At 60.8% G+C, this 57230-nt stretch carries 48 protein-coding genes and 1 pseudogene (1 of these 49 running past the window's edge); 22 read left to right on the top strand and 27 right to left on the bottom strand.

Annotated elements, in window-relative coordinates:
• A protein-coding gene (locus HBO09_RS25920) for a SurA N-terminal domain-containing protein (RefSeq protein WP_169999200.1) crosses the window boundary here: on the top strand, positions 1 to 211 show its 3' portion. Its footprint begins 1661 nt before the window's first position; 211 of the gene's 1872 nt are visible here — the last part of the coding sequence; its start codon lies beyond the left edge, outside the window; its stop codon occupies positions 209 to 211.
• A gap of 149 nt (positions 212 to 360) precedes the next feature.
• On the opposite strand, the gene HBO09_RS25915 is transcribed toward HBO09_RS25920, so the two are convergent.
• A complete protein-coding gene (locus HBO09_RS25915; protein ID WP_169999199.1) occupies positions 361 to 1572 on the bottom strand; it encodes an MFS transporter in 1212 nt (403 codons plus the stop codon).
• Between the two features lie 126 nt (positions 1573 to 1698).
• On the opposite strand from HBO09_RS25915, the gene HBO09_RS25910 reads away from it, so the two are divergent.
• Both HBO09_RS25910 and HBO09_RS25905 read left to right on the top strand, forming a co-directional pair.
• Positions 1699 to 2643 carry a LysR family transcriptional regulator gene (locus HBO09_RS25910; RefSeq protein WP_169999198.1) on the top strand — a complete coding sequence of 315 codons (945 nt, stop codon included), beginning with the start codon at positions 1699 to 1701 and terminating at the stop codon, positions 2641 to 2643.
• Between the two features lie 44 nt (positions 2644 to 2687).
• The gene (locus HBO09_RS25905) at positions 2688 to 3467 is read left to right on the top strand and encodes a DUF2242 domain-containing protein (protein ID WP_169999197.1); all 780 of its coding nucleotides are present in this window, start codon (positions 2688 to 2690) and stop codon (positions 3465 to 3467) included.
• A 258-nt stretch (positions 3468 to 3725) separates the two neighbouring features.
• Here HBO09_RS25905 and HBO09_RS25900 read toward each other — a convergent pair whose 3' ends face one another.
• Positions 3726 to 4766: an AraC family transcriptional regulator gene (locus HBO09_RS25900; protein ID WP_169999196.1), complete on the bottom strand. Its 1041-nt coding sequence runs from the start codon at positions 4764 to 4766 to the stop codon at positions 3726 to 3728.
• Positions 4767 to 4770: 4 nt separating this feature from the next.
• Positions 4771 to 5901: a carbon-nitrogen hydrolase family protein gene (locus HBO09_RS25895; RefSeq protein ID WP_169999195.1), complete on the bottom strand. Its 1131-nt coding sequence runs from the start codon at positions 5899 to 5901 to the stop codon at positions 4771 to 4773.
• A gap of 211 nt (positions 5902 to 6112) precedes the next feature.
• Here HBO09_RS25895 and HBO09_RS25890 point away from each other — a divergent pair, with 211 nt between their 5' ends.
• Both HBO09_RS25890 and HBO09_RS25885 read left to right on the top strand, forming a co-directional pair.
• Positions 6113 to 8152, top strand: a complete 2040-nt coding sequence (locus HBO09_RS25890) for an NADPH-dependent 2,4-dienoyl-CoA reductase (RefSeq protein ID WP_169999194.1) — start codon at positions 6113 to 6115, stop codon at positions 8150 to 8152.
• A gap of 57 nt (positions 8153 to 8209) precedes the next feature.
• Positions 8210 to 9100, top strand: a complete 891-nt coding sequence (locus tag HBO09_RS25885) for a pyridoxal-phosphate dependent enzyme (protein WP_169999193.1) — start codon at positions 8210 to 8212, stop codon at positions 9098 to 9100.
• Here HBO09_RS25885 and HBO09_RS25880 read toward each other — a convergent pair.
• The 4 genes and pseudogenes from HBO09_RS25880 to HBO09_RS25870 form a co-directional block, all read right to left on the bottom strand.
• Positions 9097 to 9642, bottom strand: a complete 546-nt coding sequence (locus HBO09_RS25880) for a cytochrome b (RefSeq protein ID WP_169999192.1) — start codon at positions 9640 to 9642, stop codon at positions 9097 to 9099. The two genes, HBO09_RS25885 and HBO09_RS25880, sit on opposite strands and share 4 nt — an antisense overlap.
• Positions 9643 to 9756: 114 nt before the next feature.
• Positions 9757 to 10584, bottom strand: coding sequence for a phosphonoacetaldehyde hydrolase (gene phnX / locus HBO09_RS25875; protein ID WP_169999191.1), 828 nt, complete (start codon positions 10582 to 10584; stop codon positions 9757 to 9759).
• 17 nt (positions 10585 to 10601) lie between these two features.
• Positions 10602 to 10703: pseudogene (locus HBO09_RS29095) on the bottom strand (outer membrane lipoprotein carrier protein LolA); the annotation flags it as partial.
• Between the two features lie 29 nt (positions 10704 to 10732).
• The gene (locus HBO09_RS25870; protein WP_169999190.1) at positions 10733 to 11842 is read right to left on the bottom strand and encodes a 2-aminoethylphosphonate--pyruvate transaminase; all 1110 of its coding nucleotides are present in this window, start codon (positions 11840 to 11842) and stop codon (positions 10733 to 10735) included.
• Between the two features lie 112 nt (positions 11843 to 11954).
• Here HBO09_RS25870 and HBO09_RS25865 point away from each other — a divergent pair, with 112 nt between their 5' ends.
• Positions 11955 to 12815: a LysR substrate-binding domain-containing protein gene (locus tag HBO09_RS25865; RefSeq protein ID WP_169999189.1), complete on the top strand. Its 861-nt coding sequence runs from the start codon at positions 11955 to 11957 to the stop codon at positions 12813 to 12815.
• A 189-nt stretch (positions 12816 to 13004) separates the two neighbouring features.
• On the opposite strand, the gene HBO09_RS25860 is transcribed toward HBO09_RS25865, so the two are convergent.
• Positions 13005 to 13880, bottom strand: coding sequence for a LysR substrate-binding domain-containing protein (locus tag HBO09_RS25860; RefSeq protein ID WP_169999188.1), 876 nt, complete (start codon positions 13878 to 13880; stop codon positions 13005 to 13007).
• 265 nt (positions 13881 to 14145) lie between these two features.
• Here HBO09_RS25860 and HBO09_RS25855 point away from each other — a divergent pair, with 265 nt between their 5' ends.
• Together HBO09_RS25855 and HBO09_RS25850 are read left to right on the top strand one after the other, a co-directional pair.
• A complete protein-coding gene (locus HBO09_RS25855; RefSeq protein ID WP_169999187.1) occupies positions 14146 to 15471 on the top strand; it encodes an MFS transporter in 1326 nt (441 codons plus the stop codon).
• A gap of 118 nt (positions 15472 to 15589) precedes the next feature.
• A complete protein-coding gene (locus HBO09_RS25850) occupies positions 15590 to 16297 on the top strand; it encodes a YebC/PmpR family DNA-binding transcriptional regulator (RefSeq protein ID WP_169999186.1) in 708 nt (235 codons plus the stop codon).
• 114 nt (positions 16298 to 16411) lie between these two features.
• On the opposite strand, the gene HBO09_RS25845 is transcribed toward HBO09_RS25850, so the two are convergent.
• Positions 16412 to 17716: a leucine-rich repeat-containing protein kinase family protein gene (locus HBO09_RS25845; protein WP_169999185.1), complete on the bottom strand. Its 1305-nt coding sequence runs from the start codon at positions 17714 to 17716 to the stop codon at positions 16412 to 16414.
• 350 nt (positions 17717 to 18066) lie between these two features.
• Between HBO09_RS25845 and HBO09_RS25840 the strand changes: the two genes are divergently transcribed.
• Both HBO09_RS25840 and HBO09_RS25835 read left to right on the top strand, forming a co-directional pair.
• Positions 18067 to 19671, top strand: coding sequence for an amino acid adenylation domain-containing protein (locus HBO09_RS25840; protein WP_169999210.1), 1605 nt, complete (start codon positions 18067 to 18069; stop codon positions 19669 to 19671).
• On the top strand, positions 19668 to 20960 hold the full coding sequence (locus tag HBO09_RS25835; RefSeq protein ID WP_169999184.1) for a hypothetical protein: 1293 nt from the start codon (positions 19668 to 19670) through the stop codon (positions 20958 to 20960). The genes HBO09_RS25840 and HBO09_RS25835 overlap by 4 nt, the downstream gene beginning before the upstream one ends.
• Before the next feature lie 155 nt (positions 20961 to 21115).
• Here HBO09_RS25835 and HBO09_RS25830 read toward each other — a convergent pair whose 3' ends face one another.
• Positions 21116 to 22333, bottom strand: a complete 1218-nt coding sequence (locus HBO09_RS25830) for an MFS transporter (RefSeq protein WP_169999183.1) — start codon at positions 22331 to 22333, stop codon at positions 21116 to 21118.
• Between the two features lie 96 nt (positions 22334 to 22429).
• On the opposite strand from HBO09_RS25830, the gene HBO09_RS25825 reads away from it, so the two are divergent.
• Complete coding sequence (locus tag HBO09_RS25825; protein ID WP_169999182.1) at positions 22430 to 22885, top strand: helix-turn-helix domain-containing protein; 456 nt, start codon at positions 22430 to 22432, stop codon at positions 22883 to 22885.
• Between the two features lie 25 nt (positions 22886 to 22910).
• On the opposite strand, the gene HBO09_RS25820 is transcribed toward HBO09_RS25825, so the two are convergent.
• Both HBO09_RS25820 and HBO09_RS25815 read right to left on the bottom strand, forming a co-directional pair.
• On the bottom strand, positions 22911 to 24062 hold the full coding sequence (locus HBO09_RS25820; RefSeq protein WP_169999181.1) for a carboxypeptidase family protein: 1152 nt from the start codon (positions 24060 to 24062) through the stop codon (positions 22911 to 22913).
• 479 nt (positions 24063 to 24541) lie between these two features.
• Positions 24542 to 24889 (bottom strand): DUF3077 domain-containing protein, encoded by a 348-nt coding sequence (locus HBO09_RS25815; RefSeq protein ID WP_169999180.1) that lies wholly within the window; start codon positions 24887 to 24889, stop codon positions 24542 to 24544.
• Positions 24890 to 25018: 129 nt separating this feature from the next.
• On the opposite strand from HBO09_RS25815, the gene HBO09_RS25810 reads away from it, so the two are divergent.
• A complete protein-coding gene (locus HBO09_RS25810) occupies positions 25019 to 25666 on the top strand; it encodes a LexA family transcriptional regulator (protein ID WP_169999179.1) in 648 nt (215 codons plus the stop codon).
• Here HBO09_RS25810 and HBO09_RS25805 read toward each other — a convergent pair.
• From HBO09_RS25805 to HBO09_RS25790, 4 genes are read right to left on the bottom strand one after another with little or no spacing between them, the layout of a single operon-like run.
• A complete protein-coding gene (locus HBO09_RS25805; RefSeq protein WP_169999178.1) occupies positions 25663 to 27615 on the bottom strand; it encodes an acetyl/propionyl/methylcrotonyl-CoA carboxylase subunit alpha in 1953 nt (650 codons plus the stop codon). The two genes, HBO09_RS25810 and HBO09_RS25805, sit on opposite strands and share 4 nt — an antisense overlap.
• Positions 27612 to 28418 carry a gamma-carboxygeranoyl-CoA hydratase gene (locus HBO09_RS25800; RefSeq protein ID WP_169999177.1) on the bottom strand — a complete coding sequence of 269 codons (807 nt, stop codon included), beginning with the start codon at positions 28416 to 28418 and terminating at the stop codon, positions 27612 to 27614. The genes HBO09_RS25805 and HBO09_RS25800 overlap by 4 nt, the downstream gene beginning before the upstream one ends.
• A gap of 14 nt (positions 28419 to 28432) precedes the next feature.
• Positions 28433 to 30040 (bottom strand): carboxyl transferase domain-containing protein, encoded by a 1608-nt coding sequence (locus HBO09_RS25795; protein WP_169999176.1) that lies wholly within the window; start codon positions 30038 to 30040, stop codon positions 28433 to 28435.
• A gap of 11 nt (positions 30041 to 30051) precedes the next feature.
• Complete coding sequence (locus HBO09_RS25790; RefSeq protein WP_169999175.1) at positions 30052 to 31215, bottom strand: isovaleryl-CoA dehydrogenase; 1164 nt, start codon at positions 31213 to 31215, stop codon at positions 30052 to 30054.
• Between the two features lie 171 nt (positions 31216 to 31386).
• On the opposite strand from HBO09_RS25790, the gene HBO09_RS25785 reads away from it, so the two are divergent.
• On the top strand, positions 31387 to 33069 hold the full coding sequence (locus HBO09_RS25785; RefSeq protein ID WP_169999174.1) for an AMP-binding protein: 1683 nt from the start codon (positions 31387 to 31389) through the stop codon (positions 33067 to 33069).
• 697 nt (positions 33070 to 33766) lie between these two features.
• On the opposite strand, the gene HBO09_RS25780 is transcribed toward HBO09_RS25785, so the two are convergent.
• The 3 genes from HBO09_RS25780 to HBO09_RS25770 form a co-directional block, all read right to left on the bottom strand.
• A complete protein-coding gene (locus HBO09_RS25780) occupies positions 33767 to 34666 on the bottom strand; it encodes a hydroxymethylglutaryl-CoA lyase (RefSeq protein ID WP_169999173.1) in 900 nt (299 codons plus the stop codon).
• A gap of 13 nt (positions 34667 to 34679) precedes the next feature.
• Positions 34680 to 35081 carry a MerR family DNA-binding transcriptional regulator gene (locus tag HBO09_RS25775; RefSeq protein WP_029298346.1) on the bottom strand — a complete coding sequence of 134 codons (402 nt, stop codon included), beginning with the start codon at positions 35079 to 35081 and terminating at the stop codon, positions 34680 to 34682.
• Positions 35082 to 35151: 70 nt separating this feature from the next.
• Positions 35152 to 36081: a LysR family transcriptional regulator gene (locus tag HBO09_RS25770; RefSeq protein WP_169999172.1), complete on the bottom strand. Its 930-nt coding sequence runs from the start codon at positions 36079 to 36081 to the stop codon at positions 35152 to 35154.
• 151 nt (positions 36082 to 36232) lie between these two features.
• Between HBO09_RS25770 and HBO09_RS25765 the strand changes: the two genes are divergently transcribed.
• Complete coding sequence (locus HBO09_RS25765) at positions 36233 to 37462, top strand: acyl-CoA dehydrogenase (protein ID WP_169999171.1); 1230 nt, start codon at positions 36233 to 36235, stop codon at positions 37460 to 37462.
• Between the two features lie 101 nt (positions 37463 to 37563).
• Here the strand turns inward: HBO09_RS25765 and HBO09_RS25760 are convergent, their stop codons facing one another.
• Together HBO09_RS25760 and xthA are read right to left on the bottom strand one after the other, a co-directional pair.
• Positions 37564 to 38904, bottom strand: coding sequence for a phosphate ABC transporter substrate-binding/OmpA family protein (locus tag HBO09_RS25760; protein WP_169999170.1), 1341 nt, complete (start codon positions 38902 to 38904; stop codon positions 37564 to 37566).
• A 216-nt stretch (positions 38905 to 39120) separates the two neighbouring features.
• Positions 39121 to 39933: an exodeoxyribonuclease III gene (gene xthA / locus HBO09_RS25755; RefSeq protein ID WP_169866402.1), complete on the bottom strand. Its 813-nt coding sequence runs from the start codon at positions 39931 to 39933 to the stop codon at positions 39121 to 39123.
• A 186-nt stretch (positions 39934 to 40119) separates the two neighbouring features.
• Here xthA and HBO09_RS25750 point away from each other — a divergent pair, with 186 nt between their 5' ends.
• From HBO09_RS25750 to HBO09_RS25725, 6 genes are all read left to right on the top strand, one after another.
• Positions 40120 to 40770, top strand: coding sequence for a GNAT family N-acetyltransferase (locus HBO09_RS25750; protein ID WP_169999169.1), 651 nt, complete (start codon positions 40120 to 40122; stop codon positions 40768 to 40770).
• Positions 40771 to 40834: 64 nt separating this feature from the next.
• The gene (locus tag HBO09_RS25745) at positions 40835 to 42562 is read left to right on the top strand and encodes an autotransporter assembly complex family protein (RefSeq protein ID WP_169999168.1); all 1728 of its coding nucleotides are present in this window, start codon (positions 40835 to 40837) and stop codon (positions 42560 to 42562) included.
• Positions 42559 to 46233 carry a translocation/assembly module TamB domain-containing protein gene (locus tag HBO09_RS25740; protein WP_169999167.1) on the top strand — a complete coding sequence of 1225 codons (3675 nt, stop codon included), beginning with the start codon at positions 42559 to 42561 and terminating at the stop codon, positions 46231 to 46233. The genes HBO09_RS25745 and HBO09_RS25740 overlap by 4 nt, the downstream gene beginning before the upstream one ends.
• 257 nt (positions 46234 to 46490) lie before the next feature.
• Positions 46491 to 46964, top strand: a complete 474-nt coding sequence (locus tag HBO09_RS25735) for a MarR family transcriptional regulator (protein ID WP_169999166.1) — start codon at positions 46491 to 46493, stop codon at positions 46962 to 46964.
• Between the two features lie 41 nt (positions 46965 to 47005).
• Positions 47006 to 48208, top strand: a complete 1203-nt coding sequence (locus tag HBO09_RS25730; protein ID WP_169999165.1) for an HlyD family efflux transporter periplasmic adaptor subunit — start codon at positions 47006 to 47008, stop codon at positions 48206 to 48208.
• Entirely contained in the window at positions 48208 to 49737 is a 1530-nt protein-coding gene (locus HBO09_RS25725) for a DHA2 family efflux MFS transporter permease subunit (protein WP_169999164.1), read from the top strand. Before HBO09_RS25730 ends, HBO09_RS25725 begins: the two co-directional genes overlap by 1 nt.
• 136 nt (positions 49738 to 49873) lie before the next feature.
• On the opposite strand, the gene lpxH is transcribed toward HBO09_RS25725, so the two are convergent.
• Positions 49874 to 50623, bottom strand: a complete 750-nt coding sequence (gene lpxH, locus HBO09_RS25720) for a UDP-2,3-diacylglucosamine diphosphatase (RefSeq protein WP_169999163.1) — start codon at positions 50621 to 50623, stop codon at positions 49874 to 49876.
• A complete protein-coding gene (locus tag HBO09_RS25715) occupies positions 50620 to 51123 on the bottom strand; it encodes a peptidylprolyl isomerase (protein ID WP_169999162.1) in 504 nt (167 codons plus the stop codon). Before HBO09_RS25715 ends, lpxH begins: the two co-directional genes overlap by 4 nt.
• Positions 51124 to 51370: 247 nt before the next feature.
• Here HBO09_RS25715 and HBO09_RS25710 point away from each other — a divergent pair, with 247 nt between their 5' ends.
• Both HBO09_RS25710 and cysS read left to right on the top strand, forming a co-directional pair.
• Entirely contained in the window at positions 51371 to 53071 is a 1701-nt protein-coding gene (locus HBO09_RS25710) for a glutamine--tRNA ligase/YqeY domain fusion protein (RefSeq protein WP_169999161.1), read from the top strand.
• A 21-nt stretch (positions 53072 to 53092) separates the two neighbouring features.
• Positions 53093 to 54475: a cysteine--tRNA ligase gene (gene cysS / locus HBO09_RS25705; RefSeq protein WP_169999160.1), complete on the top strand. Its 1383-nt coding sequence runs from the start codon at positions 53093 to 53095 to the stop codon at positions 54473 to 54475.
• A gap of 75 nt (positions 54476 to 54550) precedes the next feature.
• Here cysS and HBO09_RS25700 read toward each other — a convergent pair whose 3' ends face one another.
• The 4 genes from HBO09_RS25700 to HBO09_RS25685 all read right to left on the bottom strand — a co-directional run.
• Positions 54551 to 55099, bottom strand: a complete 549-nt coding sequence (locus HBO09_RS25700) for a dihydrofolate reductase family protein (RefSeq protein WP_169999209.1) — start codon at positions 55097 to 55099, stop codon at positions 54551 to 54553.
• Between the two features lie 69 nt (positions 55100 to 55168).
• A complete protein-coding gene (locus tag HBO09_RS25695) occupies positions 55169 to 55927 on the bottom strand; it encodes a peptidase E (RefSeq protein WP_346266445.1) in 759 nt (252 codons plus the stop codon).
• Positions 55928 to 56146: 219 nt separating this feature from the next.
• Positions 56147 to 56530 carry a hypothetical protein gene (locus HBO09_RS25690; protein WP_169999159.1) on the bottom strand — a complete coding sequence of 128 codons (384 nt, stop codon included), beginning with the start codon at positions 56528 to 56530 and terminating at the stop codon, positions 56147 to 56149.
• A 1-nt stretch (position 56531) separates the two neighbouring features.
• A partial coding sequence (locus HBO09_RS25685) for an RHS repeat-associated core domain-containing protein (protein WP_178120454.1) occupies positions 56532 to 57230 on the bottom strand: 699 nt, incomplete at its 5' end.

The following is a 57230-nucleotide window of genomic DNA, read 5'->3' as shown; positions in this document are numbered from 1 at the left end:
AGTGGCGAAGGACAAACCGACTTTTGCCGACGTGACCCTGCGTGATGGCAGCTTGATGATCGTGCGCTTGAACAGCGTCAACGAAGGGGCTGCGCCTACCGATGAAGAGAAGGAGCAATATCGTCGCTTCCTCGCTTCGCGGGTTGGCCAGCAGGACTTCGCTGCGTTCCGCAAGGAGCTGGAAGCCAAGGCTGATATCAAACGCTTCTGATGGTGTGATACTGCTTCAAAAAAAGACCCCGGCCTGAAAGCCGGGGTCTTTTTTTGCCTGCTCCTCAGCCCCGCCAAGTTTATGTAGGAGCGAGCTTGCTCGCGAAGAGCCCGAGAGCGCCGCGTATACCCAGCAAGCCCCCTTTATCGTTAACGTCTTTCGCGAGCAAGCTCGCTCCTACCTGATTGGGCGCTTCGGGTCTGTAAGGTTGTGATCAATGCCAACATGGCCAAACCAGCGACCGCCCAGGGAAACGACATCACGCCCCATCCCTGAAGCAGTACGCCGCCCAGTAGCCCGCCGCCGGCAATCCCCAGGTTCCATACCGTTACCAGCATGGACTGGGCGGCATCCGCCGAGTCCCCCGCCGATTTGGCCAGGGCGGTTTGCAGCAAGGCCGGCAAGCCGCCAAATGCCAGGCCCCAGACGGCCACTGACAGGTAGATGACATCGGTAGAGGCGGTCCACAGTCCCAAGGCCAAGGCCGCAGCGGCAAACATCGCGCAACTGATCACCAGCAAGGCTGGTAGCAGGCGGTCAATCAACAGGCCGACGACCCAGATGCCCATCAGCGCGGCCAGGCCAAATACTAGCAACACCTGGTCAATGTCGGCGGTAAGTCCGGCGGGCATCAGAAACGGCGCGATATACGTGTACAGAATGTTATGAGCCAGCACGTAGGTAAAGGTCACCCAAAGCGTCGGACGTACCCCGCGCAAGTGCAAGACCTGACGTAAGCCCAGGCGTTGTTGCGCCCTTTGTCCGGCAAAGTCCGGCACCTGCCAGCGCACCCATACCAGTAGCAGCACGGTCAGCCCGGTCATGATTGCAAAGCTCAAGCGCCAGCCTACCACCGTGCCAAGAAACGTTCCGGCAGGCACGCCAAGGGACAACGCCAGCGGCGCGCCTAGCATTGCCACGGCAATCGCCCGGCCTTGCAGGTGCGGTGCCACCATGCGGCTGGCATATCCGGCCAGCAGTGCCCAGAGCAAGCCGGCGAACACTCCAGCCAGCAGCCGCGCGATGAGGGTCAGCCAATACAGGTCCGATAGCGCCGTGACACTGTTGACCAGCGCAAAGCCGCCGATCGCTATCAGCAGCAAGGGGCGGCGGCGCCAGCCACGGGTGGCGATGGTCAGGGGAATGGCCGCCAGCAACGAGCCAAGGGCATACACCGTGACGAGTTGGCCGACCAGCGCCTCGGAAACGCCCAGGCCGGCGCTTATCTGTGGCAGCAGGCCTGCTGGCATTGCTTCAGTGAGGATGGTGATGAAACCGGCGGTAGCCAGCGCGAGCAAGCCTGCCATGGGCAGTCGTTCGCGCTGGCTGGGCAGGCATTGCGGTGTACTGCAGTCATTCATGTGGCTCGGCTCCGTATTCAAGGTATCAGGACATCGGGGCAGAGTAGGGGGCTGAACCCTTTGGAAAAATGGGCTAAGGTTCCGAACTTAGCGGACGTTCATGTCCGTAATCAGCAGGAAGGGACAATGGACAGCCTGGGCAGTATTTCGGTGTTTGTGCAGGTCGCGGAAACCCGCAGCTTTACTCAGGCTGGTCGCGTGCTGGGGGTGTCTTCCTCGGCCGTGGGCAAAAGCATTGCGCGCATGGAGCAGCGCCTGGGTGTTCGGCTGTTTCACCGCAGCACCCGCAGTATCACGCTGACGGCCGAGGGCGCGCTGTTTCTCGAGCGTTCGCGGCGCATCCTGGCCGAGGTTGAAGCGGCGGAGCAGGAATTGACTGAGGCGGCGGCCACGCCCCGTGGCAAATTGCGCGTCAGCTTGCCGCAAGTGCGGGGCCTGTTGATGCCGGTGCTGACCGAATTCATGCGCGCCTATCCAGAGATTGAACTGGATGTGGACTTCTCCGACCGCATGGTGGATGTAATCGAGGAAGGCTTCGACGCCGTAGTGCGCACCGGCAAGCCTGAGGATTCGCGGCTCACGGCTCGGCTTCTGGGGCACTATCGGTTGGTGCTGGTGGGATCGCCACAGTACTTCGCCCTGCACGGCACACCGGCTTGTCCTGCGGATCTGAACCACCACGCCTGCCTGCGCCACAAGTTCTGCGCCACCGGCAAGCTGGAAGCCTGGCCACTGCGCCATCTGCCGGGTGAACCCGAGCCGGTGTTGCGCGCTCCGCTGGTCAGTACCACCATCGAGTCCCTGAGCCATGTGGTGCATGAAGGGCTGGGGATCGCCTGCCTGCCGGACTTCATGGTCCGCGAATCCGTCGAGCAGGGCCGTTTGCAGCGGGTGCTGGACGACTACCTGGAGCACCGCGGCAGTTTCTGGATGCTCTGGCCGTCGAGCCGGCATGCCTCGGCCAAGCTGCGGGTGTTTGTCGACCATATGAGCGTCAGGCTTTTTCCCGCATCACGCGTCGAGCCGGTCGCTGGCGTTTTACCGACAGGAATTCGCGCGCGCACCCCGTGATCTGTTGCACAATACCGCCCTGACCGTTTTACTCAGGATGATCAATGTCGACTTCATTTCACTTGCGTGGCCTTGCGCTTGCGCTGGTGCTGGCAGGCGCCACGGGCTGCTCGTCGCCCAAGACCGCTATCTACGAACATGAGAACTTCGACGACTCCGGTACGTTTTCGCGCAATTACCCGGTCAGCGATATCGCGGCCTGCGAAGCGGCACGCCGGGCGTTGCTCAGCCAGGGCTACATCATCACCAGCAGCGACCCGAAGCTGGTGAGCGGTAACAAAAGTTTCCAGCAGACCGGTGAGACCCATCTGCAGATCAGTTTCAACGTGGTATGTGCCGAAGACGGCAGCGGCGAGCATCATGCGACCATGTTTGCCAATGCCCTGCAGGATCGCTACGCGTTGAAGAAGGTCAACAACTCCGCCAGCCTTGGGGTGGGTGTGCTCGGTTCGGTATCGATGCCGATTGGCTCCACCGACGACTCGATGGTCAAGGTGGCCAGCGAGACGGTCAGCTCGCCGAAGTTCTATGAGCGCTACTTTGCCTTGGTGGATGTGTTCCTGCCCCAGGAAGTGAAGGCCGCCGAGCACATTCCAGAAGCGCCCAAGGCTGACCTCGGTGTGCCGGAACCCAAGCCCGCGCCTGCGGTGGACAAGGTAGAAGCGCCGCAAGATGTGCCGGCCACGCCTGTTGCACCGGCGGTCTCGGAACCGCTTGCGCCACCTGTGGAGGCGGTGCCGATTACCCCGCAGCCCGCGCCGACGACGCCTGCGCTGCCCGCGCCAACAGAGGTCATTCCAGCGTTGCCGGCCACCGGCCAATAACCCCGGCCCCTTGAGTTCGGGGCGTTAAATCCATTGCTGGCTGCTACGTTTAATCTTGAAGTGCAGGAACGTCATGACCCTGTCTTTTTTTGGTCATGACGGCACTTTAGGCTGGTATTGCGGGTCATTTAAGCCACCTGCTTTGATTAAACAAGGAGTCGACGATGGACGATTATCAAGAAGAATTGCTGGAATACCAGGCCTTTGAACTGGATCCTCTGGACCCGGCCGATGACGCCACCGAACTCTAGGCAGGTGTCAGGCGGAATGCCGCTGACTGCGGCGAAATTCCCCTGGGGTCTGGCTGTTCCAGCGCTTGAAGGCCCGTTGAAAGGCTTCCGCTGAGGCAAAACCCAGTAGATAGGCGATTTCCCCAAACGCCAGTTCCGTATCGCGAATGTAGGTCATGGCCAGGTCGCGACGGGTGTCGTTGAGAATCGCGCGAAACTGCGTGCCTTCCTCGGCCAGTTTGCGGCGCAAGGTCCAGGTCGGCAGTTTCAGGCGCGCCGCCACTTCTTCCAGGTCGGGTTCCCGGCCGCCATTGAGCATCGGCCCCAGCAAGCGGGTGATGCGCTCGCGCAGGCTGCGGGTGCGGGTCAGTTGTTCCAATTCCCTTTCACACAGTTGCAATAGCAAGTGCCAGGTACTTGGGCAGTGCTGCGGGTTGCGCAGGGCCAGGCTGTGTTGGCTCAAGCGCAGTTGATTGAGCTCGGCGCCGAACTGGATCGGGCAATCGCCCAGCACGCTGTAGCTTGCACTGTAGTCCGGTGCGGCGAATTCGATCTCGACCCGCTCGGCGACTACCGGCTGCTGGCACAAGGTTGCCATCTGTTGTAGCCAACCGGCGAGAATCGAGTCCACGACAAAGCGGTTATAGGCGTTATAGGGGCTGATGGAATAGAACCGCAGCCAGGCGCCCCCGGCGTCTTCATGAAAGCTGGACTGGCCACGGTAGTTGGCACCGTACAGGGCCTCGAAACGCGTCATCGTGCGTGCGGCTTCGCGTACATTGGGCGCCTGGGTGGCGGTAACACCGGCCAGGCCGAGTTGATTCATGCGGCTCAGTTGGCCCATGCGCAGACCCAGGCCGGGATCGCCGGTCAACTGGATGGCTGCGTGGCCCAGGCGCATATAGCGCGGGATTGACAGGCGCGCACCGGGTTCACTCAAGCGTGCCGGGTCCAGGCCGTACTGCAACAGCAGTGGCTGCGGGTCCAGGCCATGGCTGAGGACCGCGTCGGCGAGGGTGTGCACGATGCCCACCGATAAGTCACCGAGGCGCATCGGTGCCGGTTTCATAGGTTTACAGCCACACGTTCAGCAAGCGCGCACCACGCGCGTTGCCGTCGGCGAAGACTTGCCCTTGGGTACTGAGAAAACTCTGGCCGCTGGTGCCCTGGTCCCAGAACTGCCCGCGCATAAATACGCTCATGCCCGCACCGGCCAGGCTGATGGGGGCCTGGCTGATCAGGCTCAGGCGATGCCAGGCTTCGCCTTCGCTGAGCTCTTCGGGCTTGAGGCTGACTTCCGGCGGCGTGGATACGCTTTTGAAACCGCGCCATGGCTTGTCCCAGGTATCCCGGCCAATCACCAGGGCCGGTACCGCCACCAGTTGCGCGCCTTGTTCGTTGAGCTTGCGGTAGTTGTCCGGGTACCAGCTGTCGCTGCCAATGAGGATGCCCAGGCGGCCGGCCGGGGTGTCGATTACGCTGATGGCGTTTTCGTCGCCGGGGGCGATAAAGCCGCGCTCATCGAAGATCGGGTAGAGCTGGCGCTGAGGTTGGCCCAGGGGCAGGCCGTCGCGGTCGAACACCAGGCTGGTGTTGTACAGCGCGCCATGGCCGACCTGCAATTGGCCCTGGCTGATGCTGGGGTTGGGCAGGGCGATGGAACCGGCCACCAGCGTCACCCCGAACTCCTTGGCCAGGCCGCCAAACAGCACTTGGTAATCGCGGGCCATGGCGGGCGCCTTCATGCGCAGGTACGCATCGTCGATACGGTTGTCGCCCTGGGCGCTGATCAGTGCGCGCATAAACAGCAACGGATTGCTGGCCGAAAACCAGTTCATCGCCTCCTTGAGACTGGTGGCCTGGTATAGCTCGTTCTTTTCGCCACTGACCATCAACCAGGTGCCGACATGTTCCGGCAGCACCACAATGGTTTTGTCATTGATCAGCCCCATGTCCCGGGCATTGCGCAGGTAGGCCGAGAGCTTCAGGTGTAAGCGCTCCAGGCTCTGGTAGTCAGCGGGGAACAGCTCCGGCTGGATGCCCAGCAGATTGCCGTGGTCGGCGGGGACGCCCTCGTTCACGGCCAGGTTGATCCGCAGGTCCGACAGGTAATGCCCCACGGGACGCTCCTGGGTCCAGACCAGATAGGCGGAAACGGCGGCGACCAAGGCCATGGTGAGGGTCAAAGCAAATAATTTACGCATGGGGGAACAGACAACAGGCCGTATGCAGGGTTCGCCTCTAGGGTAGGGCGCGTCGCCACGCTTGCCAAGGGGCGTTGCGCATTTGGATCAATAACTTGTCAGTTTCAGTCATTGAGCGGTGGGGGTATGGCTCTTAGTCTGTGGGACATAAACCGATGGCCGGCCATTCGAGCCTGCCACGTCCCGTGATGATCCGTTGTGGAGCTGTACCATGACCGCTGCTGCCTACCCGCACCTGCTGGCCCCGTTGGACCTGGGTTTTACCACCTTGCGCAATCGCACCCTGATGGGGTCGATGCACACCGGCCTTGAAGAAAAACCCGGCGGCTTCGAGCGCATGGCCGCGTATTTCGCCGAGCGTGCCCGTGGCGGCGTAGGCCTGATGGTTACCGGCGGCATTGGCCCGAACGATGAAGGCGGGGTGTATTCCGGGGCAGCCAAGCTGACCACCGAAGCCGAAGCGCTCAAGCACAAGATCGTGACCCAGGCGGTGCATGAGGCGGGTGGCAAGATCTGCATGCAGATCCTTCACGCCGGGCGTTATGCCTACAGCCCCAAGCAGGTCGCGCCAAGCGCGATCCAGGCGCCGATCAACCCGTTCAAGCCCAAGGAACTGGACGAGGAAGGCATCGAGAAGCAGATCAGTGACTTTGTGACCTGTTCGCTACTGGCCCAGGTCGCCGAGTACGATGGCGTCGAAATCATGGGCTCGGAAGGTTATTTCATTAACCAGTTCCTCGCCGCCCACACCAACCACCGCACCGACCGCTGGGGCGGCGCCTACGAAAACCGCATGCGCCTGCCGGTGGAAATCGTGCGCAGGGTGCGCGAAGCCGTGGGGCCGAACTTCATCATTATCTTCCGCCTGTCGATGCTCGACCTGGTCGAAGGCGGCAGCACCTGGGAAGAAATTGTCCAGTTGGCCAAGGCCATCGAGCAGGCGGGCGCGACGATTATCAATACCGGCATCGGCTGGCACGAAGCGCGTATCCCGACCATCGCCACCAAAGTGCCGCGGGGCGCGTTCAGTAAGGTCACGGCCAAGCTGCGCGGCGCGGTGCGGATTCCGTTGATCACCACCAACCGTATCAACACCCCGGAAGTAGCCGAGCAGATCCTCGCTGAAGGCGATGCCGATATGGTGTCCATGGCCCGGCCGTTCCTCGCCGACCCGGAATTCGTCAACAAGGCCGCCGCTGGCCGTGCCGACGAAATCAACACCTGCATCGGCTGCAACCAGGCCTGCCTGGACCATACCTTCGGCGGTAAGTTGACCACCTGCCTGGTCAACCCCCGTGCCTGCTACGAGACCGAGCTCAATTATTTGCCAGTCAAGCAGATCAAGAAGATCGCGGTAGTCGGTGCCGGTCCTGCGGGCCTGGCTGCTGCGACCGTGGCCGCCGAGCGCGGGCATCAAGTGACCTTGTTCGATTCCGCCAGCGAGATCGGCGGCCAGTTCAATATCGCCAAGCGCGTGCCGGGCAAGGAAGAGTTCTTCGAAACCCTGCGTTATTTCAAGCGCAAGTTGCAGACCACCCATGTCGAGTTGTGCCTCAACACCCGCGTGGACGTCGAGCAACTCGTGGCCGGCGGTTATGACGAGATCATCCTCGCCACCGGCATCGCGCCCCGTACCCCGGCCATTCCGGGCGTGGAGAACGCCAAGGTGCTCAGTTACCTGGACGTGATCCTCGAACGTAAGCCGGTGGGCAAACGTGTGGCGGTGATTGGCGCCGGCGGCATCGGTTTCGACGTGTCGGAGTTCTTGGTACACCAAGGCGTGTCCACCAGCCTGGACCGCGAAGCGTTCTGGAAGGAGTGGGGCATCGACACCCACCTTGAGGCACGCGGCGGAGTGGCCGGGATCAAGCCCGAGCGCCACGCGCCGGCCCGAGAAGTGTTCCTGCTGCAGCGCAAGACTTCCAAGGTCGGCGACGGCCTGGGCAAGACCACCGGCTGGATCCACCGTACCGGCCTGAAGAACAAGCAGGTGCAGATGCTCAATAGCGTCGAGTACCTGAAGATCGACGATGAAGGCCTGCATATCCGTGTCGGTGCCGAGGGCGAGCCCCAAGTGCTGGCGGTGGACAACATTGTCATCTGCGCCGGCCAGGACCCGCTGCGCGAACTGCAGGACGGCCTGGTCGCCGCTGGCCAGAACGTGCACCTGATTGGCGGTGCCGACGTGGCTGCCGAGCTGGACGCCAAGCGCGCCATCAACCAGGGCTCGCGCCTCGCTGCCGAGCTGTAAGACCTGGGAAGGGGCGGTGTTAGACTACCGCCCCTTTTTTCATGCAGACATGCCCTGATGGGTCCTTTCGATTGGCTTCCCCGCGCTCCCCTTGAACCCTTGCAGCTGGATTGGCTGAGCGGGGTCGAGGTAGCCGTGCTGCGCCTGGACCTGATTGATCCACTGATCAGCGGCAACAAGTGGTTCAAGCTCACCGGGCACTTGGCCCAGGCGCGGCAGGCCGGCGCTACAGGCATCATCAGCCTCGGTGGGGCCTACTCCAATCACCTGCATGCTCTGGCGGCGGCCGGTAAACGTTTTGATTTTCCGACTGTCGGCCTGTTGCGCGGGCATCCCCAAGACACCTCCACGGTTCTGGACCTCAAAGCCTTTGGCATGCAACTGCATTGGCTGGGCTATGGCGGTTACCGCGCACGCCACGAGCCGGACTTCTGGTTGCCTTGGCGCGAGCGATATCCGCACCTGCATCCCGTGCCCGAAGGCGGCGGTGGGATGACGGGGGCGTTGGGCTGTGGGGTGCTGGTCGAGCAGGTGCGCATGCAGTTGCACACCCTGGGTTGGGCCGATTACGACGCCTGGTGGCTGGCAGCAGGCACTGGTACCACCCTGGCGGGTCTGGTCCTGGCGGAGGCGGGTGCCCATCCGGTGTATGGGGCAATGGCGGTGCCGGATGATCACGGTGTCGCGCAGAACGTGCGGGCCATCGTGCAGGGCGGGTATGAGCTGCTGGATGCCAGCCGTGGTGGTTTTGCCAAGGTCGACCCGCAATTGCTGGCTTTTATCGACACTACCGGGCAAGCCAGTGGCTTGCTCCTTGAACCGCTCTATACCGGCAAGGCGCTGTTGGCGCTCAAACAACAGATCGAGGCCGGGGTTTTTGCCCCCGGCACTCGCCTGGTCTTTGTACATACCGGCGGCCTGCAAGGGCGCCGGGGTTTAGTGGATTAACGCTTGGGCAACATGCGCAATACGGTGTTATCACGCATGAAATAGTGGTGGTACAGACCCGCCGCCGCATGCAAGCCGATCAGCCAGTAGCCAATGGTGCCGCCCAGCACGTGCCAGCCTTCGATCTGCTTGGCCAGCTCTTTGTTCTCGCCGATCAACGGTGGCAACTCCAGCCCGTAGAACCACACCGAATGTCCTTCGGCACTGACGATCAGCCAGCCGAAGATCGGCATGCCGATCATGAACACATACAGCGCCACGTGCATCAGCGTCGCCAGCAAGGTTTGCCATTGCGGCGGGGCCGGCAGGATTTTCGGCGCCACGCCCAGGCTTCGCGCAAACAGGCGCAGCCAGACCAGTACAAACACGGTCAGGCCGAACATGAAGTGCATTTCCTTGATCAGGGTGCGGCCGCCGCTACCCTTGGGGAAAATCCCGCGAAACTCAATGGTGGTGTAGACCAGCACCAGCAGCACTAGCATCAGCCAGTGCAGGGCAATGGACATGGTGCTGTAACGGGACTCGCTGTTTTTCCACGGCATCGCGTCTTTCCTCACTCATCAGGGGCAAACCTCCGTTCTTTGGCGACGGAGTCCCTTTAGCCTAAACCTGTTATGCAAGGTTTGCCCGAGTGAGGGGCGATGTATTGACGTCGATCAGGCGCTTTGTGGCATTTCACCACGGCCCAGGCGCTGATTGATGTCGGCGATCACGCCGGGCAGGTCGGTGATGGTGTCGATCAGGTAGTGCGGGCGCGAGCCGGCGAACAGCGTTTCGATGCGCTTGCGCTCGCTGGCCAGTGTCGCCGCGTCCAGGGCGCGGAACTGCTCGTAGGTCAGGCCCAGGGCGTTACCCGAGCAGGTCAGCGCCACCGTCCACATCCCGGCGCGGCGGCCTTCGAGGATGCCTGGCACGGTATCGTCGATCTTCACGCAGGCCGCCACGTCATCGATGCCCAGGGCGATCACGTTGGCCAGGGCCTGGGCGGGCCATGGGCGGCCGTTGGGCACTTCGTCGGTGGCTACGACGTGGTCGGCGATGTAGCCGTTGGTGGCCGCCAGTTCGACCACTTTGTCCATCACTTGCTTGGGGTAGCCGGAGCAGGAACCGATCTTGATCCCCTGCGCACGCAGTGCGGCGATGGTCTCCAGGGCGCCGGGAATCAGTGCTGAGTGTTCGGCGATTTTCTCGATCTGCAACGGCATGAAGCGTTCGTAGATGGCGGTCACGTCATCGTCGGTCGGCGTGCGGCCGAAGGCTTTGCGATAGCGCTCGGCTACTTGCGGCTGATCACACAGGGTGCGGATGTGGTCCCACTTGCCCATGCCCATCGGGCCGCGGGCTTCTTCGATGGAAACCTGTACGTCGAACTCGGCAAACGCCTCGACAAAAATCTGTGTGGGGGCGAAAGAGCCGAAGTCGACCACGGTGCCGGCCCAGTCAAGGATGGCGGCCTGCAGGGTGTTGGGGTTCTGATAGTTCATGGTGAAAATCCTATAGGTAATGGGGCGTACGTTGTAGGAGCGAGCTTGCTCGCGAAAAACCTCGGGGCGCCGCTACCAACCAGGCCGCCCGCGTTATCGTTAACGATCTTCGCGAGCAAGCTCGCTCCTACAATTGGAATGGGGTGGGTTAGATCTCGAGCACTTCCATCTCTTGCAGCGCCTGGGCAATCGCCGCCACTGCCGCTTGCATTTCGGCCTGATTGACATGGCCGATGCAGCCGACGCGGAAGGTTTCGACCTGGGTCAATTTGCCCGGATACAGAATGAAACCCTTGGCCTTGACCCGCTCGTAGAAGTCCTTGAACTGGTAGCGCGGATCGCTCGGCGCGTGGAAGGTGACAATGATCGGCGCCTGGATCGCGGCCGGCAGGAAGCTGCGCAGGCCCAGGTCGGCCATACCGTCCAGTAGCGTCTGGCAGTTGGCGGCATAGCGCTGATGGCGCGCCGGCAGGCCGCCTTCTTCGTTGTATTGCAGCAGCGCTTCATGCAGGGCGGCCACTACGTGGGTCGGCGGGGTAAAGCGCCATTGCCCGGTCTTGGCCATGTAGGCGTGCTGGTCAAACAAATCCATGGCCAGGGAATGGCTATTGCCCTGGGCAGCGGCCAGTGCCTCTTTTTTCGCGAACACAAAACCCATGCCCGGCACGCCTTCCAGGCATTTGCCGGATGCGGCGATCAGTGCGTCGAACGGCACCTGGGCGGCGTCGATGGGCAGTGCGCCAAAGGAGCTCATGGCGTCGATAATCAAACGCTTGCCATGGCGCTGGATGACCTGGGCGATCTCCGGCAGCGGGTTGAGGATGCCGGTGCTGGTTTCGCAGTGGATCAGCGCGATATGGGTGATGCTGCTGTCAGCCTGCAACAGCCGATCGACATCGGCGGCGGTGGTGGGCTGGTCTTCGGCGGTTTCGAAGGTACTGAACGGGCGGCCCAGCACTTCGCAGATCTTCGCCAGGCGCTTGCCGTAGGCACCATTGATCAGCACCAGCACCTTGCCATCCCGGGGCACCAGGGTGCCGATGGCCGCTTCGACGGCGAAGGTGCCGCTGCCCTGCAAGGGCACGCAGTGATGGCTGTCGCCACCGTTGATGATCGCCAGCAGTTGCTCGCAGAGGCTGGCGGTCAGTTGGTTGAAGCGGTCATCCCACGAACCCCAGTCAACCATCATGGCCTGGCGGGTGCGGGCCGAGGTGGTCAAGGGCCCCGGTGTGAGCAGGATCGGCGCGGCAGTACTCATTCTCATGTCCTCGCAAAGCAGTGGGATGAAGCTACGGGACATAAATTGCAGTTTGGCTTGTCATCAATCAAATTGTTTGTTGTTATGCCAGCCATCAGTGAGGCCGATAGCTATGAATCTTTTTCAACTCCGCGCATTTGACGCCGTGGCCCGGGACGGCAGTTTTACCCGTGCCGCCGCGCGCCTGTTTATCAGCCAGCCGGCGGTGACCGGGCATATCAAGGCCCTGGAAGAGCACTACCAGATCACCTTGCTGCGGCGTACCGCGCGGCGCGTCGAGTTGACGGAGGAGGGCATCAAGCTGGCGGCCATCACCCGCAGTATCTTCGGCCAGGTGGATGAAGCGCAGGCCCTGCTGGAGGCCAACCGCCAATTGCTCACCGGGCGTCTGGAAGTGGCGGCGGATGGGCCCCATATGGTCATGCCAATGCTGGCAAAGCTGCGTGCGCGTTACCCGGGGATTACCGTCAACCTGCGCTTGGGCAATGCCCAGGAAACCCTGGCTGCGCTGTTGTCCGAGCATGCGGATGTGGCGGTATTGACTGAAGTGGAACCACGCAAGGGCATGCATCTGCAACCCTTGAGCGAGTCGCGTATCTGCGCCTTGGTACCGGCTGGCCACCCGTGGCTGGCAGAGCCTACGGGTATCCGCCTGGAGCAGTTGGACCAGGTGATCATGGTGCTGCGCGAGCCCAGTTCCATCACCCGCCGCACCTTCGACGATGCCTGTGCCAAGGCCGGCGTGCAGCCCAGGGTCTTGCTGGAACTGGACAGCCGCGAAGCGGTGACAGAAGCGGTGGCCGCCGAACTGGGGGTGGGTGTGGTGTCTTCGGTGGAAGTCAGCCGGGACCCGCGGGTGCATGCGATTCCCATCCGGGGCGATGGACTGCTGAATCACCATATGCTCGGGTGCATGGAGCGGCGCCGGGAGTTGCGTTTGATTCAGGCGTTTTTCGAGCTGGCTTCCCATTGACCTGACGATGGGACAGGTACGTTTGCTGTGGCAAGAGGGCTTTTTGTGGAGAGGGGGCTTGTCCCCCGTTGGGCTGCGCAGCAGCCCCAAACCCCGGCGCTGCGGTCTATCTGATAAAACGCGGCGGTCTTATTGGGGCTGCTGCGCAGCCCAACGGGGGACGAGCCCCCTCGCCACACAGTTCAGTGATCAGGTATCCAGGCTCTCGCGGACAATCTCCAGAAAGGTCGCCACCACCCGTCGCGAGCTCTGTTCCTTCAGGCACACCAGCGTTTCCTTCATGCGCTGGGTGCAGTCGCGGATCGGCATGGCGTACACCCGCGAGTCTGCGCCGAATTCCGAGGCCGAGACCACGCCCACGCCAATCCCCACCACCACCGCTTCACGGGCGGCCTCGCGGCCTTCCACCTGGATTGCCGGGCGGATCCGCAGCCCGGCCTGGTGCATCTCGCGCTCCAGGGTTTGACGGGTCACCGAACCGGTTTCCCGCAGGACCAGAGGCGTGTCGTCCAGGTCCGCCAGGTCAATGGATTCGCGCCCGGCCCATGGATGGTTACGTGCCACAAAGGCTAGCATCGGGTCATCGCGCAGCGGGATCGACAGCAGCCGCTCGTCGTCCACGTCACGCCCCACCAGCGCCAGGTCAGCCTGGTAGTTGTGCAGGCGGTACAGTGCATCGTCGGTGTTGCCAGTCTCAATCTTCACCGTGATCCCTGGGTAGCGTTCGCAAAACCGCGCGATCTGCGGCAGCACGTGCACTGGCGCGTCCACGGCCAGGGTCAGGCTGCCAGTCTGCAGGGCCTTGGAATCTTGCAGCAATTCCTCGGCTTCGGCAGCAATCACAAACAGGCGCTGGGTGATACTCAGCAGGCGCTCCCCCAGATCGGTCAGGCGCACGGAGCGCTTGTTGCGATGGAACAGCAGCACGCCGAAACGCTCTTCGAGTTTGCGCACCTGGTCGGAAATGGCTGGCTGCGTGAGGAACAGCCGCTCCGCCGCCAGAGTAAAGCTGCCGTGGACCGCTACCGCATGGAACGCTTTGAGTTGGGCGTGGGAAACCGACATGGCATGACCTCTTACAAGCTGAGCTTATATTTGAAATACGATAAATCGATTTTACCTATTAGTCAGCCATTGCTTTGATAGCCCTCAGTCGCCGTAGGTTGAGTCCTACAACTTCGGCGATCATGGGTCGTTGCGTGCAACCTTGCAGGACTCATCTGACCAGTACCGGCGCCCTGCGACCCGGTACTGCAGTGCAAAACAATAAAAACACAGGCAATTGCTTTTCGATTCTGCCGGCACACTCACACCTGAGGTCAGAACCACCATGAATATCCCTATGGGTAGTATCAAGCGTTGGCGCGTGCAGATTTTCGCCATCACCTGGCTGGCCTATGCCGCCTTCTATTTCACCCGCAAAGCGTTTTCCGTGGCCAAGTTGGGGATCGTCGACGACCCGAACTTCCCGCTGGACAAGATGATGATGGCCAATCTGGATGGCCTGTACCTGGCGGCGTATGCCGTTGGCCAGTTCACCTGGGGCATGCTCGCCGACCGTTTTGGCCCTAGGGTGGTGGTGTTGGGAGGGTTGGTGATTTCCGCGGCCGCCGCGCTGGTAATGGGCACGTTTGCCACCTTGCCGATCTTTGTCACGTGCATGTTGATCCAGGGCCTGGCGCAGTCCACCGGCTGGTCGGGACTGTGCAAGAACCTCGGCAGTTTCTTCCCGGCGCAACAGCGCGGGCGGGTGCTGGGGTTGTGGAGCTCGTGCTATGCGTTTGGCGGGTTGGTGGCATCACCGTTTGCCGGTTGGTGGGCCTATACCCTGATCGGCACCTGGCACGCGGCCTTTATTTCCAGTGCCGCAGTGGTGGCGTTGGTGGCAGTACTGTTTTTCATCTTCCAGCGCAATACGCCACAGGACGTCGGCCTGCCGGAAGTCGAACCTGAGCCGGCAATGAGCGCCGAGGAGCAGGCGGCGGCCAAGAAAATCAGCATCCTTGAGCCGTTGCGCGAAATCTTGCGCAACCGCACGGTGCTGACCCTGGGCCTGGCGTACTTCATGTTGAAACCGGCCCGTTACGCGATCCTGTTGTGGGGCCCGGTCATCGTCTATGAGCAGATGCCCTCGGTGGGCAAGGTTGGCGCGGCCATTGTGCCGACGGCGTTCGAGCTGGCGGGGTTGCTGGGGCCAATCATGATTGGCCTGGCGTCCGACAAACTGTTCGGCGCCCGGCGCATGCCGGCCTGCGTGCTCAGCCTGTTGGCGCTGACGGTGTCGCTGGCGCTTTTCATGGGGGCATTGCATACCGGTAGCGTGCTGTTGGTGATGGCCTTGCTGTTTGTCATGGGCCTGACCCTGTACGGGCCGGACTCGATGATCAGCAGTACGGCGGCGATCGACTTCGGCACGGCCAAGGCTGGGGCGACGGCGGCGGGTTTCGTCAACGGCTGCGGTTCGGTAGGGGCGATTCTCGGCGGTCTGTTGCCGGGCTACTTCGATACGGTGACGGTGTTTATCGTGTTCGCCGGCGCCGCGTTGTTTTCCTCGTTGGTGCTTTTGCCCTATTGGAACGCCCGGCCTGCGGTTTTGGCGCAAGTGGGCGACTTTGTGCCGGATCGTTCAGTGGCGATCAAACCCCTGCGCACCTGAGGCACCTGCAACGCTGGCCGGTTTTTTGGTGGAACGAAGGGTTCTTGCCCTATAAACTCTGCGGCCAAAGCGCCGGCCAGTAGACGTCTCGGCGCCACGGATATCAAGAGAGTGAGTCATGGGCGCACAGTGGAAGGTTAAACATAAAGAAGCGGCATCCAATGCCAAGGGCAAAATCTTCGGCAAGCTGGTGAAAGAGATCACCATTGCCGCCCGCAACGGTGCTGATACCGCAACCAACGCCCACCTGCGTCTGGTGGTCGAGCAGGCCAAAAAGGCCTCGATGCCCAAGGAAACCCTGGAGCGCGCGATCAAGAAAGGCGCGGGCCTGCTGGGCGAGACCGTGCAGTACCATCGTGTGACTTACGAAGGGTTCGCCCCGCACCAGGTACCGTTGATCGTCGAATGCGTGACCGACAACATCAACCGCACCGTGGCGGAAATCCGCGTGGCATTCCGCAAGGGGCAACTGGGGGCTTCGGGCTCGGTGGCTTGGGACTTCAACCATGTAGGGTTGATCGAGGCCTCCCCGGATACCCCGGATGCCGACCCGGAAATGGCCGCCATCGAAGCCGGCGCCCAGGACTTTGAAGAAGGTGAAGAAGAGGGCACGACCCTGTTCATTACCGAGACCACAGACCTGGATGCGGTGCAGAAAGCCTTGCCGGAGCAGGGGTTTACCGTGTTGTCGGCCAAGTTGGGCTACATCTCGAAAAACCCGGTCAGCGGTTTGAGCGACGAGCAGATGGTGGAAGTCGAAGCCTTCCTCGAAGGCCTGGACAACCATGACGACGTGCAGGATATGTTCGTCGGCCTGGCGGGCTGATACCGGCCTGGAATCATGGGCGCGAGCTTGTGTGGGAGCGGGCTTGCCCGCGATAGCGGTGTGACTGACCGACTGCTATCGCGGGCAAGCCTGCTCCCACATTTGCATGGCGTTTCAGAGTGAGGACAGCAGTGTCTCGATCTCTTGGAACGCCGGACGCGCCAGCACCTGCGGCTGGCAGCAACTGTCGCGCAGCGCCTCCAGCATTTGACGCTGTTCATCGCTCAACCCGCTATCAATGCGCTCCAGCAACTCCCCCAGCAACACCCCGAACGCCCGCACTTCAATGCGCTGCAACGCCCTGGTCTCCAAGGTGTCGGCGGTGGCATGGAATGACGCCGCGCCAAAATCCCCGAGCAAACAATCACCCTCGGCATTCCACAGGATATTGTGGCCATACAGGTCGCCATGGGTAATGCCGTGCCGGTGCAGGTGCGCGGCCACGGAGGCGATGCCGCGTGCCATGCGCAACGCCACTTCAAGGCTGAAGCGGGTGGCAGGGTCGTAGATGTCCCGGGTGCAGGACGCCAGGCTGGGCAGGCCGGCGAGGTTGCGGTAGCTCGGGTCGATCAGGTCCATCACCAGGGCGGCCTGGTCAGCGGGGTGGCCGATCACGCGGCCTTGCACCTTGATCAGGTTGGGATGCAGCCCGGCGGCAATGCAGGCCTGCATTTCGTGCAGCGGCGAACCGTCGCTGGTGATGGTGCCCTTATAGAGTTTGACGGCGACAGGCGCGTTCGACGCTTGCCTGAACGCCTTGCGAATCACGCCTGAAGCGCCTTCGCCCAATACTTCGGCCAGTTGCAGTTCAGCCCAGGGAATGTTTGGCGTCGCGTCATCATTGGCCACTTCCACCGCGCTTTCTACCGGGTTGCCGGCATAGGCCAGCCAGGTCAGGCGCGGTAGCGTCAGCAGCCATTGCGGCAGTTGCGTCAAGCGGTTGGAGGCGATGCGCAGCAGCTCGAGGTTATGGCACTGGGCTAGGCTCGCTGGCAGTTGCTCCAGGCGGTTGCCTGCCAGCATGAGTTTTTGCAGCAGTGGCCGTTCACCGAGTTCGTCCGGCAAGTGGCTGATGTGGTTATCGGTCAGGATCAACCAGCGTAACTGCAACGGCAGCGCGGCGGCGGGCACGTGCTCGATCTGGTTGGCCTTGAAGCCGATCATGCTCAATTGCTGGCATTGGCCCAGGCACGCCGGCAGTTCGGTGAAGGCGTTGTCCGAGCAAAACAGCACACGAAGGTGGGGCAGGCGGTGCAAGTCGTCCGGCAGGCTGCTCAGGGCGTTGCCGCTCAGGTTGAGGATTTCCAGGGACTCGGCCAGGTCGAAGATTTCCCGGGGGAACTGCGTCAGGCCGCAGGACAGATCCAGGCGCTTGATGCCAGCCAGTTGGCCAGCCTTGAGTTGGGCAAGGGTATCCATGAACGGCTTAGGTCACTCGACAAGGGCAAAGGCGCTCATGATAGCGATTTGAGCGCCGGCGAGCTGACTTGTTGTAACTGGCTGGGGCTGAGGGTGTAGCCCTGCTGCCGGGCCTTGTCCGCGAAGAACCGGTGAATGGCCTGCGTCGCGAGTGTAGTAATCGGCTGTGCTCAGGGAGACGCCAGCCAGCAATGGATGTTCCATTCGTAGGAAAAATAAATCCTGTGAATGGCCTCGTTCCCTATCGTTTGTAGCCTCTCGCAAGTCTGTAATGTCGTGTCAGTTCCTCAATCAAGCGCCCTGACTGCCCGATCACTGTGGGCAGGAGCCAGATGAGGAGTGAGTCCATGATGTCGGCAACAGCAACGAGTAGCGGTTTTGTCAGTACCCAGGCGTTAGGTCATTTGCCCCCCCTGCAACGCGATACCCTCCAGGCCTGGGGATGCGGTGCGGTCAATCCACTGCCGTACACCTATATACACCAGGCTTTTGAAGCGCACGCGGCGGCAGCGCCCGAGGAGATAGCCGCCCGCTGGCTAGACCAGAGCATCAGCTATCGGCAGTTGAATCGCCAAGCCAATCGGCTGGCGGCGCACCTGATCGAACAGGGGGTGGTGCCGGGCGACAGTGTGGCGCTGTTTGTCGAACGGTCGATCCCCATGCTGGTGGGGATGCTCGCGGTGTTGAAAGTCGGCGCTGCATATGTGCCCCAAGACGCCAGAATTACCCCGCCGGCCCAATTGGCGATGATCCTTGAGTCGTTGTCGAGCAAGGTTGTGCTGACATTGTCGGGGTTCAAGGATCGACTGCCGCTGGCCGCCGATCAGCCGTGTGTGTGCCTGGATGAGTTTCTCGTGCAGGCACCGTGGCTGGCAGAGGAAGCGGACCCAAACGTCGCGGTGACCCGCCCCGGCGACTTGTGTTTTGTGCTGTTTACCTCTGGCACCACGGGACGGCCCAACGGGGTGCGGGTGACCCATCGCAATGTGTGCAACGTGCTGCTGACGGCGCCGGGAAATCTGGGCATGAGGCCGGGCATGATCGTCGGGCAGATTCTCAACATTGCATTCGACATGGCCGCCTGGGAAATTCTTGGCTGCCTGGCCCACGGCGCAACGTTGCATATCCGCACCCAGGATATCGGGCAGACCGCGCGCCTTTGCCACGTGCTGATCGCAACGCCGTCGATTCTTGGCACCCTTGACCCCCAGCAGTGCCCCGACCTTGAGACGGTAGCAGTGGCGGGCGAGCCGTGCCCACAGGCACTGGCGGACCGATGGGCGGCCCATTGCGTGTTCTACAACGGCTGCGGGCCCACCGAAACCACCATCGTCAACACCCTGCACCGGCATACGCCGGGGGCACCCTTGACCATCGGCACGCCTACGCCCAACAACACCGTGTATGTGCTGGATGAACACGGGCGGGCGTGCGCGCCAGGGGAGGTCGGTGAGATGTGGGCCGGGGGCGACGGGGTGACGGCGGGGTATCTGAACAACCCGCTGTTGACTGCGCAACGCTATCGTCCTGATCCGTTCCTGGGGGCGGGCCGGATGATGTTTCGTACACGGGACCTGGGACGCTGGACGGACAGCGGGGCACTGGAGCATCTGGGTCGAGTTGACGATCAGGTCAAGGTGCGTGGTTTTCGCGTGGAGTTGGATGCGGTTTCAACCACGTTGGAGGCGTGTGGTTCGTGTAGCCGGGCGGTGGCACTGAAGTTCGACAGTCAGCACCTTGTGGCGTTTGTGACGCCGGCCAGTGCGAATGTTCCGGCCGCCAGGCAGTACTGCGCGCAGCGCTTGGCGTACTACTGCGTTCCCGCGTTGATCTTTGCTGTGGAGAATCTGCCGCTGACGGCGCGCGGCAAGATCGACAAGACCCTTCTGCTGCAATGGGCTCGTGACAGCGTCGAGGGGCAGCAACTCGCCCTGCAAGAGGGTGGTCGCCCATGATTGACCGGTTGATGGAAACGCCATTGCCTGCGCGGCCTGGCGGGTGGAGACGCTGGTCTGGCGCGCCGCTGTTTTCCCATTACAACAGGCTGGTGGCGCTGGTGTTCGTCGCCAACGGCGGGTTTGCGCTGGCCTGCCTGGAGCTGCCAGGGGTGGATGTGCAGGTGGTGTCGCGGCTGGTGATGATCAACCTGGCCCTGGCGATCCTGGTGCGCCAGCAGTACGTGATCAACGGGTTGTTCTGGCTGGCGACGCGAATCCCCGTGACGTGGCCGCTGTGCATCCGTCGCCACGCGGCCAAGGTCTATCACCTTGGGGGGCTGCACAGCGGCGGCGCGGTGGCGGCGACGTTGTGGTTTGCGGTGCTGGTCGGCATCCAGGGGTGGCGCTACCTGCAACAGCCGCACAGCGTTTCGGCGGCATGGTTGCTGGTCAGTGGCGCATTGTTCGGCATCTTGGTGCTGATGATCGTGATGGCGCAGCCGTGGATTCGCGGTCGCTTCCATAACGGCTTCGAGCGCGTGCATCGGTTTGCAGGTTGGGCCGCCTTGTTGCTGTTCTGGGCGCAAACGCTGCTGGCGTTACCCCAGGGCAGCCTGCTGCATGCAGTGGAGTTCTGGGTGTTGCTCCTGCTGAGCCTGAGTATTGCCCTGCCTTGGTTGCGCCTGCGCAGGGTGGCGGTCAGTCATCACCGACCTTCAGACCATGCGGTAGTGACCCGCCTGTTACACACCACGCCGTTTGCCGGCTCGTCCACTGCAATCAGTCTGCAGCCACTGCTGGAGTGGCATTCGTTCGCCAATATTCCCACTCCGGGCCAGCCGGGCTTTCGCCTGATTATTTCCCGAGCTGGGGATTGGACGGGGCGCTATATCGACCGCTTGCCGTCGCATGTGTGGGTCAAGGGGATTACTACCGCGGGCGTGGCCAACGTCGAGACCTTGTTCAAGTCCGTGGTGTACATCGCCACAGGGAGTGGTATCGGCCCGGTGATGCCGCATTTGCTGGCGGCGCAGGTGCCGATCCAGTTGGTGTGGTCCACCCGCAGCCCCGCCAAGACCTATGGCGCGGCATTGGTAGAGGAAATTGTGCGGGCACAACCCGACGCCGTGATCTGGGACACCGATGTGCGGGGCAAGCCTGACCTTGTGCAGTTGGCCTACGCTGCCGTGCAAGCGGTAGGGGCCGAAGCGGTAATCTGCATCGCCAACCAGGCGTTGACCCGTCGGGTGGTTGAAGAGATGGAAGCCCGGGGCATACCGGCTTACGGCGCGATCTGGGATTCCTGAGCAACGGTTTGGCACGAATAGAGGCGCGGGACGAATCCGAGCAATACCGCCATCTGGTGCTTGTTCTGTAAACGCCTACAGCCTCTGGGGATTGCGATTTTGGCGATGGTGATCGAGCGTCTGCCGGTGTTGTGGCATTTGGCGGCGGCGTTGCTTCATGGCTGGGTGCGTCGTGATGACGTGTTGCACAGCATGTTCGGCAAAGGCTGAGCACCGAGGGTAAACCGCCAGTAAACCAGGGCCAACAGGTTGATGGCGGCGCCCAGTGCGCACACGCCGAGCCAGCCGGCCCAGGCGTACATCATCGTGGCCAAGACCGAGCCCAGGGCGCTGCCTGCCGAATAGAACAGCATGTAGGCGGCCACCAGCCTGCTCTGGGCGTCGGGGCGCACGCTATAGATCAGGCTTTGGCTGGTGACATGCACGGCTTGCAGGCCGAGGTCGAAGGTAATGACGCCGAGCAATAATGCCCATAACGAGGACAGGGTGAGGGCGATGGCCAGCCACGACAGCAGCATCAGCAGCAGGGCGGCACCGCTGGTCCATTGGGCCAGGCCGCGGTCGGCCAGGCGCCCGGCATGGGCCGCGCCCAGCGCGCCGGCGGCACCGGCAAGGCCGAACAGGCCGATCTGGGTGTGGGACAACGACAATGGCGGAGTGCTCAACGCCAACACCAAAGGCGTCCAGAGCACGGTGCCAGCGGCAAACGTCAGCAACGCCAGCACCGCACGATCTCGCAGGACTTTTTCCTCGCGCAAAAGGCGCAACACCGAGCCTAACAACTGCCCATAGGAACCCGGCGTGCGAGGCTGTTCGGCGGCGGGCAAGACACGCCAGAGCAATAGCGCCATCAGCAACGTCAAGCCGGCCGACAACAGGTACACCGAGCGCCAGCCGGCCAGGTCCGCCATGATCCCGGATACCGTGCGCGCCAGCAGCAGGCCGACTACGATGCCACTGGTCACCAGGCCCACCACATGCCCCCGTTGCTCGGGCCGCGCCAGGTTGGCGGCATAGGCCACCAACACCTGGGCCACCACGGCGAGCAAGCCCGTCAGCAGCAGGCCAGCCAGGAACCACAAGCTGCTGCTGGACAGCGCGACCAGCAATACTGCGCAGGTCGAGAGCAGCAACTGGCTGACAATCAAGTAGCGGCGATTGAGCAGGTCTCCCAACGGCACCAGCAATAACAGGCCGACGCCATAACCGACCTGGGTCAGGCTGATCACGATGCCGACGGTGGCGGGGTCCATGGAAAACGTCATGGCTATGGCATCGAGCAGGGGTTGGGCGTAATAGACATTCGCTACCGACAAACCACAAGCAATGGCAAACAGCAGCACGACCGTGCCGCTCAAGGAAGATTTTGGCATATTGGATGCTCGTTATGGTTTTGAAATGAAACCAGTTGTACGGTAGGTATTCCGGTTTTATATTGCAACTACATTTTTGTCAGGCAGGCATTATCCATGGTCAAACTCACCCGCTTTGAAAGTGCCGAATGCCCGGTGGCGCGCTCACTGGAGGCCATTGGCGATGGTTGGGCGCTGTTGATCATTCGCGATGCATTCGATGGCATCCGCCGTTTTGGCGAGTTCCAGCGCAGCCTGGGGATGGCCAAGAACATTCTGTCGGCGCGCCTGCGCGACCTGGTGGCCCACGGGATTCTCGAGGTCGTCCCGGCCTCCGATGGCAGCGCTTATCAGGAGTATGTGTTGACGGAAAAGGGCAGGGGGCTGTTTGCCGTGATCATTGGGTTGCGGCAGTGGGGCGAGGGTTTTTTCTATGCCGAAGGCGAGGCGCATTCGGTGATGCTGGACCGGGAGCACGGCCAGCCCCTGCAGCCCTTGCAGGTACGTGCAGCGGATGGCCGGGTACTCGAGCCGCAGGAATGCCTGCGGGTGTCAGCGCAACCCGGGGGCTGAATCGGCCCCCCCGGGTTGGCCAGGATCAGCGCAGTACGTCGACTATATCCGCCACGCTGCTCAGCACGTCCTTGCCCAGTTGCAGCGAGCGTTTGCCGGACCAGCCGGTATGAGGGTCGGGCGCATCGTCATTGTCCTTGAACGGCATTTCCAGGGTCAGGGACAGGCAATCGAACTGCTCGCCCACGCTGTTGCAGGCCAGGGTCATATTGGCCTGGCCTGGCAAGTCGCGGGTGTAGCCATGGGTGGTCTGGAAGTCGCGGGTCAGCTCGCTCAAGTGGCTGCGAAAGTGTTTTTCCAGGGCCTCGATACGCGGCGTATAGCCGGGGTTACCTTCACAACCTGCGGTGAACACGTAGGGGATTTCCTCGTCGCCGTGGATATCCAGGAACAGGTCGACGCCGTATTTTTCCATTTGCTGTTGGACGAACAGCACTTCCGGGCTCTGCTCCTGGCTTGCGCTTTGCCAGGCGCGATTAAGGTCCTGGCCCATGGCGTTGGTGCGCAGATGGCCGTGGAACGCACCATCCGGGTTCATGTTCGGCACCAGGTAGAGGTCGGCGGCGGCCAGCAGTTTTTTCAGCTCGTCATCACCGTCCTGTTGCAGGCGCTCGATGATGCCTTCCATAAACCACTCGGCCATGTGCTCGCCGGGGTGCTGCTGGGCGATGATCCACACTTTGCGCTGCCCCGCGCCGCCCTTGCCACGGCGTAGCAGGGGAATATCACGGCCCTCGACGCTCTTGCCGGTCGCCAGCAATTGGGTGCCCGCGCGGTTCAGCGCCCGGTCGATCAACCAGGCGTGACGTTCGCGGCTGTAGGGTTCGAAGTAGGCGAGCCAGGCGTGCTTTTGCTCGGTCTTGAATTCGATGTGCAAGGTTTCGCCATCAAAGCGTGTAGGCACGCGGAACCAGTTGATATGGTCGTAGGACGCCACGGCGTTGTAGCCGCTCCAGGCATGTTTGTAGGAGGACTGACCAGCGTTGCTCAAGCGAAAGGTATGGGTATGACCAATGTGCATACCTTCGGCCTTGAAGTGGAACCATTGGAAGTGCTGGCTACGGGTATCGGGTTTGATCGCCAGTAACAGTTGATGGGCATCGCGGGTGTCGAGCACCTGGATATTGCCGCTGTCGAAATCGCTGGTGATTTTAATGGAGGTCAAGGCCACGGTCATAGTCTGGTTGCCTGAATATGAGAGTTGTGACAGGCAGTTTACACAGGCGCGGGGTAAAGTCTGGACGCAATTTATTGCGAAAAAGGAGGGGGCGTCGTCCATGACGCAGCAGCAGCTTAGAGTCTATGAGATTGATTCTCAAGTGCTAATTTGGAAAGAACCGGGCCAGAGCGCTTTCTCGGCTTTCTTTCGCTGATGGTCTTTTGCTACCATGCGCGCCATCAAGCAACACACAGTCTTCATTAGCCTGAAGCCACGCCAGAATAACTGGCAAAAAAAAGACCCGGCCAAAGAGCCGGGTCAAAAACCGTGATTAGCCTGATGAGGAGATATTCCAAGAGTCCGACCTAAGGTCTCTTGGTCTATCGACTGATCTCGCGACCAGCTGCTTGCAATAATAATCATTATCATTTGCAAGTCAAATGTTTTTATCTGCCTGATAGAAATATTTTTCCTTCTGTTCCTGCACGCCTGTCTGGTTACGAGGTTTTCCCGTCTGCCAGTTGCAGTGGACGCTCCAGCATGGCCTTGGCCATATCAATTAGATACACCACCGAAAACGCCAGGTCCCGGGTGCCTCCCAGCTTGTTGTTCGCCAGCTCATACGCGATGGCGGCGGCGCTGCGCAGCAGGTCCGACGCGTGGATCAGGGCTTCCTCGCTGCTGACCGTGGGATTGGCCTCGAACCAGGCTTCATCGTCCGGTGTCGGGCCTGGATCCTCTTTCAAGTAGTAGTCCAGCGCACGACGGGCTGCGTCGCTGCCCTGTAAAAATTTTATTTCATCATTATCAGGTGTACCGGGCAGGTGATCCGGAGGTGTGGTCATGAGATCTGCGCTCTGGGTGGGAAGGTGAACAGGTAAGCGTGATAATAATACGATCTGTATTTATGTCATTTGATTGATTACTACAAACTGTTTATTGTCGTCATCAATACACCCGGTATTGTCTGCCCCATGGATAAATGGATAGCGTTGGTCAAAGCCAACATGAAGGCCCGCAAGGTCACGCAGAATCAACTGGCTGCACGCATGGGCATGTCCCAGGGCGGCATTGGCCATTGGCTGGGCAAACGCCGGGTGCCGAGCCTCGCCGATATGAACCGGGTGCTCGAAGAGCTGGGCCTGGGTTATCTGGAAGCAGCGCTGGTGATCCGCGAGAAGGGCGATGGCCCGGTCGAAGATGAAGCCGCGCCGGCCCTTCAATACAACCCGTATTTTCGCTACCCGGTAAAAGACTGGAAACAGCCTTGCCAGGTCCACGAACAGCGTTCGGCCTATAGTCCTGCGCGTTTTCAGGCGAGCGACTACGACGCCGACGGCGAGGCGTTCTGGCTCCAGGTGAGCGGCGATGCAATGACCGCGCCCAGCGGGCCAAGCATCGCCGACGGCATGATGATCCTGGTGGACCCGGCCCTCGACGCCGAGCCCGGCAAACTGGTGGTGGCCCAATGGGCGGGCAGCAGCCAGGCGACGTTTCGCAAGCTGTTGGAAGAAAGCGGCCAGCGTTACCTGGTGCCGCTCAACCCGACCTACCCAAAGGCGTTGCTCACCGATGACTGCCGGATCATCGGCGTGGTGGTCCAGGCCACGGTGAAGTTTTAGGGCTGGGCCTCCAGTTCCACCAATGCACTGCCTTCGCCGACCATTTCACCTTCCTGGCAATACAACGCCTTGACCACGCCGTTATGGGGCGCACGGATGCTGTGCTCCATCTTCATCGCTTCGAGCACCACCAATTGCGTGCCGGCCTCAACCGTCTGGCCGACTTCCACCAGCACCCGCACGATGCTGCCGTTCATCGGCGCAGTAAGGCCACCCTGATGCGCCTGCCCGGCATCGACGGCGGCGATCGGATCAAACAGCGTCACGCTGCGCATTTCACCCTGCCAGCGCAGGAACAGCGTCTGGCCATGGCGCACCGCCAGATGCGAGCGGCGTATGCCGGCGTCTTCGATCCACAGGTGTTCGTCCCGCAGTTGCGGCGCAATGGTGGTTTGCAACGTCACCAGGCGGTCCTGGCCGTCGCAGCTCAAATGCAGTGATGTCTCGGCAGGCAGGCCTGTGCGAAAGCCCAGCGCCGCAGCCCACGGCGAGGCGGGGTCGTCGTTGCGCAGCCGAGGCAGTTGGCTTTGCATAAACGCGTGGCCGGCGGCCTGCCAGAACTCATCGCTCAACGCGCTGGGGACAGGCAGCAGTTGTTCCTGATAACGCGGGATAAACCCGGTATCCAACTGCGCCGCAGCGAACGCGGGATGGCCGATGATGCGCCGCAAAAAGCCCAGGTTGGTCTTCAAGCCGCCGACTGCAAATTCATCCAGCATACTCAGCAGGCGCAAACGTGCCTGTTCGCGATCTTCGCCCCAGGCAATCAGCTTGCCGAGCATCGGGTCGTAGAAGGGTGATACGTCGTCGCCTTGCTCGACGCCGCTGTCCACCCGGCGTCCCGGGCCTGGCGCCGATTCGCGGTACAGCGCCAGATGCCCGGTAGCCGGTAAAAAGTCATGGCTCGGGTCTTCGGCATACAGCCGCACTTCGATGGCGTGGCCGTGCAACGGCACCTGCTCCTGGGTCATCGGCAGCGGCTCGCCTTGAGCCACGCGAATTTGCCAGGCCACCAAGTCCAGGCCGGTGATGGCCTCGGTTACCGGGTGTTCCACCTGCAAACGGGTGTTCATCTCCATGAAGAAGAACTCGCCGCGCGCATCCAGCAGGAACTCCACGGTGCCGGCGCCGACATAGCCAATCGCCTGGGCCGCGCGTACCGCCGCCTCACCCATGGCCTGGCGCAGGGCCGGGCTGAGACCGGGCGCCGGGGCTTCTTCGACGACCTTTTGGTGGCGACGCTGGATCGAGCAGTCGCGCTCATTGAGGTACAGGCAATTGCCATGCTGGTCGGCAAATACCTGGATCTCCACGTGGCGCGGCTTGATCAGGTATTTCTCCACCAACATCTGCGCGTTGCCAAACGACGACAGCGCTTCACGCTGGGCCGAAGCCAGGGCTTCGGCCAGTTGGCTTTCGTCCTCGACCACTTTCATGCCTTTGCCGCCGCCGCCAGCGGTGGCCTTGAGCAGCACCGGGTAGCCAATGCGCGCGGCGGCCTGGCGGAAGGTTTCCAGATCCTGCTCGGCACCGTGGTAACCCGGCACCAGGGGCACGCCGGCGGTTTCCATCAGCGCCTTGGCCGCGGATTTGCTGCCCATGGCATCAATGGCCGAAGCAGGCGGGCCGAGGAAAATCAGCCCGGCGTCTTCAATTGCCCGCGCAAAGCCCGGGTTTTCGGAAAGAAAGCCATAGCCAGGATGAATCGCCTGGGCGCCGCTGGCTTTGGCGGCGGCAATCAATTTGTCGATCTGCAGGTAGCTGTCGGCGGCCTTGCTGCCGCCCAGGTCCACGCGGATATCGGCTTCGCGGCTATGGCGCGCATCGCGGTCCGTGGCGCTATGCACGGCAACGGTGGTCATGCCCATCGCCTTGGCCGTGCGCATGACGCGGCAGGCGATTTCGCCACGGTTGGCCACCAGCACGCAGGTAATCAACGGTGAACTCATGAACGAGGCTCCTGGGACTGCCAGCTGGGTGCACGCTTTTGCAAAAACGCGCGCAAGCCTTCCTGGCCCTCGGCGCTGACGCGGATGCGTGAGATGGCGTTTTCGCAATAACGGCGCAACGCCGGAGTGAGCGCGCCATTGCCGACTTCACGCAGCAGGTCCTTGCTGGCACGCATGGCGGCGGGGCTGTTGAGCAGCAGATTGGCGGTCCACTGCTCGACCTGTTGATTCAGCTCATCGAGGGGATAGCTTTGCGCCAATAGCCCGATCGCCTGCGCCTGCTGGCCGTCGAAGCGTTCTGCGGTCAGGGCATAACGCCGGGCCGCGCGCTCGCCAATCGCCTGCACCACAAACGGGCTGATGACCGCCGGTGCGAGACCGATGCGTACTTCCGACAGACAGAACTGCGCGTCATCGGCGCCAATGGCCATGTCGCAGCAACTGATCAGGCCCAGGGCACCGCCATACGCTGCGCCCTGGACCACGGCCAGGGTCGGGATTTTCAGCTTGGCCAGGTTGTACATCAACTCCGCCAGCTCGCGGGCGTCGTCAAGGTTGGTGTGGTAATCCAGCTCGGCCGACTGCTGCATCCAGGCCAGGTCCGCGCCGGCGCTGAAATGCTTGCCGCGCCCGCGTACCACCAGAAAGCGCAGGGACGCATCGGCCTGTACCTGATCCAGGGCAATGATCAGCTCACGGATCATTTCGGCATTGAACGCGTTGTTTTTCTCTTCCCGGCTCAACCACAGCGTGGCAAAGCCACGGGGATCGTTCACCAGTTCAACGGTGTTGAAATCGCTCATGGGTGCAGCTCCAATTACATGCGGAACACGCCGAAGCGGCTCGGCTCGATGGGGGCATTCAGTGCGGCGGACAAGGCCAGGGCCAGCACGTCACGGGTCTGCAAAGGGTCGATGACGCCGTCATCCCACAGGCGGGCGCTGGAGTAGTAGGGGTGACCCTGGGTTTCATACTGGTCGAGGATCGGCTGCTTGATCTGCGCTTCTTCCTCGGCGCTGAACCCCTGGCCACTGCGTTCGGCTTGTTCGCGCTTGACCTGCACCAGCACGCCGGCCGCCTGTTCGGCACCCATCACGCCAATGCGTGCGTTGGGCCACATCCACAAAAAGCGCGGGTCGTAGGCGCGTCCGCACATCCCGTAGTTACCGGCACCAAAGCTGCCACCGATGATCACTGTGAATTTCGGCACCTTGGCACAGGCCACGGCGGTGACCAGCTTGGCGCCGTGCTTGGCGATGCCGCCGGCTTCGTATTTCTGCCCGACCATAAAGCCGGTGATGTTCTGCAAGAACAGCAGGGGAATCCCGCGCTGGCAGGCCAGCTCGATAAAGTGCGCGCCTTTTTGCGCAGCTTCGGCGAAGAGGATGCCGTTATTGGCAAGGATCGCGATGGGATAGCCATGCAAATGGGCAAATCCGCAGACCAGCGTGGTGCCGAACAGCGCCTTGAACTCATCGAAGACCGAGCCGTCCACCAGCCGCGCAATCACTTCACGCACATCGAAAGGTTGCTTGGCGTCGGCCGGGATCACCCCGTACAACTCGTCGCTGGCATACAACGGCGCGACCGGCGTGCGTTGTTGCGACTGCCCCTGTTTGCGCCAATTGAGGTTGGCGACGCTACGGCGGGCCAGGGCCAGGGCGTGTTCGTCGCTGTCGGCGTAGTGGTCGGCCACCCCGGAGATCTTGCAGTGCACGTCGGCCCCGCCAAGGTCTTCGGCGCTGACCACTTCGCCGGTGGCGGCCTTCACCAGTGGCGGGCCCGCGAGGAAGATGGTCGCCTGCTGGCGCACCATGATCGCTTCGTCCGCCATCGCCGGCACATAGGCACCGCCGGCGGTGCAGGAGCCCATGACCACGGCAATCTGCGGGATGCCCTGGGCGCTCATGTTGGCCTGGTTGAAGAAGATCCGCCCAAAGTGCTCACGGTCGGGAAACACCTCATCCTGACGCGGCAGGTTGGCGCCGCCGGAATCCACCAGGTAGATGCACGGTAGGCGGTTCTGTTCGGCGATGGTTTGTGCGCGCAGGTGTTTTTTCACGGTCAGCGGGTAATAGGAGCCGCCTTTTACCGTGGCGTCGTTGGCGATGATCATGCATTCCACGCCTTCGACCCGGCCGATCCCGGCGATCACGCCGGCAGCCGGTACGTCTTCACCGTAGACCTGATACGCCGCCAGTTGGCTGAGCTCAAGGAACGCCGAGCCTGGGTCAAGCAGGCGGTTGATGCGCTCGCGCGGTAACAGCTTGCCCCGTGACGTGTGGCGCTCCTGGGCCTTGCTGCCGCCGCCTTGCTGGACCTGGGCGAGCAGGGCGTGCAGGGCGTCGACCTGTTTGAGCATTGCCGCGCTATTGGCGGCAAATTCAGCCGAACGCGGATTGAGTTGGGTGTGCAGGGTGGCCATGGTGCACTCCCTCAGCGGGTTTCGTTGAACAGTTCGCGACCAATCAACATGCGCCGGATCTCACTGGTGCCCGCGCCGATTTCATACAGCTTGGCATCGCGCAGCAGGCGGCCGGCCGGGAATTCATTGATATAGCCATTGCCGCCGAGAATCTGGATTGCATCGAGGGCCATCTGCGTGGCGCGTTCGGCGCTGTACAGAATCACCCCGGCCGCGTCCTTGCGTGTGGTTTCGCCGCGCTCGCAGGCTTGGGCTACCGCGTACAGGTAGGCACGGCTGGCGTTGAGCTGGGTGTACATGTCGGCGACCTTGCCCTGGATCAGTTGGAACTCGCCGATGCTCTGGCCGAACTGTTTGCGGTCGTGGATATACGGCACGATCAGGTCCATGCAGGCCTGCATGATCCCGGTCGGTCCGCCGGAGAGCACCACGCGCTCGTAGTCCAGGCCGCTCATCAGCACTTTGACCCCGCCATTGAGCGTGCCGAGGATGTTTTCTTCGGGCACTTCGACGTCATCGAAAAACAGCTCGCAGGTGTTGGAGCCGCGCATGCCCAGCTTGTCGAACTTGTTGCTGCGGCTGAAGCCTTTCGAGTCGCGCTCGACGATAAACGCGGTGATGCCATGGGCGCCTTTTTCCAGGTCGGTCTTGGCGTAGATCACGTAGGTGTGGGCATCGGGACCGTTGGTGATCCAAGTCTTGCTGCCGTTGAGCACATACACGCTGCCGCGCTTGTCGGCGCGCAGCTTCATCGAGACCACATCAGAACCGGCATTCGGCTCGCTCATGGCCAGGGCGCCAATGTGCTCGCCGCTGATCAGCTTGGGCAGGTACTTGAGCTTCTGCTCGTGGCTGCCGTTGCGGTTGATCTGGTTGACGCACAGGTTGGAGTGCGCGCCGTAGGACAACGCCACCGAGGCCGAGCCGCGGCTGATTTCTTCCATGGCCACCACGTGGGCCAGGTAACCCAGGCCGGCACCGCCGTATTCTTCCGGCACGGTGATGCCCAGCAGGCCCATGTCACCGAACTTGCGCCACATATCCACGGGGAACAGGTTGTCGATGTCGATCTGCGCCGCCCGTGGCGCCAGCTCCTTGGCCACGAAGGCCTGCACCTGGTCGCGCAGCATGTCGATGGTTTCACCGAGGGCGAAGTTCAGGGTCGGGTAACTCATGGAAGGGCACCTATAAACATTATTGTTGTGGGGCTGGCGACGCCATTGGGCGATCACCTTTACGTTAACGTAAACTTGCGTTGCATGACTGTCAATCGTAGCTTACGTTAACGTCAAGCTCGCGCCTGACCGGCGTATCGTCCACCTACAAAAAAGACAATAGGGGTCGTCATGGATCAACCGAATCAGAGCTACAGCCGTGGCCCACAGGACAAGGCCCTGCTGGCCATGACCATTGGCCAGGCCTTTGACCGCACGGTGGCCCAGCATCCGGATGGCGAGGCCCTGGTGGTGCGCCATCAGCAGCTGCGCTACACCTGGCGGCAATTTGCCGAAGCCGTGGACCTGTATGCACGCGGGCTGCTGGCCTTGGGGTTGCAAGCCGGGGATCGCCTCGGTATCTGGGCGCCGAACTGCGCCGAGTGGTGCATCAGCCAAGTGGCCAGCGCCAAGCTCGGGGTCATCCTGGTCAATATCAACCCGGCCTACCGCAGCAGCGAATTGCAATACGTGCTCCAGCAGTCGGGTTGCCAGTGGTTGATCTGCGCCGGTGCGTTCAAGTCCTCCGACTACCACGGGATGCTGCAGGCGCTGGTACCGGAACTGGCGGAGCAGGGCATTGGCCAATTGCGCTGCGAGCTGTTACCCGAGCTGCGCGGGGTGATCAGCCTGGATGCGCGACCGCCCTCGGGGTTCCTGCCCTGGTCGCAATTGGCGGCCATGGGTACGGGCATCTCCGCGCAACAATTGCATCACCGCGAGGCCAGCCTGCACTTCGATCAACCCGTCAACATCCAGTACACCTCCGGCACCACGGGCTTTCCCAAGGGCGCCACCCTCAGCCACCACAACATCCTCAACAACGGCTACATGGTTGGCGAAAGCCTGGGCCTGACCGCGCAGGACCGCCTGGTGATCCCCGTGCCGCTCTACCATTGCTTCGGCATGGTTATGGGCAACCTGGGCTGCATCACCCATGGCACGACCATGATCTATCCCAATGACGGTTTCGACCCGCTGCTGACCCTGGCCGCCGTGGCCGAAGAGCGTGCCACTGGCCTATACGGCGTACCCACGATGTTTATCGCGGTGCTCGATCATCCGCAGCGCGGTACGTTCGACCTGTCGACCCTGCGCACCGGGATCATGGCCGGCTCTACCTGCCCGATTGAGGTGATGCGTCGGGTGATCAGCGACCTGCATATGAGTGAAGTGCAAATCGCCTACGGCATGACCGAGACCAGCCCGGTGTCGCTGCAGACCGGGGCCGATGACGACCTGGAGCGGCGCGTGACCACGGTCGGGCGCACCCAGCCCCAGTTGGAAAGCAAGATCATCGACGAAGCCGGCAACACCGTGCCGCGCGGGCAGATCGGCGAGCTGTGCACCCGTGGTTACAGTGTGATGCTCGGTTACTGGAACAACCCCGAGGGCACCCGCGAAGCCATCGACGACGCTGGCTGGATGCACACCGGCGACCTGGCGAGCATGGATGAGCAGGGTTATGTGTGCATCGCCGGGCGCAACAAAGACATGATCATTCGCGGCGGCGAGAACGTGTACCCACGGGAGCTGGAGGAGTTCTTCTTCACCCACCCGGCGGTGGCCGATGTGCAGATCATCGGCATCCCCGATGAGCGTTACGGCGAAGAGATCGTGGCCTGGATCAAGTTTCATCCGGGGCAGGTCGCCAACGAACTGGAGTTGCAAACCTGGTGCAAGGGGCGCATTGCGCACTTCAAGACGCCGAAGCATTTCCGGTTTGTCGAAGAGTTTCCGATGACAGTGACCGGCAAGATCCAGAAGTTTCGTATGCGCGAGATCACGATCGAGCAACTGCGTAACGAAACCTGAGGCCTGACCCAAACCTGATGTGGGGCCTGGCTTGTGTGGGAGCGGGCTTGCTCGCGATAGCGGAGTATCAGTAAAGTATTTATCAACTGACCCACCGCTTTCGCGAGCAAGCCCGCTCCCACAGGGGATAGAGGGTGATTCACAAAATTCATTTCACCCAGACAGCACAAAGGGGAGCCGAAGCTCCCCTTTAATTTGTTGTTACGTGCTCTTTTTTTATTATTGAGGGGCGGTCTATTGTTGTTTTTGGCAACCGTGGCCCTTACCGCTGTTTTGGCGACCCCCATCCGGGGTCAAGAGCAAACGTATTTTTTTGAGCGCTGATCTGCTTCTTCGTACGCGATCCAACCAGTGGGTAGCTACCTTGGGGTAGTTTTATTGTTCTCTGCCCGGTTGCGAGTGGCGGCTTGCGCCGTACCCTGCGAAGCACATCTTCTCCAAAAAAATCTGTTAGCTGCGTCTCTGCCGTGTTGTTTTTGTTATGTCAGAGTCGGTACGTCTTATTTTTATTAGGTTTGGCGCTTTTTATTCTTGTTATGCCATAGAGATAGCAGAAGCCGTGCCAACTTTTAAAAGTCCTTTAAAATCAATGACTTGTTTTTTTGGTAGGAAATTTACTTCAGAGAATGCGACAAAATATGTTCCCGTGTTACCCGATGTGTAGCCGTGAGGTAACACATCGTCACGGGTACGCTACTCAACTGGCGCTACGGGCCCTGGCCACGCGTGAGCCGGTGGGGCGGCCGAGGACCGTACAGATCTGCTGGCCCGCCGCCACCAGCTTGTCCATGTCGATACCGGTCTCGATGCCCAGGCCATTTAGCAGGTACAGCACATCCTCAGTGGCCACGTTACCGCTGGCGCCCTTGGCGTAGGGGCAGCCGCCGAGGCCGGCGATAGAGCTGTCGAACACCGCGATACCTTCCAGCAGGCTGGCATACAGGTTGGCGATGGCCTGCCCGTAGGTGTCATGGAAATGCCCGGCGAGCTTTGCCCGTGGCACATCCTTGCCCACCACCTCAAACATACGGCGTGTGGCGCCGGCGGTGCCGGTGCCGATGGTGTCGCCCAAAGACACCTCGTAGCAGCCCATGGCATACAACTCTCGGGCCACGGCGGCCACTTGTTCCGGCGCCACCTGGCCCTCGTAAGGGCAACCCAGCACGCAGGATACATAGCCGCGCACACTCACGCCATGTTGCTGCGCCGCCGCCATGATCGGCGCGAAGCGCTCCAGGCTCTCGCTGATGGAGCAATTGATATTGCGTTGGGAAAACGCCTCCGACGCCGCTGCAAACACCGCAACCTCCTTGACCCCGGCCGCCAGCGCGTCCTCGAACCCGCGCAGGTTCGGCGCCAGCGCGCCGTAGATCACGCCCGGCTTGCGCTGGATCTGCGCAAACACCTCGGCTGAGCCGGCCATTTGCGGCACCCACTTGGGCGAGACAAAACTGCCGACTTCGATGTAACCCAGGCCTGCCGCACTGAGGGCATCGACCAGTTGCACCTTGTCGGCCACGCTGATGGGCTGTGCTTCGTTTTGCAGACCGTCGCGCGGGCCGACTTCGACCAGGCGCACATGGGAGGGGAGAGACATGGGATCTACCTTTTTATTGGGGTTGGCCGACCTGGCTCTGGATCGTCTGTTCCAGGGCCTGGGTGCAACGTTCTTCGGCGGTGTCCAGTTCCAGCTTCATCTGTTCGATGTCCAGCAACTGTTGTTCCAACTGTTCACGGCGTTCGCTGATCTTCGCCAGCATGCTGTGCAATTGCTTTTGATTGCCGCTGGTGGGGTCGTAGAGTTCGATCAGCTCGCGGCATTCGGCCAGGGAAAAGCCGATGCGCTTGCCGCGCAGGATCAGCTTCAGGCTGACTTTGTCCCGGGGCGAATAGATACGCTCCTGGCCTCGGCGTTCGGGGCTCAGGAGGCCTTGTTCTTCATAGAAGCGAATGGCCCGGGTGGTGATGTCCAACTCGCGGGCCAGGTCGGAGATGCTGTAGGTCGTGCTCATGGTGGCGCTCAAGGAGGGTCTTGGCGCTACGCTAATGGCTGCTTGACGTAAACGTCAAGCGAATCGCCACCTAAGCGTTATCCAACTTCTTCTCACGCGCCGTGACCTGCTGGCACAGTTCGATCATCTGCTCGCGCATCCAGCGGTTGGCCGGGTCCTGGTCGGTGCTTTCATGCCAGTACAGGTGGGTTTCCACTGGCGGCACATCATTGACCGGCAGGTAGAACGAGTGCAGGTCGTTACGCCTGGCAAAGCGCTCGGGCACGGTCATCACCATATCGGTCTGCTGCAATACCTGGGAGGCCATCAGGTAATGCTGCGAACGCAGGGCGATCTTGCGCTGGATCCCCATCTTGCCCAGGGCCAGGTCAACGTGGCCCAGGCCATTGCGTCGGCTGGAAATATGAATATGGGTCAGCGAGAGGTAGTCATCCAGGCTGAACTTTTCCTTGCCCGCCATCGGGTGGCCCTTGCGCATGGCACACACATAGCGGTCTTCCATGAGCTTGACGTGGCGCACTTGCGGGTCGGTGTTCAGGGGCGCGTCCACCGCAAAATCCAGGCGGCCGGCGGCCAGCTCCTTGGTGGTTTCACGGCGCTTGGACAGGAAGCTTTCGATGATCACCGTGGGTGCCAGGCGGCGCAGGCGCTGGAACAGCGGCGGCAGGATCACCGCTTCAGTGAGGTCGGTCATGCTGATGCGGTAGGTCTTGGCCGCCTGCAAGGGGTTGAAGATCCGGCTTTCCTGCACCGACACCCGCAACAGCGACAGGGCGTTGCGCACCGGGCCGATGATGTTCTGGGCCATGGGGGTCGGCACCATGCCCTGGGCAGTCCGCACGAACAGCGGGTCGTTGAAGGTCTCGCGCAGGCGCGCCAGGGCGTTTGATACCGCCGGCTGGGTAATGCCGACGATCTGCCCGGCGCGGGTCAGGTTGGCTTCGGTGTAGATCGCGTCAAAGACGATGAAAAGATTGAGGTCGACCTTGCTCAGATTCATTTCGCTGCGCTCTTCTTGTTAGGTGTTCATACGCCGATCATATATCGGTGATGAATGTTAATACACGCCGAGAATAGGCTAGGTAAATTATCAGCGCTGTTCTAGCATCGATTGCATGACCTAAACAACCTCTCAAAGAAGGGAGCTGCTCATGGATTTTGCCTATTCGCCCAAGGTTCAGGAACTGCGTGAACGCGTCACCGCGTTTATGGATGCTTACGTTTACCCAGCCGAGCCGGTGTTTGAACGCCAGGTCAGCGAAGGTGATCGCTGGCAGCCCACCGCCATCATGGAAGAGCTCAAGGCCAAGGCTAAGGCCGAAGGCTTGTGGAACCTGTTCCTGCCGGAGTCCGAGCTGGGCGCCGGCCTGACCAACCTGGAATACGCGCCGCTCGCAGAAATCATGGGTCGCTCCCTGCTTGGCCCGGAGCCGTTCAATTGCTCGGCACCCGACACCGGCAATATGGAAGTGCTGGTGCGCTATGCCAACGAAGAGCAGAAACAGTGCTGGCTGGAGCCGCTGCTGCGCGGCGAGATCCGCTCGGCGTTCGCCATGACCGAACCGGATGTGGCGTCCTCCGACGCCACCAATATGGCCGCCCGCGCCGAACGCCAGGGTGACGAATGGGTCATCAACGGCAAGAAGTGGTGGACCTCCGGCGCGTGCGACCCGCGTTGCAAGATCCTCATCTTCATGGGCCTGAGCAACCCGGATGCGCCGCGCCACCAGCAGCACTCGATGATCCTGGTACCGGTGGATGCGCCCGGCGTGAAAATCGTCCGGCCACTGCCGGTGTTCGGCTACGACGACGCGCCCCACGGGCATGCCGAGGTGCTGTTCGACAACGTACGCGTACCGTACGAAAACGTGCTGCTGGGTGAAGGCCGTGGCTTTGAAATTGCCCAGGGTCGCCTTGGCCCGGGCCGGATCCACCACTGCATGCGCTCCATTGGCATGGCTGAACGCGCCCTGGAATTGATGTGCAAACGCTCGGTCAGCCGCACCGCCTTTGGCAAACCGCTGGCACGCCTGGGTGGCAACATCGACAAGATCGCCGACTCGCGGATGGAAATCGACATGGCACGCCTGCTCACCTTGAAAGCGGCGTACATGATGGACACGGTCGGCAACAAAGTGGCGAAAAGTGAAATTGCCCAGATCAAGGTCGTTGCGCCAAACGTGGCCCTGAAGGTGATTGATCGGGCGATCCAGATCCACGGCGGTGCCGGGGTATCCAATGACTTTCCGCTGGCCTATATGTACGCCATGCAGCGCACCCTGCGCCTGGCCGACGGCCCGGACGAAGTGCATCGGGCGGCGATTGGCAAGTTTGAGATTGGCAAATATGTGCCTAAAGAGCTGATGCGCAGTGGTCAGTAACACCACGCCGGCCTTATCGCGGGCGAGTCCGCTCCCACATTCAGTGTAGGAGCGGGCTTGCCCGCGATAGCGGTGGGCCCGCCAACCCCCGTCTGCAGGTTTCAATAAACCCAGACCTCCACCCGGCGATTCTTGATCCGGCCCTCATCCACGGTATTCGCCGCCACCGGCATCTCGGCGCCAAAGCCGCGGATATCGCGTAACACCACGCCACTCTTGACCAGTTCCCGGCGCACCGCCATCGCCCGCAACTTCGACAACAGGGCAGCGCGCTGCGGGTCATCCTTGGCGTCACCAAACCCCACCAGCGTGACCCGCTTGTCCCGTTTGTCGTGGCTGTTTATATAAGCCACCACCCGCGCCAGGTCCTGGCGTGCCTTGTTGTCCAGGCTGGCGCTGCCTTCTTCGAAGCGAAAATTCACGCTCAGGCGTTGTGCCTCGCGAGCGATGGCCTGGTAGGCGTCCGGCATCGGTGGCCGTGGCTGCACGCTGATGGCCTGGACCTGTTGGGCGATAAACCCGTTGGCGGCAACGATGGCCTGGCCCTGGGCGCTCTGGGCAAAGTCCACCAGCGCCTCGGCCCAGGGATTGGTGTTAGCGGGCGGCAGGTAGAAAAACAAGCGCCGTGACAGTGGGTAGTCCTCGGTGGCGATCAGGCTGTTCGCCGGCAACATCGCTTGGGAATCACCATCACTGATGGCCACGGCCTTGGCCTGGCGCACATAAGGCAGACCGATGAAGCCAATACCCTGCGGGTCGTGGCTCACCGCATCGGACAATTGCTCGCTGGACTCAAAGCGTTTGGCCGCGCTGTCGAGGGTTTTGCCGCGACGGTTGAGCACCAGCTCCTTGAAGGTGTCGTAGGTTCCGGATTGATCATCGCGGGCATACAACCGTATCGTCCCGCCGGCGCCGCCCAAGGCTTCCCAGGTGCTGACCTCGCCACTGAAAATCCTCGCCAGTTGTTCGGTCGTCAAGGTCTGCAAGGGGTTACGTGGATGCAGGATGATCGCCAGGCCATCGATGGCGATCACCTGTGCGGCGCCGGGGCTTTTCAGGTCGCCCAGAGGTTCGAGATCCACCAACTCGCGGTCCTTGATCGGGCGCGATGCGGCCGCCAGATCGGCCTCGGCCTTTTTCAGCGCGGCAAAGCCGGTGCTGGAACCGTGGGCGGCGATTTCTACCAGGACCCGTTTGCCTTGGGTGCTCGTGCCGACGAGGCGCTGCTCATTGGGGCGTTTCGTCGGTTCACTGTGTACGGCCTTCAGGCCCTGTTGCTCCATCAAGCCCTTGACCAGCGCCGGGCCCAGCGCCGCGCCAATGGTGTTGGAGCCCTGGATGCGCAATGCCGGACCTTGTTCGGGAAAGGGTAGGGGCGTTGCCAGGGCCGCAAGAGGGAACGTGCTACAGAGAACCAGCAGGTACAGAACGCGCAGCATCATGCCGCCACCTTCTCAAGCCAAAGGAAGTGCGGGCAGATTAAGTCAGTAAGGTTGCCAGAATATGACTGAGGGCCAACTGAACCCAATGTGGGAGCGGCTTGTGTGGGAGCGGGCTTGCTCGCGAATACGGTGTGTCATTCAACACATCCAGCGACTGATTCACCGCTTTCGCGAGCAAGCCCGCTCCCACACTTTTTGACGGTGTTGCCGCAAAACTCAGCTCAGTTCAAGCCAGATCGGCGCATGGTCCGACGGCTTTTCCAGGCCGCGCAGTTCGTAGTCCACGCCCGCATCCTTGACCCGTGGCAACAGGCCATTGGAGGCCATGATCAGGTCAATCCGCAGGCCGCGCTTGGGCTCGTCTTCAAAACCCCGACTACGGTAATCGAACCAACTGAAGCGATCCGCCACATCCGGGTTCAGGTGCCGGAAGCTGTCGGTCAGGCCCCAGTTCTTCAGGCGTGCCATCCATTCGCGTTCTTCCGGTAGGAAGCTGCATTTGCCGGTCTTCAGCCAGCGCTTGGCGTTGTCGGCACCGATGCCGATGTCGCAATCTTCGGGCGAAATGTTCACATCGCCCATCACCACCAATGCCTGGTCATTGCTGAACTGGGTTTCCAGCAACTGTTGCAGGTCTTCGTAGAAGCGCTGCTTGGCTGGGAACTTGGTGGGGTGATCGCGGCTTTCACCCTGTGGGAAATAGCCGTTCATGATGGTGATCGGGTTGCCGTGTTCATCGGCAAAGGTGCCCCAGATAAAACGGCGCTGGGCATCCTCTTCGTCGCTGGCAAAACCCTTGTGCAGGGCCAGTGGCTCCTGGCGCGAGAGCAGGGCGACACCGTAGTGGCCTTTCTGCCCGTGGTAGTACACGTGATACCCCAGGGCCTGGACTTCAGCCAGCGGGAACTGGTCGTCGTGGACCTTGGTTTCCTGCAGGCCGATCACGTCCGGTTGATGTTTGTCGATCAGGGCCGCCAACTGGTGAGGCCGGGCACGCAGCCCGTTGATATTGAAGGAGACGATTTTCATGGTCGGCAGTCCAGTCTGGCAAAAGGGCGATGCTAGCCGACAAGTCGGACGGGGGCCAGCGTGGCGGTAGGACAGATGCACTGCTAATGTCTCTCAAGGAGCCAATGGCACGGAACGACTCAGTTGCCCCAGGCTCGTAACAATAAGAGCGTGACCTTTTGAGTTGCGCCCAGGGAGATACAACTGATGCCCGACACTTGCACCGCCAATGCCCAGGTCCACTTGCTCGATAGCGGCTATTCCCGCGAAGCCCGCTCGTTGCTGTACCACGCCTATCGTCATGAGCCGACCTTCGCCTATCTGTTTGAAGCTGAACGTTCCGGTTATGAGCAGCGGGTCAGGGCTACCGTGCGTGAGCTGGTCAAACAGCACTTTCTCCAGGAACTGCCGGCGATTGGCCTGCTGGTCAATGACCGGCTGATCGGCATCGCCCTGATTGCTCCCCCGCAACGGCGTCTGGGCATCACCGAAAGCTGGGCCTGGCAATTGCGCATGTGGCTGAGCACTGGTTTGAGGTGTACCCGGCGTTACCTCGAATACCATCAGGCGGTGTTGGCGTGCCTGCCGTCCGAGGCGGTACATGTGTTGCCGCTGTTGGGGATTCACCCGCAATTCCAGGGCAAGCATTACGGTGAACAACTGCTGGAAGCCGTGCATAACTGGTGTGCCGAAGACCCGCATTCACAAGGAGTGGTGCTGGACACCGGCAATCCGCTCTACCTGGAGTTCTACAAACGCCAGGGCTATGAGGAGGTGGGGGAGGTGGCTGTAGGCCCCATCCTGGAGCATGTGTTTTTTCACCCGAATCCCCAAGTGTTACAACCTGCAACGCCTTAACACAGAATTATTCAGACAATTCCCGGTTCTAAGGTGCTCCCCAGCTCGTGTAGCATCCGCGCCTATGAAGTTTTCCAATAGATTTACCAGCGGCTTGATTCTGCTGTTCACAAGCTGCGGCGCCTTGGCGCAAAGCGAATTGGACGTACGGGTCAAGCCTTCAAACGATGCGCTGAAGGCCAATATCGAAGGCTATATCGGCGGGGTTGGCGAGCGTGATGAGGAGGCCTTGCTGCGCTTCAGTCGCGGTGCCGAGGAGCAGGCGCGCAAGGCCGCCCAGGCATTGGGCTTTTATCAGCCGCAGATTGCCAGTGAGGTAAAGGCCGGCAAGAACCCGCGCCTGATCCTCAGCATCGACCCCGGCGAGCCTGTGCACCTGCGTAATGTCACGATTCGGGTGGACGGCCCGGCGGCGCAGCTCAAATCCTTTCGTGTACCCGACAGCCAAGACCTCAAGTCCGGCGCCGTACTCAACCATGGTCATTACGAAGACGCCAAGCGCCTGATCCAGAATCAGGCCTCGCGGTTCGGCTATTTCAGTGGCCGTTTTACCCAGCAGAAACTGTCCGTCGATCCCCAGGCGGGCGTGGCCGATATCGAACTGGTCTACGACAGCGGCCCGCGCTACGCCCTCGGCAAGGTCAACTTTGCCGGCGATACCCCCTTTGATGAAGAACTGTTGCAACGCATGGTGCCGTTCAAGAGCGGCGCTCCCTACGATTCCGAACTGATTGCCGAGCTGAACCAGGCCCTGCAATCGAGCGGTTATTTCGAGGGTGTGCGGGTGGATGCCGCCCCGGCCGCAGCGGCCAATGATGTGATCCCGGTGGCGGTGCAGTTGCAAACCCGCAAACCGCGGACCATGGGCCTGGGCCTGGGTTTTTCCACCGACGTCGGCCCGCGCGGTAAGGCCAACTGGACGCGGCATTGGGTCAACCCCCAGGGGCACAGCTATGGCTGGGAGGCGGAACTGTCGGCGCCCCGGCAGAACGTCGGCCTGTGGTACGACATTCCCCTCGACCCGCCATTGACCGACAAGCTGCGCTTTGCCGGCGGCTACCAGAACGAAGAACTGGCCAACACCGACACCCTGAGCAAACTGCTCACCCTCGGCCCGGAATGGCACACCAAGTTGCCCAGCGGCTGGACACGGGTGATCTCGCTCAAGTTGCAGCGCGAAGAATATCGCCTGGGGGATGACTCTGGCTTGAGCAATTTGCTGATGCCGGGAATCAGCTATTCCTACCTGCGCAGCGACAACCGCATCGACCCCCATAACGGCTATCGCCTGCAATTCGATACCAAGGTGGCCAAGGAAGGGCTGGGCTCGGACACCAACTTGCTGTACGGCACCGCGATGATCAAGGGCTTGACCACGGTGTGGGACAAGCACCGCTTCCTCGGCCGCGCGCAGTTTGGCGGCAGCGCCACCAACGGCTACAAGTCGGTGCCGCCGTCCCTGCGCTTTTTTGCCGGTGGCGACCAGAGCGTACGTGGCTACGAGTACCAGACGCTGTCCCCGGAAAACAACAAGGGCGACCGTATCGGTGGCCGCTATATGGTGGCCTTGAGCGCAGAGTATCAATATTCCATCGCCGAAAAATGGCGGATCGCGACCTTTGTCGATCAGGGCAACTCCTTTAACACCCTTGAATTGCCGAGCCTGAAAACCGGGGTTGGCGTCGGCGTGCGCTGGGTGTCGCCGGTCGGCCCGATTCGCCTTGACCTGGCCCATGCCCTGGAAGATCCGGGCGGTATTCGTTTGCACTTTTCCATGGGGCCTGAGCTGTGAAGCGTGGTTTGAAAATAGCGGGTCTGAGTGCAGTGGCGCTCGTCGCCTTGGTGCCCCTGGCGGTATGGAGCGTACTGGGTACGCAAGTCGGCAGTCGCTGGGCCCTCGGCCAAGTGCCGGGGTTGAGCGTGGACAATTTCCAGGGCCGCCTGGGCGGGCAATGGAGCGCCGACCATCTGCTGTGGCAACAAGACAGCAGCCGCGTGGAGCTCAAGGCGCCGAAATTCGATTGGTCGCCGGCGTGCTTGCTGCGCATGACGTTGTGCATCCGGCAACTGGACGTGGAGCAGGTCAGCCTGCAATTCCCGGCCAGCACCGAAGAAAGCAGCGGCCCGATTACCCTCCCAGACTTGAACCTGCCCGTGGCCATCGAACTGGGCGACGTGCGTGTAGGCAGCCTGCTGTTCAACGGCAGCGAAGAACTCCAGGGCCTGCAACTGGCGGCGCACTGGACCGCCGAGGGGATGAAGATCGACGCGGTGCACCTGCAGCGCGACGGCCTGGTGCTGGACCTCAGCGGTATGTTGCAACCCACCGGTGACTGGCCGCTGACGGCGACCGGTAACCTGAGCCTGCCCTACGCCCCGGGTGGCGCGCCATGGGCCGTGGCGCTGAACGTCACGGGTGATTTGCTCAAGACCCTCAAGCTCGACGCTGATAGCACGGGATACCTGCCCGCGAAGCTCAAGGGCGAACTGCAACCCCTGGTCGAGAACCTGCCGGCGCAACTGCAGATCACCGCCGATGGCTTCAAGCCCGCCGCCGACTTGCCGGACACCTTGCAGCTCAACCAACTGGACCTGACGGCCAAGGGCGACTTGGGCAAGGGCTATCAACTGCTGGGCAAGGCCGTATTACCCGCAGAAAAGGGCCCGGTTGACCTGTTGCTGCAAGGCCGGGTCGACGCCAAGGGTGCGCAGATCGCTGGCCTTGACCTGACTGCCGGGGACAAGCAGAGCCTCAAGCTCAGTGCCCAACTGGATTGGCAGCAAGGCTTCAGCGCGGATGCAAAAATCGACTGGCTGGACTTCCCCTGGCATCGCCTCTATCCGCTGATTGACGAGCCGCAAGTGGTGTTGCGTACCTTCAATGGCGAAGTCTCCTACAAGGACGGCAACTACCTGGGCAATCTCAAGGCCGACCTCGATGGGCCGGCCGGCAAGTTCAGCCTGGTCACGCCATTGAGTGGCGACCTGACCCAAGTGTTCCTGCCAGAACTGAAACTGGTTGCCGGCCAAGGCAAGGCAGAAGGCCACCTGAACCTGCAATTTGCCGATGGCATCGCCTGGGATACGGCGCTGGACCTGTCGGCGATCAACCCGGCGTACTGGGTCGCGGAACTGCCGGGCACGCTCGCCGGTCCGCTGCGCAGCCAGGGTGAAATGAAAAACGATCAACTCAAGCTCAACGCTGACCTTGATCTGAAGGGCCGTTTACGCGGCCAGCCCGCCGTGCTGGCGGCCAAGGCCGAAGGCGCGGGTGAGCAATGGACCCTGGCCAACCTGGATATCCGCCTGGGTGACAACCGCATCAACGGCAGTGGCAGCCTGCAACAGCGCCTGGCTGGGCAGATCGATATCAAGCTCGCACGCCTGGCCCAGCTGTGGCCGCAATTGCGTGGGCAGATCAATGGCCGGCTCGATGTGGCCGGCACTTTAAAGGCCCCCCAAGGCAAGCTCGACCTCAAGGGCCAGCAGTTGGTGTTTGAAGACAATCGCCTGCAAGCCCTAAGCCTGGACGCGACACTTGATAGCGCACAACGGGCGAAGATCGATCTCAAGGGCAGCGGGATTCAGGCCGGTGACACCCAGCTCGGCACCCTGACCGCCAGCGCCCAGGGTGATATCAAAAGCCAGAAAGTCCAACTGGACCTGATGGGCCCTCTGGTCAAGCTGGCCCTGGCCTTGGACGGCACGCTCGACAAAGGCAACTGGCGCGGACGCCTGGCCAGTGGTGACGTACAGGCCGGTGGCCAGGACTGGAAACTGCAGGCCCCGGCAAAAATCGAGCGCATGGCCGACGGCAAGCTGACCTTCGCCGCCCATTGCTGGGTCTCGGGGCCCGCCAGCCTGTGTGGCGAAGACCAGCGGCTGATGCCCGATCCCAAGCTGCGCTACCACCTCAAGCAATTCCCCATCGACAGCCTGGCGCAATGGCTGCCCAAGGATTTTGCCTGGCAGGGCAAGCTCAACGCCGATATCCAGCTCGACCTGCCGGCCAGCGGCCCCAAAGGCCTGATCGCGGTGGATGCCAGTGGCGGCACGCTGCGGGTCAAGGACAAGGACCAGTGGCTGGATTTCCCCTACGACACTCTCAAGTTGGAAACCACACTCAACCCTACGCGCATCGATACCCAGCTGAATTTCCGCGGCGGCAAGCTCGGTGAGTTGTTGTTGCAGGCACAGCTCAACCCATTGGCGAAAAACAAGCCGATCTCCGGCAATTTCAGCCTCACCGGTCTGGACCTGGCGGTAGCGCGACCGTTTGTGCCGATGGTGGAAAAACTCAGCGGCAAGCTCAACGGCAGTGGACGTATTTCCGGCGGGCTGCTGGCACCTCAGGTCAACGGCAACATCAACCTGATCGCCGGCGAAATTTCCGGGCCTGAACTGCCGATCAGCCTAGAAGGCCTGAACGTCCAGGCACTGATTGCCGGTGAAAGCGTACAGCTCAACGGTGGTTGGCGCAGTGGCAAGGCCGGGCAGGGCAGCCTCAAGGGCCAGATCGACTGGGGTCGAGCCCTGGTTGTTGACCTCAGTCTGCAAGGTTCGCAGTTACCGGTTACGGTCGAACCCTACGCCAAGCTCGAAGTGGCGCCCGACTTGAAGATCACCCTCAAGGACGACAAGTTGGCGATTGCCGGCAATGTCCATATCCCGCGCGGCGATATCACCGTGCGCGAACTGCCGCCTTCGACGGTCAAGGTCTCGGATGACACGGTGATCGTTGGCAGCCAGACCGAAGAGGGCAAGCCGCCGATGGCCATGGCCATGGATATCAACGTGGTGGTGGGCGAGGACCAGCTCAACTTTGCCGGCTTCGGCCTCACGGCCAAGGTCCAGGGCCGGGTGCATATCGGCGATAACATGGACACCCGTGGCGAGCTCTGGCTCAACGACGGCCGTTACCGTGCCTACGGCCAGAGACTCGATGTACGGCGTGCGCGCCTGCTGTTCGCCGGGCCGCTCGACCAGCCGTACCTGGATATCGAAGCCATCCGCAAGACCGACGACGTAATCGCTGGTATCCGCCTGAGCGGCAGCGCCGAGCAACCCACCACGCAAATCTTCTCGGAACCGGCCATGAGCCAGGAGCAGGCGCTGTCCTACCTGGTGCTGGGACGTCCGTTGAGCACCACCGGTGAAGACAACAACATGCTGGCGCAAGCGGCGCTAGGCCTGGGGTTGATGGGCAGTGCCGGGGTGACGTCGGACATTGCCAAGAACCTGGGGATCCAGGACTTTGAACTGGACACCCAGGGCAGCGGCAACAATACGGCCGTGGTGGCCAGCGGCAAGATCACCGAGAAGCTCAGCTTGCGTTACGGCGTGGGGGTGTTCGAACCGGCCAGCACCATCGCCTTGCGCTACCTGCTGAGCAAGCGGGTGTATCTGGAAGTGGCCAGCGGCGTGGCCAGCTCCCTGGATATCTTCTACAAACGGGATTTCTGACGTTTAAACGTCAACCAAATTGTGGGAGCTGGCTTGCCTGCGATAGCAGTGGTTCAGTCACTATTTCTAGTGGCTGACACACCGCAATCGCAGGCAAGCCAGCTCCCACATTTGTTTTGTCGTGGATTCAGAACCTTCCCATGGCTCCAATCATCGCCTGATTACCAAGCAACCTAACTATTTATTTGACATTCGCTGCCTAGGCAGTAATATTTGGTCACATATTCACTGCCTAGGCAGTAATAAGGTGACTTTCGATGAAACACTTCACCCCGGAAAACTTCCACAACTGTCATCTCGGCCTGTTGCTGGGGCGTGCTGCGATTCTCAAGGACCGCATCATCGACACCCATATGGAACCCCACGGCATCACCGCCGCGCAGTTCAAGGTGTTGATCATCATGGCCCAGTTCGGCGTCGACACCCCGGCGGAGCTATGCCGCAACCTGTCCCTGGACAGCGGCTCGATGACCCGCATGCTCGACCGCCTGGAGCAAAAACACCTGCTGGCACGCAAGCGTTCCGAGCAGGACCGGCGCCAGGTGCAGCTTGTGCTGACCGCAGAAGGCCAGCGCCTGGCGGATATGTTGCCGCAGATCGGCGCCCAGGCCCTGAACCAGTTGGCCGGCGTGCTGGAACCGGGGGAATTGCAGACCCTGGAATACATCCTGAAGAAAATTCTGATCGCCGCGGGTGACCCCATCACCCTGCAACGGGTCGGGATTCAATGAACACGCCAGTCACGCGCGCTGAATAACGCAAGGTATTTGTCATGGCTACTGCCCAAGCAAACAACACCGCACCCTCCCAATCCGACGACAGCAACCCGCGCAAACGCAAGATCATGTTGCTGGGCCTGGCGCTGATCGTCGTGCTCTGCGTCGTGGGCGTCTGGGGCTGGCACGAGCTGTATGGCCGTTGGAGCGAAAGCACCGATGATGCCTACGTCAATGGCAACGTGGTGGAAATCACCCCGTTGGTCACCGGCACCGTGGTCAGCATTGGCGCCGATGATGGCGACCTGGTTCACGAAGGTCAGGTGTTGATCAACTTCGATCCCAACGACGCGGCCGTCGGCTTGCAAAGTGCCCAGGCCAACCTGGCGCGCACGGTCCGCCAGGTGCGTGGCCTGTACAGCAATGTGGATGGCATGAAAGCCCAGGTCCAGGCACAAAAAGCCCAAGTGCAAACGGCCCAGGACAACTTCAACCGCCGCAGAATCCTCGCACAGGGTGGCGCGATTTCCCTGGAAGAACTGTCCCACGCCCGTGACGCCCTGAGCGCGGCGAGCAACTCGCTGGCCAACCTGCAACAGCAACTCAATACCTCCACCGCGCTGGTGGATGACACGGTGATCTCGTCCCACCCGGATGTGCAGGCCGCTGCCGCGCAGTTGCGCCAGGCCTACCTGACCAATGCGCGCAGCACCCTGATCGCACCGGTCACCGGCTACGTGGCCAAGCGAACCGTGCAACTGGGCCAGCGAGTCGAGCCGGGGACTGCATTGATGGCGGTGATTCCCCTGGACCAACTGTGGATCGACGCCAACTTCAAGGAAACCCAGTTGCGCCAGATGCGCATTGGCCAGCCGGTGGACATCGAGGCCGATATCTACGGCAGTGATGTGAAATACAGCGGCACCGTCGACAGCCTCGGCGCCGGTACCGGCAGCGCATTTGCCCTGCTGCCGGCGCAGAACGCCACGGGTAACTGGATCAAGATTGTGCAACGGGTGCCGGTGCGCATCCATATCAATGCCCAGGAGTTGGCCCAGCACCCGCTGCGGGTGGGTTTGTCGACCCAGGTTGAAGTCAACCTGCGTGACCAGAGCGGCCCGGTGCTGGCGCAGCAACCGCCGCAAAAGGCTTCGTTCAGCACCAATGTGTACGACCGCCAGTTGGCCGAGGCCGACGCGATGATCACCCAGTTGATCCATGACAACAGCGTGGCCGCGCCCAAGGCAGCACAACGCTGATGAGCAATAACGCCTCCTTCACGCCGCCCAGCTTGCTGATGGCCACCATTGGCCTGTCCCTGGCGACCTTTATGCAGGTGCTCGACACCACCATCGCCAACGTGGCGCTGCCGACCATTTCCGGCAACCTGGGGGTGAGTTCGGAGCAGGGCACCTGGGTCATCACCTCATTCGCCGTGAGCAATGCCATTGCGCTGCCATTGACCGGCTGGTTGAGCCGGCGCTTTGGCGAGGTGAAGCTGTTTTTGTGGGCCACCATCCTGTTTGTGCTGGCTTCGTTCCTGTGTGGTATCTCCACCTCGATGCCCGAGCTGATCGGTTTTCGGGTGCTGCAAGGTCTGGTGGCGGGGCCGTTATACCCAATGACGCAGACACTGCTGATCGCGGTCTATCCACCTGCCAGGCGCGGCATGGCCCTGGCATTGCTGGCGATGGTCACGGTGGTCGCGCCGATTGCAGGTCCCATTCTTGGCGGCTGGATCACCGACAGCTACAGCTGGCCGTGGATCTTCTTTATCAACGTGCCCATCGGGATCTTCGCGGTGATGGTGGTGCGTTCGCAGCTCAAGAAGCGGCCGGTGGTGACCAGCCATCAGCCGATGGATTATGTCGGCCTGTTGAGCCTGATCGTTGGGGTCGGTGCCTTGCAGATCATCCTCGACAAGGGCAATGACCTGGACTGGTTCGAATCCAATTTCATCATCATCGGCGCGGCCATCTCGGTGATCGCCCTGGCGGTGTTCGTGATCTGGGAAATGACCGACAAACATCCGGTGGTCAACCTACGCCTGTTTGCCCACCGCAATTTTCGCATCGGCACCATTGTGCTGGTGCTGGGCTACGCCGGGTTCTTCGGGATCAACCTGATCCTGCCGCAATGGCTGCAGACGCAGATGGGCTACACCGCCACCTGGGCCGGTTTGGCCGTGGCGCCGATCGGCATCCTGCCGGTGCTGATGTCGCCCTTTGTCGGCAAGTACGCACACAAGTTCGATTTGCGGCTGCTGGCCGGCCTGGCATTCCTGGCGATTGGCCTGAGCTGCTTTATGCGCGCCGGCTTCACCAATGAAGTGGACTTCCAGCATATCGCCCTGGTGCAGCTGTTCATGGGCATCGGTGTGGCGCTGTTCTTTATGCCGACCTTGAGCATCCTGATGTCTGACCTGCCGCCGCACCAGATCGCCGACGGTGCGGGCCTGGCGACCTTCCTGCGGACCCTGGGCGGCAGCTTTGCGGCATCGTTGACCACCTGGATCTGGATTCGCCGGGCTGACCAGCATCATGCCTACATGAGCGAGAGCATGAGTGTGTACGACTCGGCCACCCGCGATGCGCTGAACACCCTGGGCGGCGCGGGCCACAAGGCCTATGCGCAGCTCGATCAGGTGCTCACCAGCCAGGCATACATGATGTCCACCGTGGACTATTTCACGTTGCTGGGGTGGATGTTCATGGGCTTGATCCTGCTGGTGTGGCTGGCCAAACCGCCGTTTGCCGCGAAGGCTGGTCCGGCGGCGTCAGGTCACTGATCTTGCAGCGCACGCAGTGAAAAATGTGGGAGCGGGCTTGCTCGCGAATGCGGTGTGTCAGTCGACATCTTAGGTGACTGATCCACCGCATTCGCGAGCAAGCCCGCTCCCACATTTGCTTCGCGTTGTTTGTAAGTCAGGCGCCAGGCAACGCCAACTGCGGGTTGACGAAGTCAAACGCCGCCAATTGAAACCCTTGCTCATCCACCTGCAACGCCCAACCCTGCTTGTCCCAATCCCCCAGCACAATGCGCTTGGCCGCCTGCTCGCCAATCTGCAATTTGTGAATGGCCGGGCGGTGGGTGTGGCCGTGGACCAGGGTGCGCACGCCGAAGGCCTGCATCACCTGTGGTACTTCCTCGGGCGTCACATCGACAATATCGTTGGCCTTCATGCGCGTCTGCGCCCGGCTTTCACTGCGCAGCTTGCGCGCCAGTTTATGGCGGGTACGCAAGGGCAGGTGACGCAGGATAAACAGCACGACGGGGTTACGCAGGATGCGCCGCAGCTTCATATAGCCGAGGTCGCGGGTACACAGGCTGTCGCCGTGCATCAACAGCACGGGTTCGCCATACATCTGCACGACGCTGGGGTCCTTGAGCAAGGTGGCGCCTGCTGCTTTGCAGAACGCCTTGCCGATCAGGAAGTCCCGGTTGCCATGCATCAAAAATAGTTGGGTGCCACTGTCGCTCAGCTCACGTAGAGCGGAGCAAATCGAACGCTGGAACGGGGTCATGCCATCGTCGCCAATCCAGGCTTCGAAAAAGTCCCCCAGGATGTACAACGCTTGCGCGCCACGGGCGCGGTCGTGGAGTAAATCCAGAAACGCCCGGGTAATATCCGGGCGCTCCTCTTCCAGATGCAAGTCTGAAATCAGCAATATCACGCAATGATCTCGGCTTTCTCGATGATCACGTCTTCTGCTGGTACGTCCTGGTGACCGCCTTTCATGGTGGTGGAAACACCCTTGATCTTGTCCACGACGTCGGTGCCTTCGGTGACTTTACCGAATACCGCGTAGCCCCAACCCTGTACGGTCTTGGCGCTGTGGTTGAGGAAACCGTTGTCAGCCACGTTGATGAAGAACTGCGCGGAGGCCGAATGCGGCTCCATGGTACGGGCCATGGCGACGGTGTACTTGTCGTTGGCAAGACCGTTGTCCGCTTCGTTCTGGATGCTTGGGCGCTTGTCTTTCTTTTCTTTCATGCCCGGCTCGAAACCGCCGCCCTGGATCATGAAGTTGCCGATGACACGGTGGAAAACGGTGTTTTCGTAGTGGCCGGCTTTAACGTATTCGATGAAGTTGGCGACGGTGAGCGGCGCTTTCTCGGCGTTCAGTTCGATGACGATGTCACCGTGGTTGGTGGTCAGTTTGACTTGAGTCATGTTCACTACTCTTTCAAGGAATTCGTGGGTTCTGGCGCGTTACACGCCTGCACCTGTCTGGCAAAACGCTGCCAAGGCGCGCAGTTTAGCGTGCCCTGCAGGAATTTCGAGGTGGTTTTTTACCGCCCATGCAATAAATGCAGCAGTTTTTGGCCATGCCCTGTCAGGTGCTTGACAGCATCGGCTATGATAAGCCCTTTGTTTGTCTGGCCTGACCCGGCCACGTACCTGTCTGTTCAAGGATCCTATGAGCAAGCCCACTGTCGACCCTACCTCGAATTCCAAGGCCGGACCTGCCGTCCCGGTCAATTTCCTGCGCCCGATCATCCAGGCGGACCTGGATTCGGGCAAGCACACGCAGATCGTCACCCGTTTCCCGCCTGAGCCCAACGGTTACCTGCACATCGGCCACGCCAAGTCGATCTGTGTGAACTTCGGCCTGGCCCAGGAGTTCGGTGGCGTCACGCACCTGCGTTTCGACGACACCAACCCGGCCAAGGAAGACCAGGAATACATCGACGCCATCGAAAGCGACATCAAGTGGCTGGGCTTTGAATGGTCCGGTGAAGTGCGCTACGCCTCCAAGTACTTCGACCAGTTGTTTGACTGGGCGGTGGAGCTGATCAAGGCCGGCAAGGCCTATGTCGACGACCTGACCCCGGAGCAGGCCAAGGAATACCGTGGCACCCTGACCGAGCCGGGCAAGAACAGCCCGTTCCGCGACCGTTCGGTAGAAGAGAACCTGGACTGGTTCACCCGCATGCGCGACGGCGAGTTCCCGGACGGCGCCCGCGTACTGCGCGCCAAGATCGACATGGCCTCGCCGAACATGAACCTGCGCGACCCGATCATGTACCGCATCCGCCATGCCCACCACCACCAGACCGGTGACAAGTGGTGCATCTACCCCAACTACGATTTCACCCACGGTCAGTCGGACGCCATCGAAGGCATTACGCATTCCATCTGCACCCTGGAGTTCGAAAGCCATCGCCCGCTGTATGAATGGTTCCTCGACAGCCTGCCAGTACCGGCGCATCCGCGTCAGTACGAATTCAGCCGCCTGAACCTGAACTACACCATCACCAGCAAGCGCAAGCTCAAGCAACTGGTCGATGAAAAGCACGTGTTCGGCTGGGACGACCCACGCATGTCGACCCTGTCGGGCTTCCGCCGTCGCGGTTACACCCCGGCTTCGATCCGCAATTTCTGCGAGATGGTCGGTACCAACCGCTCCGACGGCGTAGTCGACTACGGCATGCTGGAATTCAGCATCCGCCAGGACCTCGACGCGAACGCCCCGCGCGCCATGTGCGTGCTGCGTCCGTTGAAAGTCGTGATCACCAACTATCCGGAAGGCCAGGTCGAGAACCTCGAACTGCCGCGTCATCCGCAGAAAGAAGAGCTGGGCGTGCGCAAGCTGCCGTTCGCCCGTGAAATCTACATCGATCGCGATGACTTCATGGAAGAGCCGCCAAAGGGCTACAAGCGCCTTGAGCCCAACGGCGAAGTGCGCCTGCGCGGCAGTTACGTGATCCGTGCCGACGAAGCCATCAAAGACGCCGATGGCAACATCGTCGAACTGCGTTGCTCCTACGATCCGGATACCCTGGGCAAGAACCCGGAAGGCCGCAAGGTCAAAGGCGTGGTGCACTGGGTTCCAGCGGCTGCCAGCGTCGAGTGCGAAGTACGCCTGTACGATCGCCTGTTCCGCTCGGCCAACCCTGAGAAGGCCGAAGACAGCGCCAGCTTCCTGGACAACATCAATCCTGACTCCCTGCAAGTACTTACGGGTTGTCGTGCCGAGCCATCGCTTGGCGACGCACAGCCGGAAGACCGTTTCCAGTTCGAGCGCGAAGGCTACTTCTGCGCAGATATCAAGGACTCGAAACCTGGTCAGCCGGTATTCAACCGTACCGTGACCTTGCGTGATTCGTGGGGCCAGTGATCAAGTCTTAAGGGAAACATCGTGCTAACGATCTACAACACGCTCAGTAAGACCAAAGAAGTCTTCAAGCCGCTGGATGGCAACAAGGTGCGCATGTACGTGTGCGGCATGACCGTGTACGACTACTGCCACATCGGCCACGGCCGCAGCATGGTTGCCTTCGACCTGGTGACCCGCTGGTTGCGTTTCAGCGGCTACGACTTGACGTACGTGCGCAACATCACCGACATCGACGACAAGATCATCAATCGCGCCAATGAAAACGGCGAGTCGTTCGACGCGCTGACCGAGCGCATGATTGCTGCCATGCACGAGGACGAGGCGCGCCTGAACATCCTCAAGCCGGACATGGAGCCGCGTGCCACGGACCACATCCCTGGCATGCACGCGATGATCCAGACCTTGATCGACAAGGGCTACGCCTACGCCCCGGGCAATGGCGACGTGTACTACCGCGTCGCCAAGTTCATGGGCTACGGCAAGCTGTCGCGCAAGAAAATCGAAGACCTGCGCATCGGTGCGCGCATCGAAGTGGACGAAGCCAAGCAAGACCCGCTGGACTTTGTGCTGTGGAAAGGCACCAAGCCCGGCGAGCCGAGCTGGGAGTCGCCGTGGGGCGCCGGGCGTCCGGGCTGGCACATCGAATGCTCGGTGATGTCCACCTGCTGCCTGGGCGAGACCTTCGACATTCATGGCGGCGGCAGCGACCTTGAGTTCCCGCACCACGAAAACGAAATCGCCCAAAGCGAAGCGGCCACCGGCAAGACCTACGCCAACGCGTGGATGCATTGCGGCATGATTCGCATCAATGGCGAGAAGATGTCCAAGTCCTTGAACAACTTCTTCACCATCCGCGACGTGCTGGAAAAGTACCACCCGGAAGTTGTGCGTTACCTGCTGGTATCGAGCCATTACCGCAGCGCCATTAACTACTCGGAAGACAACCTCAAGGACGCCAAGGGCGCCCTGGAACGTTTCTACCATGCGTTGAAAGGCCTGCCGGTTGTTGCGCCGGCCGGTGGCGAGGCATTTGTCGAGCGCTTCACCACCGTGATGAACGACGACTTCGGCACCCCGGAAGCCTGCGCCGTGCTGTTCGAAATGGTCCGCGAGATCAACCGCCTGCGCGAGAGCGATCTGGATGCAGCGGCAGGTTTGGCGGCCCGTTTGAAAGAACTGGCCAGCGTGCTGGGCGTGCTGCAAATGGAAGCCGACGACTTCCTGCAAGCCGGCGCCGAAGGGCGTGTGGACGCAGCCGAAGTCGACGCGCTGATCCAAGCCCGCTTGAATGCCCGTGCCAACAAGGACTGGACAGAATCCGACCGCATCCGCGACCAACTCACCGCCATGGGCGTGGTGTTGGAAGATGGGAAGGGCGGGACGACGTGGCGGTTGGCTGACTGACGGCTGATTGTTTCAAGCTGAATAAAAAACGCCCCGACTGGTTCGGGGCGTTTTTGTGTGTGGAGGTTTTGCGATTCAACGCTGCTCGATCGCATACCGGCTTTGGACAAACCCATTGTCCGAGGCCCAGGTATCGATGTGGCGAAGCTCACATTCATGCCCGACTTGACTGAACAACGGAATCCCCTGACCTAGCAGAATCGGAATACGGGTGATGATCAACTCATTGAGCAGACCAGCTTCAAGAAATGCCTGAATGGTCTGGCCGCCATCGATATAAAGATGCTTCATGCCGCGCTCGGCCAGTTGCTCGACGAGTGTGCTCACGTCGGCTGCCAAGACCTCCACCTTGCCCTGTAGATGCGCCGGAATCTCCAAGGTCTTGTGAGAAAGCGCTATGACCGGCGTGCCCTCGTAAGGCCACTCTGGAAAGGACAGTACTTTTTCCAGGGTTTTACGCCCCATGACCAACCCGTCAACCGTTGCGATGAAGCGTTCATACGTGATGCCGTTCAAGCCCGAGCTGTCATATTCCGGTCGGTGCAACCACTCAATATCCCCATCTGGCCGGGCAATAAAACCGTCAATGCTTGCTGCGATAAAGACGGAACATTTGATCCTCATCGGCGGTAAAACTCCTTTTTTATCAAGTGGGATCAAGAAGGTATCACTTTCACGCCTGCAAACTGGCCTCTACTCAGTTAACAACCTCAGATAAGGCGGTGCCGGACTGACTTCGTAAGCGCTACTTTTTGCGTTATTACGGATCGTTTCATGGTGCTGGTTATTCTTGAAATGCAAGGCGACCCCATCGTCAACTGCGTAAGCAGGGTGCACACCCTTGAGTTTCACAAGCTCAGCAAATGACTCTGCTCTTCCTGCCTCTGAGCTGAAGTGCGGACACAACGCTCCGGGAAGTAAGCCCAGGCCGTCGATCAGGGCGAAGGCTCCTCCAGAGTCGGAGTGGCCGTAGTCGAACCAGCAAATGGCTCCAGCACTGACACCGCAAAGCACCTTGCCACCTTCCCATGCCTTCCTTAGCAACCCCACTACACCAAAATCGCGCCAGATAGCTAACATCGCGCGCGTATTCCCGCCTGCTACATAAATGATATCGGCCTGTTCAAACAGCGACGCAATATGGCCAGCGTCGGGAAACGGCGGAATGAAAAACGTCAAGCAGATGACGGTGCAACCGATGCTTTCATATTTGGTGATGAAGTCGGAAATTTTCAGGCGGTCATCGCCATTGGCTGTGGAGATATAGAGAACGGTGGGACGTACTTTGCCCGATATTGCGACGATGTGTTCGTCAATGCGAGTCATGCAGGTCATTTCCTCGGCCGACTCTCCACCAATAACAATTATGGATTTATCCATCACGGCCTCTGCCTCGTCCTGAATTTCAGCTTTTTCAAGGTATTTGAACACTGGGAAATATAATTCAAACACATTGCTCAAGGTAGTAAAGATCAAAGGTGGGAGCTGTCGAGCCCCAGCGAGGCTGCGATGGCGGCGGTGCCAGTATTGGTATTGTCCGAAATGCCGCTATTGCAGCCTCGTTGCGATTGCGGGCGATTAAATAGATCTGCCCCCTTTTGTTTCTGTATGCAGGCTCTGGATAAGGCTGTCGATACTTGGTGTATTGAATTTTAAGCAAATAGCTACTTTCTAGATATTTGTTGGGTAAAGTGAAATGTTTGTTGTTTTTAAGTTTACATACTTTGGAGCATGGTCGGGCTTTTCTTTCAGGTCTATAAGGATTATTGAAGATCCAATGCGTAGGGCTGCGCAGTTATCATCACTTCTTAAGATAAGTTCTGCAGTTATGTAAGTGGTGCTGTCTATGATCTCTATTTTTTCCTCATGTTGGGGTGATTGGGTAATGTTGTCTTTCCAACAAAAAATATCACTCAGATCGAATTCGACATCAATATGCTCGCCGACTTTCGGTGTCGGGCCTATCCACGTGGCTACACCACATCCGGCAGACGTCTCATAATTAACATAAGGTTTATCGCGATGAGTAAATACGCTTAGTATTTTTACAATCATTTTATTTCTTCTGTGGTGGTACTCTGATGACTGAGTTGTCGACGTTCATGGTTTTGTTTTTTAGTTCTAAAGTCCAGGTTTCTTCATGATAGTGATGCTTGGTCGGTTTGCTATTCATTTCGTGAGCCCCATAACGAATGCTTCTTGTACCATCTGCAGAAACTAACCTGTCGGGGTCGGGTTTTCCAGTTCTTGGATGAATGTTTGTATAGGGGCCATCACCTAAAAACTCACCCCATTTTAGAGTGGCTTCTTCAGGTTTTACCGGTTTACTCGCATAGGTTTCCTTGTGGTAGCCCATTTCTGGGGTAGTGTTTGATATGACTGGAACCGAGGGTGTTCCTGCGTTGGCCTTCTTTTTTGCTGGATCCCCAATATCAGTGCTTGGCTTACACCCATCCCCACCCGGACACGCATTCAACCCCAACGGATCCACCCACCCCGTAGGGTTAGGCACATACAAATACCCGTTCACCCCACCCGCCAACTTCACCGGGTCGGGGGTCAGGTAGCGTCCGTTATCCGGATTGTAGTAGCGATGCCGGTTGTAATGCAGCCCGCTTTCCCGGTCGAAATACTGCCCCTGAAAGCGCAGTGGGTTGTCGACTGTGCCTACATCCAACCGGGTGATTTTTCCGTAGGCCTGGTAATGGGCAGACCAGACGATGTTGCCGTCTGCGCTGGTCAGCTCCTGCGGCGT

This window comes from Pseudomonas sp. WS 5027, from assembly GCF_012985695.1.
Lineage (GTDB): Bacteria > Pseudomonadota > Gammaproteobacteria > Pseudomonadales > Pseudomonadaceae > Aquipseudomonas > Aquipseudomonas hygromyciniae.
The sequence above is the reverse complement of the archived record's forward strand: the minus strand, read 5'-3'. Positions and strand labels throughout refer to the sequence as shown.

What these genes read in the sequence shown, in the direction of transcription:
- HBO09_RS25915 (WP_169999199.1), bottom strand. Translation starts at nt 1,572, where the DNA reads ATGAATGACTGCAGTACACCGCAATGCCTGCCCAGCCAGCGCGAACGA.
- HBO09_RS25910 (WP_169999198.1), top strand. Translation starts at nt 1,699, where the DNA reads ATGGACAGCCTGGGCAGTATTTCGGTGTTTGTGCAGGTCGCGGAAACC.
- HBO09_RS25905 (WP_169999197.1), top strand. Translation starts at nt 2,688, where the DNA reads ATGTCGACTTCATTTCACTTGCGTGGCCTTGCGCTTGCGCTGGTGCTG.
- HBO09_RS25900 (WP_169999196.1), bottom strand. Translation starts at nt 4,766, where the DNA reads ATGAAACCGGCACCGATGCGCCTCGGTGACTTATCGGTGGGCATCGTG.
- HBO09_RS25895 (WP_169999195.1), bottom strand. Translation starts at nt 5,901, where the DNA reads ATGCGTAAATTATTTGCTTTGACCCTCACCATGGCCTTGGTCGCCGCC.
- HBO09_RS25890 (WP_169999194.1), top strand. Translation starts at nt 6,113, where the DNA reads ATGACCGCTGCTGCCTACCCGCACCTGCTGGCCCCGTTGGACCTGGGT.
- HBO09_RS25885 (WP_169999193.1), top strand. Translation starts at nt 8,210, where the DNA reads ATGGGTCCTTTCGATTGGCTTCCCCGCGCTCCCCTTGAACCCTTGCAG.
- HBO09_RS25880 (WP_169999192.1), bottom strand. Translation starts at nt 9,642, where the DNA reads ATGCCGTGGAAAAACAGCGAGTCCCGTTACAGCACCATGTCCATTGCC.
- phnX (WP_169999191.1), bottom strand. Translation starts at nt 10,584, where the DNA reads ATGAACTATCAGAACCCCAACACCCTGCAGGCCGCCATCCTTGACTGG.
- HBO09_RS25870 (WP_169999190.1), bottom strand. Translation starts at nt 11,842, where the DNA reads ATGAGTACTGCCGCGCCGATCCTGCTCACACCGGGGCCCTTGACCACC.
- HBO09_RS25865 (WP_169999189.1), top strand. Translation starts at nt 11,955, where the DNA reads ATGAATCTTTTTCAACTCCGCGCATTTGACGCCGTGGCCCGGGACGGC.
- HBO09_RS25860 (WP_169999188.1), bottom strand. Translation starts at nt 13,880, where the DNA reads ATGTCGGTTTCCCACGCCCAACTCAAAGCGTTCCATGCGGTAGCGGTC.
- HBO09_RS25855 (WP_169999187.1), top strand. Translation starts at nt 14,146, where the DNA reads ATGAATATCCCTATGGGTAGTATCAAGCGTTGGCGCGTGCAGATTTTC.
- HBO09_RS25850 (WP_169999186.1), top strand. Translation starts at nt 15,590, where the DNA reads ATGGGCGCACAGTGGAAGGTTAAACATAAAGAAGCGGCATCCAATGCC.
- HBO09_RS25845 (WP_169999185.1), bottom strand. Translation starts at nt 17,716, where the DNA reads ATGGATACCCTTGCCCAACTCAAGGCTGGCCAACTGGCTGGCATCAAG.
- HBO09_RS25840 (WP_169999210.1), top strand. Translation starts at nt 18,067, where the DNA reads ATGTCGGCAACAGCAACGAGTAGCGGTTTTGTCAGTACCCAGGCGTTA.
- HBO09_RS25835 (WP_169999184.1), top strand. Translation starts at nt 19,668, where the DNA reads ATGATTGACCGGTTGATGGAAACGCCATTGCCTGCGCGGCCTGGCGGG.
- HBO09_RS25830 (WP_169999183.1), bottom strand. Translation starts at nt 22,333, where the DNA reads ATGCCAAAATCTTCCTTGAGCGGCACGGTCGTGCTGCTGTTTGCCATT.
- HBO09_RS25825 (WP_169999182.1), top strand. Translation starts at nt 22,430, where the DNA reads ATGGTCAAACTCACCCGCTTTGAAAGTGCCGAATGCCCGGTGGCGCGC.
- HBO09_RS25820 (WP_169999181.1), bottom strand. Translation starts at nt 24,062, where the DNA reads ATGACCGTGGCCTTGACCTCCATTAAAATCACCAGCGATTTCGACAGC.
- HBO09_RS25815 (WP_169999180.1), bottom strand. Translation starts at nt 24,889, where the DNA reads ATGACCACACCTCCGGATCACCTGCCCGGTACACCTGATAATGATGAA.
- HBO09_RS25810 (WP_169999179.1), top strand. Translation starts at nt 25,019, where the DNA reads ATGGATAAATGGATAGCGTTGGTCAAAGCCAACATGAAGGCCCGCAAG.
- HBO09_RS25805 (WP_169999178.1), bottom strand. Translation starts at nt 27,615, where the DNA reads ATGAGTTCACCGTTGATTACCTGCGTGCTGGTGGCCAACCGTGGCGAA.
- HBO09_RS25800 (WP_169999177.1), bottom strand. Translation starts at nt 28,418, where the DNA reads ATGAGCGATTTCAACACCGTTGAACTGGTGAACGATCCCCGTGGCTTT.
- HBO09_RS25795 (WP_169999176.1), bottom strand. Translation starts at nt 30,040, where the DNA reads ATGGCCACCCTGCACACCCAACTCAATCCGCGTTCGGCTGAATTTGCC.
- HBO09_RS25790 (WP_169999175.1), bottom strand. Translation starts at nt 31,215, where the DNA reads ATGAGTTACCCGACCCTGAACTTCGCCCTCGGTGAAACCATCGACATG.
- HBO09_RS25785 (WP_169999174.1), top strand. Translation starts at nt 31,387, where the DNA reads ATGGATCAACCGAATCAGAGCTACAGCCGTGGCCCACAGGACAAGGCC.
- HBO09_RS25780 (WP_169999173.1), bottom strand. Translation starts at nt 34,666, where the DNA reads ATGTCTCTCCCCTCCCATGTGCGCCTGGTCGAAGTCGGCCCGCGCGAC.
- HBO09_RS25775 (WP_029298346.1), bottom strand. Translation starts at nt 35,081, where the DNA reads ATGAGCACGACCTACAGCATCTCCGACCTGGCCCGCGAGTTGGACATC.
- HBO09_RS25770 (WP_169999172.1), bottom strand. Translation starts at nt 36,081, where the DNA reads ATGAATCTGAGCAAGGTCGACCTCAATCTTTTCATCGTCTTTGACGCG.
- HBO09_RS25765 (WP_169999171.1), top strand. Translation starts at nt 36,233, where the DNA reads ATGGATTTTGCCTATTCGCCCAAGGTTCAGGAACTGCGTGAACGCGTC.
- HBO09_RS25760 (WP_169999170.1), bottom strand. Translation starts at nt 38,904, where the DNA reads ATGATGCTGCGCGTTCTGTACCTGCTGGTTCTCTGTAGCACGTTCCCT.
- xthA (WP_169866402.1), bottom strand. Translation starts at nt 39,933, where the DNA reads ATGAAAATCGTCTCCTTCAATATCAACGGGCTGCGTGCCCGGCCTCAC.
- HBO09_RS25750 (WP_169999169.1), top strand. Translation starts at nt 40,120, where the DNA reads ATGCCCGACACTTGCACCGCCAATGCCCAGGTCCACTTGCTCGATAGC.
- HBO09_RS25745 (WP_169999168.1), top strand. Translation starts at nt 40,835, where the DNA reads ATGAAGTTTTCCAATAGATTTACCAGCGGCTTGATTCTGCTGTTCACA.
- HBO09_RS25735 (WP_169999166.1), top strand. Translation starts at nt 46,491, where the DNA reads ATGAAACACTTCACCCCGGAAAACTTCCACAACTGTCATCTCGGCCTG.
- HBO09_RS25730 (WP_169999165.1), top strand. Translation starts at nt 47,006, where the DNA reads ATGGCTACTGCCCAAGCAAACAACACCGCACCCTCCCAATCCGACGAC.
- HBO09_RS25725 (WP_169999164.1), top strand. Translation starts at nt 48,208, where the DNA reads ATGAGCAATAACGCCTCCTTCACGCCGCCCAGCTTGCTGATGGCCACC.
- HBO09_RS25715 (WP_169999162.1), bottom strand. Translation starts at nt 51,123, where the DNA reads ATGACTCAAGTCAAACTGACCACCAACCACGGTGACATCGTCATCGAA.
- HBO09_RS25710 (WP_169999161.1), top strand. Translation starts at nt 51,371, where the DNA reads ATGAGCAAGCCCACTGTCGACCCTACCTCGAATTCCAAGGCCGGACCT.
- HBO09_RS25700 (WP_169999209.1), bottom strand. Translation starts at nt 55,099, where the DNA reads ATGAGGATCAAATGTTCCGTCTTTATCGCAGCAAGCATTGACGGTTTT.
- HBO09_RS25690 (WP_169999159.1), bottom strand. Translation starts at nt 56,530, where the DNA reads ATGATTGTAAAAATACTAAGCGTATTTACTCATCGCGATAAACCTTAT.